Raw genomic sequence first — 55070 nt, forward strand, 5'->3', positions numbered from 1 at the left:
ATAAGACCGACTGACCACAACGTCCTCGCTGTGTTTGGTTGCCTGCCAGTGCCCGAAGGCCCGACAGGTCTTTTTCAAAGGAACCTCATCCACCGGAGTGGACGGGGTATCAACTTCTGGCGTTGATTTTTGGCACGCTGTTGAGTTCTCAAGGAACGGACGCTTCCTTCGTTCCTGTTTCCAGGCCCTCCGGGCGCTTCCTTCGTTTCCAACTCTACCAGATCATTTCCGCGCCGTTTCCGGACTTGGATTTGAATTCGGTGGCCGTTGGGGGCCTTTGCCTTTCGGCGCTCCACCACGTTAGCGCTTATTCCCTGCAACTCATAATCGAGCCGTCGGATTCGAATTCGGGCACGCCGAAATCGACCCCGCCAGGGGCACGTCGTAGGTAGTGGATTGTCCGCTCCCGCGGGGTCTGCGATGGCAGTGCCCCGTTCCAGCGGCTCGGGCTACGTTAGGCGTCTCCCAAGATCGAGTCAAGTTGCCCGCCGGCGCGGCGCGTGGGCGCGGTACGGGCTGACGGTCGGGTCCCCGGCGATCCAGTAGCGGTACGGGTGCGCCGCGCCCGCTCCGCCGACTCCCGTACGCGGGCCGTTGCCCACCTGCTCGGGAGGGGTGGGGGTGCCGGCGAGCAGGGAGAGCGGGGAGTCGGGCCCCGCGCAGAGGTCGGCGCCGTCGAGGGAGCGGTCCACGTCCAGGGCCGTGGCCAGGCGGGCCGGGCCCTTGGCCAGTTCTCGCGGATGTCTGGCCGTGGTGCGACGGGTGGCGGCCAGGTCGGCGCCCACCGTCACCTCCCCCGCGCGCACCAGGACACCGCTCGCGTGGCCCGGCGGGCCGCAGACGAGGTTGAGGCTGAACCACATGCCGTAGATGAAGTAGACGTACGCGTGTCCGGGCGGCCCGAACATCGAGGCGTTGCGGGCGGTGCGGCCGCGGTAGGCGTGGGACCCCGGGTCCGCCTCCCCCGCGTACGCCTCCACCTCCGTGATCCGCAGTTCCATCGGCCCCTGCGGAGTGCGGCGGACGAGGATCCGGCCGAGGAGGTCGGGGGCCACGGTGAGGACCGGGCGGTCGAAGAAGGACCGGGCCAGGGGCGTACGGTCGGGGCGCGCGCTCATCCGGCCGAGCGTACTGGAACGCGGGCCCGTGCAACCGGGCCCTAAGGTTCCGCAGTGGTAGGGGAGGGTACGGACGGGCCGGCCGGTCCGGTCGCCGGCCCTTCGTTCCGCATCCGTATCCGTATCCGTATATGGGGAGATTGACATGGGGTTCAGGAAGCTGCTCGCGAGCCTGGGTGCCGGTGGCGCGTCGGTGGACACGATCATCACCGAGCCGAACGTGGTGCCGGGCGGGATCGTCCAGGGCGAGGTGCGCATCCAGGGCGGGTCCGTGGAGCAGCAGATCGAGGGGCTCTCGGTGGGGCTCCAGGCGCGGGTGGAGGTGGAGGGCGGCGACCAGGAGTACAAGCAGGACGTCGTCTTCACCAAGCAGCGCCTGGGCGGGGCCTTCAAGGTGCAGCCGAACGCCCTGCACGTGGTGCCGTTCGCGCTGGAGATCCCGGCGGAGACGCCGATCACCCACTTCGAGGGGCACCCGCTGCACGGGATGAACATCGGGGTGAGCACGGAGCTGGAGATCGCGCGCGCGGTGGACGCGGGTGACCTGGACCCGATCAACGTGCACCCGGTGCCGGCGCAGCAGGCGATCCTGGACGCGTTCCGGCAGCTGGGCTTCTCCTTCCGCAGTGCGGACATGGAGCGCGGGCACATCCGGGGGACGCGGCAGACCCTGCCGTTCTACCAGGAGATCGAGTTCCTGCCGCCGTCGCAGTACCGGGGTCTGAACCAGGTGGAGCTGACCTTCGTCTCGGACGGCCACGAGATGGACGTCGTGCTGGAGATGGACAAGAAGGCGGGGCTGTTCAGCGAGGGCAGCGACACCTACCGCTGCTTCCAGGTGGGTCTGCACTCCTACGAGGGGACGGACTGGGCGGCGTACCTGAACCAGTGGATCGCCTCCGTCGGTTCGCAGCGCAACTGGTTCTAGTCACTAGTCTCGGGCCCGTAGGACTTCTTCGATCAAGGAGTACAGCAGTGACCGAGCGGAACAGGGCTCCTCTCCCCCATGCCTTCCACCCCGAGGTGCCCGCTTTCACGGTGACCAGTGCCGACCTCGCTCCGGGTGCCGACCTGGGTGACGGGCAGGTGCTGTCGGGCGGGAACGTCTCCCCGCAGCTGCGCTGGGAGGGGTTCCCGGAGGGGACGAAGAGCTTCGCGGTGACCTGCTTCGACCCGGACGCTCCGACGGGCAGCGGGTTCTGGCACTGGGTGCTCTTCGACATCCCGGCCTCCGTCACCGAGCTGCCGGCGGGTGCGGGCAGCGGGAAGTTCGAGGGTCTGCCGGCCGGTGCGGTGCACGTGCGCAACGACTACGGGACGAAGGACTTCGGCGGGGCGGCTCCGCCGGCCGGGGAGCGGCACCGCTACGTCTTCACGGTGTACGCGGTGGACCGGGAGAAGCTCGGTCCGGACGCGGACGCGTCGTGCGCGGCGGTCGGTTTCCATCTGCGCTTCCACGCGCTGGGCCGTGCGCAGCTGATCGGTGAGTACGAGGCGCCGGCGGGCTGACCGTTCCCCGGGCGTTCGCCCGGTCCTGGTCTAAAAGAGGCCGGGGCCGGGCATTTTTATTGCGTTGTCCCGCGTGGCGCGCGCGGCCAGAGTGGTTGCGGGCTTGCCGCCAGGGTGGTCGCGGGCCTGCACACGGGAGGTGGGCGAGATGCGGGACACGCTGGTACTGAACGCGAGCTTCGAGCCGCTGTCGACGGTGTCGCTGAACCGGGCCGTCGTTCTGGTCCTCCAGGACAAGGCCGTGGTGGAACAGTCCCATCCCGAACTGCGGGTGCGTGCGGCCGCCGTGGACCTCCCGATGCCCCGGGTGATCCGGCTGTGCAGGTACGTCCGGGTGCCGTTCCGAAGACATGCTCCCTGGTCGCGGCGGGGGGTGCTGGTCAGGGACCAGCACCGGTGCGCGTACTGCGGGAAGCGCGCGACGACCGTGGACCACGTGCTGCCGAGGGCCCAGGGGGGCGGGGACACCTGGCTGAACACGGTGGCGTCCTGTGCCGAGGACAACCACCGCAAGGCGGCGCGGACTCCGGAGGAGGCGGGGATGCCGCTGCTCCGCAAGCCGTTCGTGCCGTCTCCGGCGGACGCGATGCTGCTCGCGCTGGGGGTGGGCGGGCAGGAGGAGCTGCCCGCGTGGCTGGCGCGTTCCGCCTGATTCCCGCCCGTCCCGCCGCCCTTCGCGCCCGTCCCGTGTGCCCCTGACGCCCCGTCCGCCGCTGTGTGCCGCGGGCGGGGCGACGTATTTCCGCTACGTCGTTCAGCGGAGCAGGAGTTGGACGATGGCCAGGATCCCGACCGTGACGATGACGCCGCGCAGGACGGTCGGCGGGAGCCGGCGGCCGACCTTGGCGCCGATCTGGCCGCCGAGGGTGGAGCCGACGGCGATGAGGAGGACGGCCGTCCAGTCGAACTCGGCGACGAAGAGGAAGAAGACGGCCGCGATGCCGTTGACGAGCGCGGCGACGACGTTCTTTACGGCGTTGATCCGTTGCAGGTCCTCGTGGAGCAGCAGCCCCATCAGGCCCAGGTAGAGGACGCCCTGGGCGGCGCCGAAGTAGCCCCCGTACGCGCTGGAGAGCAGCATGCCGGTGAGCAGGGCCGGGCCGCCGTCGGGGTGTCCGGGCTCCCCTCCGGCCGCTTCCTGGCGGCGGCGCAGGGCCGCGGCGAGCCTGGGCTGGAGGACGACGAGGACGAGGGCCAGGCCGATGAGGACGGGCACGATCGTGTCGAAGGAGTCCGACGGCAGGGTCAGGAGCAGGATGGCGCCCGCGAGCCCGCCGACGAGGGAGACGGCGCCGAGCCGCAGGACGCGTGCGCGCTGTCCGCGGAGTTCCTTGCGGTAGCCGAAGGCCCCGCTGAGGGAGCCGGGGACGAGGCCGAGGGTGTTGGAGACGTTGGCGGTCACCGGGGGCAGGCCGGTGGCGAGCAGCACCGGGAAGGTGATGAGGGTGCCGGAACCGACGATGGTGTTGATGGTGCCGGCGCCGATTCCGGCGGCGAGGACCGCGAGTGATTCCCAGATGGACATGGACATGGACGGAGCCATCCCCTTTGCGTGAGTGAGTCGCCTCCCCGCCGTGTAGGTCGAGGGGCCTCACCGATCATGCAGCAGGGAGGGCGGTGTCAGTCGATGGGGGGCTGCTCGCGGCGCTCGGTCCCGCTGCCGGTCTCGGGGGCCGCCTTGCCGGGGTTCTGGGGGTTGAAGCCCGTCGAACCGCCGCCGAGGGGGCCGAAGTTGCCCATGGCGCCCGAGAGGCCCTTGAGCGCGTCACCGATCTCGCTGGGCACGATCCAGAGCTTGTTGGCGTCGCCTTCGGCGATCTTCGGGAGCATCTGGAGGTACTGGTAGGCGAGGAGCTTCTGGTCGGCGTCGCCGGCGTGGATGGACTCGAAGACCGTGCGGATGGCCTGGGCCTCGCCCTCGGCCTTGAGCGCGGCGGCCTTGGCCTCGCCCTCGGCGCGGAGGATGGAGGACTGCTTCTCGCCCTCGGCGCGCAGGATCTCCGACTGGCGCACGCCCTCGGCCTGGAGGATCGCGGCGCGCTTGTCGCGGTCGGCGCGCATCTGCTTCTCCATCGAGTCCTGGATGGAGGTCGGCGGCTCGATGGCCTTCAGCTCGACGCGGTTGACGCGGATGCCCCACTTGCCGGTGGCCTCGTCGAGGACTCCGCGCAGCGCGGCGTTGATCTCCTCGCGCGAGGTGAGGGTGCGCTCCAGGTCCATGCCGCCGATGATGTTGCGCAGGGTGGTGACGGTGAGCTGCTCGATGGCCTGGATGTAGCTGGCGACCTCGTAGGTGGCGGCGCGGGCGTCGGTCACCTGGTAGTAGATGACGGTGTCGATGTTGACGACCAGGTTGTCCTGGGTGATGACCGGCTGCGGCGGGAACGGGACGACCTGCTCGCGGAGGTCGATCCGGTTGCGGATGGAGTCGATGAACGGGACGACGATGTTGAGGCCCGCGTTGAGGGTGCGGGTGTAGCGGCCGAACCGCTCGACGATGGCGGCGCTGGCCTGCGGGATCACCTGGATCGTCTTGACCAGGGCGATGAAGACCAGTACCACCAGGATGATCAGGACGATGATGATCGGTTGCATGCGGTTCCCCGTGCCCTTCCGGCTGTCTGTGCTGCCCCGTTGATCGGAGTCTCGCAGACCCCGGGGCCGCGGGTGGGCTGCTTGCTCACATGACGACCGCGGTCGCTCCGTCGATGTCCACGACGTCGACGGACTGGCCGGGTTCGAAACTGCTGTGCGTGTCGAGGGTGCGGGCGGACCAGATCTCGCCGGCGAGCTTGATGCGGCCGCCGCTGCCGTCGACCCGTTCGAGGACGACGGCGGTCCTGCCCTTCAACGCCTCGATTCCGGTGCGGTGTTGGGGCCGCTGGTCGCGGTGCCGGTTGGCGATCGGCCGGACGACGGCGATCAGCGCGACCGACACGATGACGAAGACCAGGACCTGGGCCACCGCTCCGGCGCCGAGGGCCGCCGTGACGGAGGCGGCGACGGCGCCGACCGCGAACATGCCGAACTCCGGCATCGCGGTGAGGACCAGGGGGATGCCCAGTCCGACCGCGCCGATGAGCCACCACACCCATGCGTCGATGTCCACATGGTCATGGTAGGTCGGGTGGACGCGGCCGGACAGGGCGCGAAGGCCGCCTCGCGGGGCGGGTTAGGCCGTCTCTTCCGGATCTTGCCTGGCCCGCGCCGCCCGGCACCGCACCTCGCCGCCTTGGCGGGGCACCAAGTACGTCCAGTACGGCGGCGCCCCGCCAAGGCGCCGATGCACGGCACCGGACGACGCGGGCTTGACCGGCAAGATCCGAAAGAGACGACCTAGCGCAGGGGCAGGCCCTGGGCGGTCCAGCGGTCGTGGTCGTTGCGGTCGACGATCAGCGGGAGCCCGAAGCAGAGGGAGAGGTTGCGGGAGGTCAGCTCCAGGTCGATGGGGCCGGCGGTGACGACCTTGCCCTGCCGGATCATCAGGACGTGCGTGAAGCCGGGGGCGATCTCCTCGACGTGGTGGGTGACCATGACCATGGAGGGGGCCATGGGGTCGCGGGCCAGCCGGCCGAGGCGGCGGACCAGGTCCTCGCGGCCGCCGAGGTCGAGGCCGGCGGCGGGCTCGTCGAGGAGGAGGAGCTCGGGGTCGGTCATCAGGGCGCGGGCGATCAGGGTGCGCTTGCGCTCGCCCTCGGAGAGGGTCCCGAACTTGCGGTCGAGGTAGTCGGACATGCCCAGGCGGTCCAGGAAGGCGCGGGCGCGCTGCTCGTCGACCTCCTCGTACTCCTCCTGCCAGGTCGCGGTCATGCCGTAGGCGGCGGTGAGCACGGTCTGCAGGACGGTCTGCCGCTTGGGGAGCTTGTCGGCGAGGGCGATGCCGGCGACGCCGATGCGCGGGCGCAGCTCGAAGACGTCACTGCCGGGCTTGCCCAGGGTGCTGCCGAGGATGGTGGCGGAGCCCTTGGTGGGGAAGAGGTAGCTGGAGGCGAGGTTCAGCAGCGTGGTCTTGCCGGCGCCGTTGGGGCCGAGGATGACCCAGCGCTCCCCCTCCTTCACCGACCAGGAGACCTGGTCCACCAGAGCCCGGCCCTCGCGGACCACGGATACGTCCACCAGCTCCAGAACATCGCTCATGAGCGTGTTGTCACCCCTTGCAGTCACGGTTCTCTGTGCGCCGGCAGGCGCAGCCCCAGGGGAAAACCCCAGGGGAAAACCTACGCCACTCGGGGAGGGGTCCGGGCGCCAGGCCCGGCACGGGGCCGGATCCGTAGAGTGGGGGGATGCTTTTCGAACCACGTTCAGGGCGGCTGGCCGCCTGGGGGAACGCGCTGCTGGCCGGTCATGTCTCGCCCGACGAGGCCGCGTCGTCGATCGTGGGCGAGGACGCCTCGCACCGGGTGGCGGGCCTGCCGGGCGAGTCGGGTCCGGTGGGGCTGACGCTGGCGCTGGGCCGGCTGCGGGCGCTCGGGGTGACCGGGCTGCGGGTGGCGCTGCCGGTGCCGGGGCATCCGCTGGGGCTGAGCGGGCCGCCGGAGTTCAACGCGGCGGCGCTGGAGGCCGAGGAGGCGGTGGTGTGCGCGGGGGCCGCGCTGGGGCTGGTGCCGGAGGTCGCGGAGGCGGGTCCGGCGGGTGACGTGCACGTCTCGGTGGTGTGGCGGTGCCTGCCGGTGCGGGAGGCCCCGCCGGCGGACGTGCCCTCGCTGGGCGAGGCGGAGCGGGAGCTGGCGGAGGCGCTGCGCGAGGCGACGGTGGTGCTGACGCGGCTGGACGTGGCCGCGTCGGGGCCGGTGGCGGAGGCGGCGCTGTCGGCGTACCGGGCGCGGGCGGAGGCGGGCCGGGAGGTGCTGGCTCCGGGGTATCCGGCGCGGGCGGTGCGGGTGCTGGCGCTGGCGCAGCGGGTGGACCTGATGGTGTCGCTGGCCTATGGGCGGGGGCACGGGGGCGCGGTGGCGGCCTCGGAGATGGCGGCGCGGGCGGAGGCGCTGCGGCCGGTGGAGCGGGTGGCCCGGCGGGCGCTGGTGGCGGCGTACAACGCGGCGGTGGAGGACGGCGGAAGGTAGGGGGGCGTACGCGCCGCGGCCCCGCTTCCCGGGGAGAGGGGGGAGACGGGGCCGCAGGTCGGGGGGTGGGGTCAGCTGTTGACGCCCGTGTTGCCGAAGGCACCGTTGAGCAGGCCGATGACGTTGGCGGTGTTGCCGACCACGTTCACGGGGACGTTCACGGGGACCTGGACCAGGTTCCCGGAGACCACGCCGGGCGAGCCCACGGCCTCGCCCTCCGCGGACGCACCGCCGTGCGCCGAGGAGACACCGGCGCCGAGGGCGACGAGCCCGCCCGCGATCATGGTGACGGCTGCGGCCTTCTTGTAGTTCTTCACTTCTCGTCCTCCAGTACGTCTGCCGCGACCAGCCGCCGCGGCACGCCATGGAGAACGCTCCCCCGGCCGGCGGGATACGCCATGTGGGCGACATACACCCGACCGTATGAATCTCAGCTCAGCCCATTACCGCGTGGCCCCGTGCCTGACCGCCCACAGCGCGGCCTGCGTGCGGTCGGAGAGGTCGAGCTTCATCAGGATGTTCGAGACGTGCGTCTTGACCGTCTTCTCGGACAGGACGAGGGCCCGGGCGATCTCCCGGTTGGAGCGGCCGTCGGCGATCAGTCCGAGGACCTCGCGTTCGCGGTCGGTCAGGGAGCCGGGGCGGCCCGCCGGGGCGCCCTGGTCGTCCTGGGCGGCGAGCAGCGCTTCGGCGACCTCCGGCTGGAGGAGGACGTGTCCGGCGTGGACGGAGCGGATGGCGCCGGCGAGGGCGTCGGGGTCGATGTCCTTGTAGAGGTATCCGGCGGCGCCGGCCCGCAGGGCGGGGACGACGGTCCGCTGTTCCGTGAAGCTGGTGACGACGAGGACCCGCGCGGGGTTGCCGAGGTCGCGCAGCCGGCACAGGGCCTCGATGCCGTCGGTGCCGGGCATGGTGACGTCCATCAGGATGACGTCGGGCCGCAGCTCCTCGGCGCGGGCGGTGCCCTCGGCTCCGTCGGCGGCCTCGCCGACGACCTCGATGTCCTCCTGTACCTCCAGGAAGGTGCGCAGGCCGCGGCGGACCACCTGGTGGTCGTCGACGAGCAGGACGCGAATGCGGCCGGGGGCGCGGCCGGGGGTGTCAGCCACCGGGGACCTCCATCTCGATCGTGGTGCCCGCTCCGGGCTCGGAGCGGACCTCGAGCCGCCCGCCGGCTCCGGCGGCGCGGTCCCTCATGGAGACCAGTCCCAGGTGGCGTCCGGCCGTGCGGACGGTGGGAGGGGAGAAGCCCCGGCCCCCGTCCCGCACGCGCAGGACGGCCCCGCCGCCGGCGCCGCGGGCGAGAGTGACCTCGACGAGGTCCGCGCCGGAGTGGCGCAGGGCGTTGTGGAGGGCCTCCTGGGCGACGCGCAGCAGCGCTTCCTCCTGGGCCGCGGGCAGGGCCCGTACGCCGTCGCAGGTGAAGGTGACGCGGGCGCTGTGGGCGCGGTCCAGGACGCGGACGTGGTTGCGCAGGGTCGCGACGAGGCCGTCCTCGTCGAGGGCGGCCGGGCGCAGTTCGGTGACGGCGGCGCGGAGCTCGTCGGCGGCCTCGGCGGCGAGGGCGGCGACCTGCTGGAGCTCGCCCTTGGCGCGGGCGGGGTCGCGGTCGACGAGGGCGGCGGCGGCCTGGGCGGTCAGGCGCAGGGAGAACAGCTTCTGGCTGACCGCGTCGTGCAGCTCGTGGGCGAGGCGGGAGCGCTCCTCGGCGATGGTCAGCTCGCGGCTGCGCTCGTAGAGGCGGGCGTTGGTGAGGGCGATGGCGGCGTGCTGGGCGAGGAGGGAGAGGAGTTCCTCGTCCTCGTCGGTGAAGCCGCGGGGGTGGCCGGGCTCCGCGCCGGGGGGCGTCCTCTTGTTGGCGAGGAAGAGGGCGCCGAGGGTTTCCTCCCCGTCGCGGACGGGCAGGCCGAGGAAGTCGGACATGTCGGGGTGGGCGGCGGGCCAGCCCTCGAAGCGGGGGTCCTCGCGGACGTCGGCGAGCCGCTGGGGGCCGTCCTGGTGGAGCATCGCGGCGAGGATGCCGTGCTGGCGGGGCAGGGGGCCGATGCGGCGCCACTGCTCCTCGGTGATGCCGTCGACGACGAACTGCGCGAAGCCGCCGTGGTCGTCGGGGACGCCCAGGGCCGCGTACTCGGCGTCGAGGAGCTCGCGTGCCGAGACGACGATCGTGCGCAGGACGTCCCGGACCTCCAGGGGGCGGCTCATGGCGAGCAGGGCGGTGCTGACGGCCGCCAGCCCGGTGCAGGGTCCGTTGTGCATGGGGTCACCGTACCGGCGGCCCTGACCTGCGGGATCGGGCGCCGGTCGTAGGTCTTCGGGCCCGGCGGCGTACGGCCCGGAGAGGGGTCCGGGGGCCGGGTGTCCGCCCTGCGGAGGAGGCGGGGACGCCGTGGGGTCCTCCTGGAGGCGGAGAGCAGTCACACATTGCATTGCTACCGCAACTCTTGGTGAGACTGTTACGGGTCCGATGTGAGCCCGGGCATAGGACGCATATCACTTACGAAGCGGCGTAGTGGACGCGTAAAGGCGGGATGAGTGCTGCTCCCGCCGGTGTCAGGGACCAAAGTCCCGGGGCGGCGCGGGCCCCTGATCCACTAAGCGGGATCGTATGTCACACCTTTGCCACAGGATTTTGCCGCCGCTAAGAATGGCAGCCGTCGCAAGGCGCCGACGGATCCCGGATCCGCACGGCGCCTTCCTGCGGCCCCCGCTATTCGAAGAGGTTGCCCCGCATGTCTGCTTCCAGCACTCCCGGTCACAGTCGTCTGACGAAGGCGTACAAGCTGTCGATCGCCGGTGTCGCCACGCTCGGTGCCGCTGCCCTCGCCTTCTCGGTCGTCCCGGCCGCCGCCGGTACCGGCGAGCAGGAGGCCCAGACCGTGGCCGTCGCCCCCGTGGCGTGGACCCAGTCGATCCAGCAGCACCTCGGGGCCCAGCACGCGGTGGCGGACCAGAAGGCCAAGGACGCGGCGAAGGCCCAGGCCGCGGCGCAGGCGAAGAAGGACCGCGAGGCGAAGGAGGCGGCCAGCCGCTCCGCGGCCCGCACCCCGGTCTTCGCGAACAACCTCGACGGCTGGATCAAGGAAGCCCTCTTCATCATGAAGCGCGAGGGCATCCCCGGCAGCTACGCCGGCATCCACCGCAACATCATGCGCGAGTCGAGCGGCAACCCCCGCGCGATCAACCTGTGGGACATCAACGCCCAGAACGGCATCCCCTCGAAGGGTCTGCTCCAGGTCATCCAGCCGACCTTCAACACGTACCACGTCAAGGGCACCAAGTTCGACCTGTACGACCCGGTCGCGAACATCGTCGCCGCGTGCAACTACGCCGCCGACCGCTACGGCTCCATGGACAACGTGAACAGCGCCTACTAGGCCGCTGCGCGCCCGCACAGCCCCCCCATGCGCCTCAGGGCGGCCCCCGGAAGACTCCGGGTGCCGCCCTGAGGCGTTTCGGGGCGCCGGTGGCGCCCGCCGTCACTTGCGCATGACCTCGGGCTCGTGGCGGCGCAGCAGGCGCGCCACCGCGAAGCCGCAGATCACGCCGAGCAGCAGCAGGACCGTGATGTCCACGAACCACTGGCCCGTGGTGTGGTCCCACAGCGGGTCGGTGTTGGTGGGGTTCTGCGGGTCCCAGGGCGCCATGAGCTTGCCCAGGTTCAGGGTGGTGCCGGCGGCGCCGACGGCCCAGCGGGAGGGCATCAGGTAGGCGAACTGCTCCAGGCCGATCTTGTCGTACAGCTGGAACAGGATGCCGGTGAAGACCACCTGGATGATCGCGAACATGACGAGCAGCGGCATGGTCTTCTCGGCGGTCTTCACCAGCGAGGAGATCACCAGGCCGAACATCATCGCGGTGATGCCGAGCGCGGTGACCGAGACGCAGAGCTCGACGGCCGGGTTCATGAACAGGCCCTCGGCGGGCAGCTTGCGCGGGGTGAAGGCGATGACGCAGATGATCGCGCCCTGGAAGATCGTGATCACACCGAGGACGATCACCTTCGACATGAGGTACGCCGACCGGGACAGGCCGGTGGCGCGTTCCCGTTCGTAGATCACGCGTTCCTTGATCAGCTCGCGGACCGAGTTGGCCGCGCCCGAGAAGCACATGCCGACCGCGAGGATCAGGGTGATGGTGCCCGCGTCGCCGTTGAAGCGCGACGGCGGGGTCGGCGGGGCCAGGCCGAACTTCGCGGGGATCACGGTGGACACGATGCCCAGGACCGCCGGCAGCAGCACCATGAGGGCGAGGAAGCCCTTGTCGGAGGCGATCACCGAAACGTAGCGGCGGATCAGCGTCCACAGCTGCGAACCCCAGGCCTGCGGCTTCTGCGGGATCATCTGCTGCGGCGGCATCGCGACCTGCTGCGGGGCGACCGCGTCGAGGTCGGCGGCGTACAGCTGGTAGTGCTGCGAGCCCTTCCAGCGCCCGGCCCAGTCGTAGTCGCGGTAGTTCTCGAAGGCGGAGAACACGTCGGCCCAGGTGCTGTAGCCGAAGAAGTTCAGCGCCTCGTCCGGCGGGCCGAAGTACGCGACGGACCCGCCCGGGGCCATGACCAGCAGCTTGTCGCAGAGGCCCAGCTCGGCGACGGAGTGGGTGACGACGAGGACCGTGCGGCCGTCGTCGGCGAGCCCGCGCAGCAGCTGCATGACGTCGCGGTCCATGCCCGGGTCGAGGCCGGACGTGGGCTCGTCCAGGAAGATCAGCGACGGCTTGGTCAGCAGCTCCAGGGCCACGGACACGCGCTTGCGCTGACCGCCCGAGAGCGAGGTGATCTTCTTGTCCTTGTGGATGTCGAGCTTGAGCTCGCGCAGCACCTCGTCGATGCGGGCGGCGCGCTCGGCCTCGGCGGTGTCGCCGGGGAAGCGAAGCTTGGCCGCGTACTTCAGCGCGGTGGAGACCTTCAGCTCCTTGTGCAGGATGTCGTCCTGCGGGACCAGGCCGATGCGCTGGCGGAGCTCCGCGAACTGCTTGTACAGGTTGCGGTTGTCGTAGAGGACGTCACCCTGGTCGGCGGGCCGGTAGCCGGTCAGCGCCTTCAGCAGGGTCGACTTGCCGGAGCCGGAGGGGCCGATGACGCCGATCAGCGACTTCTCGGGGACGCCGAAGGTGACGTCCTTGAGGATCTGCTTGCCGCCGTCCACGGTGACCGTGAGGTGGCGGGCCGAGAAGGAGACGTCACCGGTGTCGACGAACTCTTCGAGGCGGTCGCCGACGATCCGGAAGGTCGAGTGGCCGACGCCGACGATGTCGGTGGGGCCGAGCAGCGCGCTGCCGGACTTCTGCAGGGGCTGGCCGTTGACGTAGGTGCCGTTGTGGCTGCCGAGGTCGTGGATCTCGAAGCGGCCGTTGGTGGAGCGGAACTCCGCGTGGTGGCGCGAGACCTGGAGGTCGGAGACGACGAGCTCGTTCTCCAGCGCACGGCCGATGCGCATGACGCGGCCGACGGCGATCTGGTGGAACGTCGTCGGGCTGCGGTGGTCGCCGCCGCTGTAGCCGGGGGCCGCGGACTGCTGCGGGGCCTGGTGCTGCTGCTGCGGCACGAACGGCTGCTGGTGCGGCTGCTGCTGGTGCGGCTGGTGCTGGGCCTGGTGCTGCTGGTGCTGCTGGTGCTGCTGCTCCCAGGCGGGCTGCTGCGGCTGCTGCTGGACCGGCGGCTGGAACGCGGGCGCCTGGCCCTGCGCGGCCGGGGCCTGGTAGGCCGGCTGCTGCTGGGCCGCCATGCCGGCGCTCGGATTCAGCCGGGGGCCGTCCGTCGCGTTGCCCAGGTGGACCGGCGTACCGGGCACGAGCTCCGTGTGCTGGACCCGCGCGCCGTGCACGTAGGTGCCGTTGGTGCTGCCGTGGTCCTCGATGGCCCAAACCCGGCCGTTCCAGCTGATGGTGGCGTGCCGCCAGGACACGCGGGCGTCATCGATCACCAAGTCTCCCTGGGGATCGCGCCCCAGCGAGTACGACCTGGACGGATCGAGCGTCCAGGTCCTTCCGTTCAATTCCAGTACGAGTTCCGGCACTCCAGCCCCACTTAAGGTCCCCCGAGAATCCCCCTGGCGTCCAGGGAGAACGACGTCAGGGAGTCTAGGGATGGCGAACATCCGGGGGAACTATTTCAGGCCTGCGGCCACATGTGGAATCCGGGCCTTGAATGGGTGCCCGGGGCAGCCGGTTGACGGGGTCGAAAGTCACCCGGAGAGTGCGATACGGGACTTCTCACCCCGCCCGGCCCGGTGGCCGGCGTCGGAAGCGCGCCGCGCCGGCTCGGCCGCGGTACGGGCGGCGCGGAGCCGGGGTGGGCCCGGGGGGCCGGGCCGCGGTCGGGGCCGCGCGGGCGGCGTGGGAAAAGGGAGGGGCGCGGGCGTTCAAAGGGTGGGACGGGGGGCCTGGGACGGGGGGCGGGAAGATACGGTGAGGGGACCATGAGCGCTTCGCAGACCTCCGACGTCCCCACCCTCCTCGTCAAGATCTTCGGCAAGGACCGTCCCGGGATCACCGCCGGGCTAATGGACACCCTCGCCGCCTACTCCGTCGACGTCGTCGACATCGAGCAGGTCGTCACCCGCGGCCGCATCGTCCTGTGCGTCCTCGTCACCAAGCCCGCCGGCGACGCCGAGGGCGAGCTGCGGGCCACCGTCCACAGCTGGGCCGAGTCGCTGAAGCTGTCGGCCGAGATCATCTCCGGTACCGGCGACAACCGTCCGCGCGGTACCGGCCGGTCCCACGTCACCGTGCTCGGGCACCCCCTCACCGCGGAGTCCACGGCCACCATCGCCGCCCGGATCACCGCGACCGGCGGCAACATCGACCGTATCTTCCGGCTCGCGAAGTACCCGGTGACGGCGGTCGAGTTCGCCGTCTCCGGCGCCGAGACCGCGCCGCTGCGCACCGCCCTGGCCACCACCGCCGCCCAGATCGGCGTGGACGTGGCCGTGGTCTCGGCGGGGCTGCACCGCCGGGCGCAGCGGCTGGTGGTGATGGACGTGGACTCGACCCTGATCCAGGACGAGGTCATCGAGCTGTTCGCCGCGCACGCCGGCTGCGAGGCCGAGGTCGCCGAGGTGACCGAGCGGGCCATGCGCGGGGAGCTGGACTTCGAGCAGTCGCTGCACGCGCGGGTCGCGCTGCTGGCGGGGCTGGACGCGTCGGTGGTGGAGAAGGTCCGCGCCGAGGTGCGGCTGACCCCCGGCGCGCGGACCCTGGTGCGGACGCTGAAGACGCTCGGCTACCAGGTGGGCGTGGTCTCGGGCGGGTTCACCCAGGTCACCGACGACCTGCGGGAGCAACTCGGGCTGGACTTCGCCCAGGCCAACACCCTGGAGATCGTCGACGGGAAGCTGACCGGCAGGGTCACCGGTGAGATCGTGGACCGGGCGGGCAAGGCCCGGCTGCTGCGCCGCTTCGCCGAGGAGGCCGGTGTGCCGCTCGCCCAGACGGTGGCGATCGGCGACGGCGCGAACGACCTGGACATGCTGAACGCGGCGGGTCTGGGCGTGGCCTTCAACGCGAAGCCGGTGGTCCGCGAGGCCGCCCACACCGCCGTGAACGTGCCGTTCCTGGACGCCGTGCTCTACCTGCTGGGCATCACCCGCGAGGAAGTGGAAGCGGCCGACCTGGCCTGAGGTCCGAGCAGCCCCCCGCCCCTCCCCGCGCCCGGCCGGATCCGTCCGGCCGGGCGTCCGTCATGCCCGGCCCGCCCTGCCCCGGGCCCGGGTGCGGTCCGGGCGGTCAGTGCTCCTTGGGGGTCCAGTAGTCCAGCAGGGTGCCGACGCCGGGCTCGACGGACTTCCAGGAGCCGGTGAAGGAGACGACGGCCAGGGCGGCGGTCGGGAAGCCGGTGCGGTCCATGCGGGCCCGGGTGTCGCCCTCCGCGCGCCCGGAGAGGATGTCGGCCAGGGCGTGCACGCCGGGGTTGTGGCCGATGAGGAGGAGGTCGGCGACCTCGTCGGGGGTCTCGTTGAGCAGGGCGATGAGCTCGCCCGGGGAGGCGTCGTACACCCGCTCCTCGTAGGTGGTCCGGGGCCGGTACGGGAGTTCCTGGACGGCGAGCTTCCAGGTCTCCCGGGTGCGGACGGCGGTGGAGCAGAGGGCCAGGTCGAAGGTGATGCCGGTCTCGGCCAGCTTCCGGCCGGCGGCCGGTGCGTCCCTGCGGCCGCGTTCCGCCAGCGGGCGGTCGTGGTCGGACACCTGGGGCCAGTCGGCCTTGGCGTGCCGGAGGAGGGCGATCCTGCGGGGTGTGTCGGCGCTCATGGGCCCAGCTTCGCATGAAACGGGCCACGGGGCTCAGGGTGTTGAGGGGGCCCGTCCCCGCGCGGAAGGGCGCGCTGCGGCGCGCGGTCGTCCGGTGGCGCGGGCCGCGCGGGTCAGCCGACGGCGCGGAGCAGCTCGTGGGTGACGTGGACGAGTCCGGAGGGCTGGCGGGTGGCGGCCTGGGCCTGGCCGGAGCCGGCGAGGAGCAGCAGGAGGAGGCCGAAGGCGAGGGCGGGCAGGGCCAGGGTCCACCAGTGCAGCCGGGCGCTGGTGTGGGCGTACGCGCCGGGGCGGCGGCGGACGGACCGGGCGGGGCGGGACGGGGTGTGCGTGGTGGCCGGCATGGCCGCCTCCGGGTTCTTCGGCTGGGGACTGTCTCGCTGCTTCGAATCTAGGGATCCGGTGCGGCGTCTCCCATCCGGGGCACACCCCAGCCGACCCTGATCCTGGCCCCCTAGGGGATGGTGGGGGTAACCCCACCATCGGGGCCGGGCCGGGCCGGCGGGCGGTGTGTCAGGGGGAGGCGATGGTGGCGATGACGGCCACGATCACGGTCACGAGGAGCATCGCTCCCAGCACGAGGCCGAGCTTGCGGTGGCCGTTCTGGGGGTTCGGTTCGAGTACGGGCGACATGCCGCTCAGTCTCGCACGCCGCATTCGTCCTCGATCGTGCGGTCCCGGCCCGCGAGGACGCCGAGGGCGATCTGCGGGACGAGCAGGCCGGCCATGAGGGCGAGCGGCAGGTGCCAGCCGCCGCTGTGCTGGTAGAGGGTGCCGATGACCAGCGGGCCGGGGATGGAGATCAGGTAGCCGGTGCTCTGGGCGAAGGCGGAGAGCTTGGCGACTCCGGCCGGGGACTTGGCGCGCAGTCCGATCATCGTGATGACGAGCGGGAAGGCGCAGTTGGAAACGCCGAGCAGGAGGGCCCAGGCCCAGGCTCCGCCGGCCGGGGCGAGGTAGAGGCCGAGGTAGCCGGCGAGGCCGAAGGCGCCGAGGACGGCGGCGATGGGGCCCTGGTGGCGCATCCGTCCGGCGAGGCCGGGGATGACGAAGGCCAGCGGGACGCCCATGACCATGGTGACGGCGAGGAGGACGCCCGCGGTGGAGGCGGAGACCCCGGCGTCGCGGAAGATCTGCGGGAGCCAGCCCATGGTGACGTAGGCGCCGGTGGCCTGGAGGCCGAAGTAGCTGGCGAGGGCCCAGGCGGTGCGGCTGCGCACGACCGGGGGGCCGGCGTCCTCCCGTACGGCGGCGGGCGCGGCGGCCTTCTCCCGGCGGCCGGCGGCGGCGACGGGCAGCCAGGGCAGTACGGCGGCCACGGCGAGGGCGGCCCAGATCAGCAGGCCGGTGCGCCAGTCGCCGCCGAGGGCGGAGGTCAGCGGGACGGTCGCGGCGGCGGCGAGGGAGGTGCCGGCGGCCAGGGCCATGGAGTAGAGGCCGGTCATGGTGCCGACGCGGTCGGGGAACCAGCGCTTGACGATGACCGGGAGCAGCACGTTGGTCAGGGCTATGCCGGCCAGGGACAGGGCACTGGCGGCGAGGAAGGCGGCGGCGCTGTCGGCGAAGGGCCGGATCAGCAGGCCCGCGGCGACGGCGGCCATGCCGGCGCAGACGACGGCGGCGGGGCCGAAGCGGCGGGAGAGGCGGGGCGCGGTGACGCCGAAGACGGCGAAGCAGAACGCGGGGACGGAGGTGACGAGTCCGGCGACGGCGCCGCTCATGTGGAGGCCGGTGCGGGCCTCCTCGAAGAGGGCGCCCAGGCTGGTGATGGCGGGCCGCAGGTTGAGGGCGGCCAGCACGATGCCTGCGACGAGGACGGGGCCGAGCCATGTGGGGTCGTCGGTGGCCGGGGTGGTGGCGGGGCGGCCCGGGGAGGCGCTCGGGGTCGCCGGGCGGCTCAGGGTCTGGAGGTCTTCGTCGCGCATCCCGCCATCATAGAATCATGGGATGATTGGTTGTCCAGTTCGCTGCTGCCACACTTGAGCCCGTTCCGCCTCCTGTCCGGCAGTCCTCGAAAGGCCTTGTCCGCATGCCGTTGACCTCGCCCCGGCGTTCCGCGCTCGTCGACCAGGTGATCGCCCAGCTCAGGAACCAGATCACCTCCGGCGAGTGGCCGGTCGGGAGCCGGATCCCCACCGAGCCCGAGCTGGTGGAGCTGCTGGGTGTCGCCCGCAACACCGTCCGGGAGGCCGTCCGGGCCCTGGCGCACAACGGGCTCCTGGACATCCGCCAGGGGTCGGGCACGTATGTGCTCGCCACGAGCGAGCTGGCCGGGGTGATGCACCGGCGCTTCGCCGGGGCCGACCCCCGGCACATCGCGGAGCTGCGCTCGACGCTGGAGTCCTCGGCGGCCCGGCTGGCGGCGGAGCGGCGCACCGAGCGGGACCTGGTGCAGCTGGACGCCCTGCTGGCGCGGCGCGAGGAGGCCTGGGCGAGCGGGGACGCGGAGCGGTTCGTCAGCGCGGACGTCGCCCTGCACATGGCGGTGGTGACGGCCTCGCACAACGAGGTGCTGATCGAGCTGTACGCGGACCTGGGCGATCTGGTGGCGGGGTGGCTGCGCGCGGACGTCGGCACCGAGCTGCACCCGGCGGACCACCTGGACCACGCCCGCCTCATCGGGGCGATCCGGCGCGGGGACGGGGACACGGCCGCCTCGGAGGCGGCGGGCTACCCGTTCGTCTGCCTGGGCAGGGGCACCCGCTAGCGGGCCTCACGGGCGCTGGTGGCTGACCCAGGCGGTGCGGACCTCCTTCCAGCAGCGGCCGGTCAGCCGGGTGCGGCCGGCCGGGTCCAGGGGGACGAGGGCGCCGTCCCCGTCGAGGTCCCACCAGCGCTCGCACTCCACGTGGAGCCGCAGCAGGTCGGTCTCGGGGAAGCCGTTGTGGCAGTACGCGACCACCTGTGAGCCGTCGATCTCGGTGTCGCAGTCGGAGCCGTAGAGCTCGCGGCCGGCGGGCTGCTCGGGCCGTACGGGTGGTTCGGCGGGAACCTCGGCGAGGTCCACCACGGCCCGGTCCGCCGCCTCGGGGCCGGCGGCGGGCTCCGGTGCGTCCGGCTGCGCGAGGGCTGCCGGGACCAGGAGTCCGGTCAGGGTCACCGCGGTGACCAGCAGCGATACCGCTCGGCTCGGCCTCGCGCGCACACCCGTACCTCCTCCCCGCACCCGCCGGGAAGATCCCGGCCAGGTCAGTTTGCAGGCATGTGTCCCGGTTTTCGACTCGGGAAGATCCGGTCGGAGGGCGAACGTCCGATCGAGGACACCCGCGGAAGCCGTACCGCGGCGGGCCGGAACGGCGGTGGCCGCGCCTCCCCGTGGGGAAGCGCGCCCACCGCCGTACGGACGCGGGGTCCGGGCCGGGAAGGTCAGGCGCCCATCGCGTGCAGGCCGCCGTCCACGTGGACGATCTCACCCGTGGTCTTGGGGAACCAGTCCGACAGCAGGGCCACCACGCCGCGGCCGGTCGGCTCCGGGTCGCTCATGTCCCACTCCAGCATGGAGCGGTGGTTCCAGGTGTCCGCCAGGTCGGAGAAGCCCGGGATGGACTTGGCGGCCATCGAGCCGAGCGGGCCGGCGGAGACCAGGTTGCAGCGGATGTTCTCCTTGCCCAGGTCGCGGGCGAGGTAGCGGCTGGTGGCCTCCAGCGCGGCCTTGGCCGGGCCCATCCAGTCGTACTGCGGCCAGGCGAACTGCGCGTCGAAGGTGAGGCCGACGATGGCCGCGCCCTCCGCCGGGAAGAGCGGCTTGCAGGCCATGGCCAGCGACTTCAGCGAGAACGCCGAGACGTGCATGGCCGTGGCGACCGACTCGAACGGCGTGTTCAGGAAGTTGCCGCCGAGCGCGTCCTGCGGCGCGAAGCCGATGGAGTGGACGACTCCGTCGAGGCCGCCGAGCTCCTCGCGGACGAGGCCCTCCAGACGGGCCAGGTGCTCGTCGTTGGTGACGTCGAGCTCGATCACCTTGACCGGCTTGGGCAGCTTCTTGGCGATGCGCTCGGTCAGCGACGGGCGCGGCCAGGCGGTGAGGATGACCTCGGCGCCCTGCTCCTGGGCCAGCTTGGCGGCGTGGAAGGCGATGGAGGACTCCATCAGCACACCGGTGACGAGGATCCGCTTGCCCTCAAGAATTCCGCTCATGGTGATCAGTGACCCATGCCCAATCCGCCGTCAACGGGAATGACGGCTCCGGTGATGTACGCGGCGTCGTCGGACGCCAGGAAGCTCACGGCGGCCGCGATCTCCTCGGGCTGCGCGTAGCGCGCGAGCGGCACCTGCGCCAGGATGCCCGCGCGCTGCTCGTCGCTGAGCACCTTCGTCATGTCGGTGTCCACGAAACCGGGGGCGACGACGTTGAAGGTGATGTTGCGGGAGCCGAGCTCACGGGCGAGCGAGCGCGCGAAGCCCACCAGCGCCGCCTTCGAGGCGGCGTAGTTGGCCTGGCCGGCGCCGCCCAGCAGGCCGACGACCGAGGAGATCAGGACCACTCGGCCCTTCTTGGCCCGCAGCATGCCACGGTTGGCCCGCTTGACGACACGGAAGGTGCCCGTGAGGTTGGTGTCGACGACGGAGGCGAAGTCCTCCTCGGACATCCGCATCAGCAGCGTGTCCTTGGTGATGCCGGCGTTCGCCACCAGCACCTCGACGTTGCCGTGCTTGGCCTCGATCTCCTTGTAGGCCTGCTCCACCTGCTCGGAGTCGGTGATGTCGCAGCGCACGGCCAGCACGCCGAGCTCGGCGAGCTCCTGCGGAGGCTCCCCCGAGCGGTACGTGATCGCGACCTTGTCGCCGGCCTGGGCGAAGGCACGGGCGATGGCGAGGCCGATGCCCCGGTTTCCTCCGGTGACGAGAACCGAGCGGCTCAACGGATCACCCTTTCGCTTAGCTGTCTGAGTAGCAAAAACCTATCGGTCCCGCCCGAGATCCGGAGAATCGGGCTTCGACAGGGCCTTGCGACGCGGGCTGTCGAATACCTACAGAAACCTGTGGTCACCTGGGGGCCGATCGCGACATGATCGAGCAGACCGTCCCCGACCCCGGGAGGACCCCCGTGGCCCATTCCATCGACGCGGCCTTCACCGCGCTGCCCCTGCGGGCACTCGCCGACGCGGCGCTCGCGCGGGCGCGCGCGCTGGGCGCCGACCATGCCGACTTCCGTCTGGAGCGGATCCGCAGCGCCTCCTGGCGGCTGCGGGACGCCAAGCCCTCCGGGGGCTCCGACACCACCGACCTCGGCTACGCGGTCCGGGTGGTGCACGGCGGCAGCTGGGGCTTCGCGTCCGGCGTGGACCTGACCATGGACGCCGCGGCCAAGGTGGCCTCGCAGGCCGTGGCCATGGCGAAGCTGTCGGCGCAGGTCATCAAGGCGGCGGGCTCCGACGAGCGGGTGGAGCTCGCCGACGAGGCGGTGCACGCCGACAAGACCTGGATCTCCGCCTACGACGTGGACCCCTTCAGCGTGCCGGACGCCGAGAAGTCGGCCCTGCTCGCCGACTGGAGCGCCCGGCTGCTGGCCGCCGAGGGCGTCGCGCACGTGGACGCGTCGCTGCTCGCCGTCCACGAGAACAAGTTCTACGCCGACACCGCGGGCACCTCGACCACCCAGCAGCGGGTGCGCGTGCACCCGCAGCTGACGGCCGTCGCCGTCGACGCCACCACCGGCGAGTTCGACTCCATGCGCACCATCGCCCCGCCCGCCGGCCGCGGCTGGGAGTACCTGACCGGCACCGGCTGGGACTGGGACGGCGAGCTGGAGCGGATCCCGGGCCTGCTGGCCGAGAAGATGCGCGCCCCGAGCGTGGAGGCGGGCCGTTACGACCTGGTCGTGGACCCGTCCAACCTGTGGCTCACCATCCACGAGTCCATCGGCCACGCCACCGAGCTCGACCGGGCGCTGGGCTACGAGGCGGCGTACGCGGGCACCTCGTTCGCCACCTTCGACCAGCTGGGCTCGCTGAAGTACGGCTCCTCGATCATGAACGTGACGGGCGACCGCACCGCCGAGCACGGCCTGGCCACCATCGGCTACGACGACGAGGGCGTCGAGGCCCAGAGCTGGGACCTGGTCAAGGACGGGGTCCTGGCCGGCTACCAGACCGACCGGCGGATCGCGAAGCTGACCGGCCTCGGCCGCTCCAACGGCTGCGCCTACGCCGACTCCCCCGGGCACGTGCCGGTCCAGCGGATGGCGAACGTCTCGCTGCGGCCGGATCCGGGCGGGCTGTCCACCGAGGACCTGATCGGCGGGGTGGAGCGCGGGATCTACGTGGTCGGCGACCGTTCCTGGTCGATCGACATGCAGCGCTACAACTTCCAATTTACGCAGCAGAGGGCATACAGGATCGAGAACGGCCGGCTGGCCGGGCAGCTGCGCGACGTCGCCTACCAGGCCACGACCACCGACTTCTGGGGCTCCATGGAGAAGGTCGGCGGTCCGCAGACCTACGTCCTGGGCGGCGCCTTCAACTGCGGGAAGGCCCAGCCGGGCCAGGTCGCGGCGGTCTCCCACGGCTGCCCGTCGGCCCTGTTCCGCGACGTGAACATCCTGAACACCACCCAGGAGGCCGGCCGATGAGCCGTACGAAGCCCCACGAGATCGTCGAGCGGGCCCTGGAGCTGTCCACCGCCGACGGCTGCGTCGTCATCGCCGACGAGGAGTCCAGCGCGAACCTGCGCTGGGCCGGGAACGCGCTGACCACCAACGGCGTCACCCGCGGCCGCAACCTCACCGTCATCGCCACCGTCGACGGCGGTCAGGGGACGGCCTCGGGGGTCGTCTCCCGCTCCGCCGTCACCGCCGCCGACCTGGAACCGCTGGTGCGGGCCGCGGAGGCGGCCGCGCGGGCGGCCGGCCCCGCCGAGGACGCCCAGCCGCTGGTGACCGGCACCCCGGCCTCGCCCGACTTCACCGACGCCCCGGACGAGACCTCCTCGGCCGTGTTCGCGGACTTCGCCCCGGCCCTCGGCGAGGCCTTCGCCCGGGCCCGGGCGGGCGGCCGGGAGCTGTACGGGTTCGCGAACCACGAGCTGGTCTCCACGTACGTGGGCACCTCCACGGGCCTGCGGCTGCGCCACGACCAGCCGAACGGCACCCTGGAGCTCAACGCCAAGTCCCCGGACCGGCTGCGCTCGGCCTGGGCCGGCCGGGCCACCCGGGACTTCAAGGACGTGGACCCCACCGTCCTGGACGCGGAGCTCGCCGTCCGCCTCGGCTGGGCCGAGCGGAAGGTCGAGCTGCCGGCGGGGCGGTACGAGACCCTGCTGCCGCCGACGGCCGTGGCGGACCTGCTGATCTACCAGATGTGGTCGGCGGCGGCCCGGGACGCGGTCGAGGGCCGGACGGTCTTCTCCAAGCCGGGCGGCGGCACCCGGATCGGCGAGCGGCTCTCGGGGCTGCCGCTGACCCTGCGCAGCGACCCGAACGCGCCGGGCCTGGAGTCCGCGCCGTTCGTGATCGCGCACAGCTCCGGTGACGACGCCTCGGTCTTCGACAACGGCCTGCCGGTCCCGGCCACCGAGTGGATCAGCGGCGGCGAGCTGGCCCGGCTGACCACGACCCGGCACAGCGCCGGCCTGACCGGGCTGCCGCTGGCCCCGGCCTTCGGGAACCTGATCCTGGAAGGGGGCGGGGACAAGTCGCTGGAGGAGATGGTGGCGGGCACCGAGCGGGGCCTGCTGCTGACCTGCCTCTGGTACATCCGCGAGGTCGACCCGGCGACGCTGCTGCTGACGGGCCTGACCCGGGACGGGGTCTACCTGGTGGAGAACGGGCAGGTCACGGGCGAGGTGAACAACTTCCGGTTCAACGAGTCCCCGGTGGACCTGCTCTCCCGCGCCACGGAGGCGGGACGCACCGAGAAGACGCTGCCGCGCGAATGGGGCGACTGGTTCACCCGGGCCGCGATGCCCGCTGTCCGCATCCCGGACTTCAACATGAGTTCGGTCAGCAAGGGCGTCTGACGCACCTAGACTGAGGACGGCATTTCCACAATTCGTAAGGAGTCGAGAGACCGTGACGGACATCGTCGACGAACTGAAGTGGCGCGGGCTGTTCGCCCAGTCCACCGATGAAGAAGCGCTGCGCAAGGCCTTCGCGGACGGTCCTGTCACGTTCTATTGCGGCTTCGACCCGACGGCCGCCTCGCTGCACGTGGGACACCTGGTGCAGGTGCTGACCGTGCGCCGGCTCCAGCAGGCGGGTCACCGCCCGCTGGCGCTGGTCGGCGGGGCGACCGGGCAGATCGGCGACCCGCGGCCGACGGCCGAGCGGACGCTGAACGACCCGGAGACCGTCGCGAACTGGGTGACGCGCCTGCGCACGCAGATCGAGCCGTTCCTGTCCTTCGAGGGCGAGAACGCGGCGGTCATGGTCAACAACCTGGACTGGACCGCGGGCATGTCCGCGATCGAGTTCCTGCGGGACATCGGCAAGCACTTCCGCGTCAACAAGATGCTGACGAAGGACTCGGTCGCCAAGCGGCTGGAGTCCGACCAGGGCATCAGCTACACCGAGTTCAGCTACCAGCTGCTCCAGGGCATGGACTTCCTGGAGCTGTACCGCCGCTACGGCTGCGTGCTCCAGCAGGGCGGCTCGGACCAGTGGGGCAACCTGACGGCCGGCCTGGACCTGATCCACCGCCTGGAGCCGCAGGCCCAGGTGCACGCGCTGGCGACCCCGCTGATGGTCAAGGCGGACGGCACCAAGTTCGGCAAGTCCGAGAGCGGGGCCGTCTGGCTCGACCCGGAGATGACCACGCCGTACGCGTTCTACCAGTTCTGGCTGAACGTGGACGACCGGGACATCTCCACCTACATGCGGATCCTGTCCTTCCGCTCCCGTGAGGAGCTGGAGGAGCTGGAGGCGCAGACCGCCGAGCGCCCCCAGGCGCGGGCCGCCCAGCGGGCGCTCGCGGAGGAGCTGACCACGCTGGTGCACGGCGCGGACCAGTGCGCGGCCGTGATCGCGGCGTCGAAGGCGCTGTTCGGCCAGGGCGAGCTGGCGGACCTGGACGAGGCCACGCTGGCGGCGGCCCTGTCCGAGCTGCCGCACGCGCAGGTGGCGGAGCCGGGCCTGGTGGTGGACCTGTTCGCGGAGACCGGCCTGGTCGCCAGCAAGTCCGCCGCGCGCCGGACCGTGAAGGAGGGCGGCGCCTACGTGAACAACGCGAAGGTCACCGCCGAGGACGCGGTCCCGGCGAAGGAGGACCTGCTGCACGGGCGCTGGCTGGTGCTGCGCCGCGGCAAGAAAAACCTGGCGGCGGTCGAGGTCACCGGCGCCTGACGGCGCCCGACGACCACGCGACCACGCGGCCGAGGGGCCGGTGCGGACCGGGAGGGTCCGTACCGGCCCTTCGTCGTACCCCGCCCCGCCGGCGGGGTCAGGCCGTGCGGCGCCGGTCGCCCCGGACGGCCAGGTAGACCATGTCGCCGAGCCCGACGACGACCACGGCCCCGGCGAGTTGGAGCAGGTGCCTGATCCAGTCGATGCCCCGGGTGTCGTGGACGCCGATCCAGGTCGCCACGGCGTTGCCCAGGATGCCGCCGATGATGCCGAAAATGGTGGTCAGCCAGAGCGGCTGGTGCTGCTTGCCCGGCAGGATGGCGCGGGCGATGAGGCCCAGCACGAATCCGACGATGATCGCCCACAACCAGGACATTCGAGCCTCCTCGTGGCGCGGTGTGCGCATGTGGGCCCAGTCTCGGGCCACGGGGCGGACTGCGCATTTCGGGCGGCCCCCTCAGGCGGCACCCCCTCTGCCCGCCGTCCGGGGGGCGGCGTACCGTGGAAGCATGCAGCGGACGAAGCGGAACGGGGCCGAAGTCTTCCGGATCACCGGAGCCCGTATGGGGCTCGCGGAGGACGTACGGGGGCGCCAGCGCCGGTACGTGATCTCGATGGGGATCAGGACCCTGTCGGTGATCGCCACGGTGATCCTGTGGAACGTGGAGCGCCATGTGGCCATGGTGACGCTCGCGGCGGGCCTCCTGCTCCCCTACATCGCGGTGGTCATCGCGAACGCCGGGCGCGAGTCGACACCCTCGTTGCCGTCGCACTTCGTACCCGCCCCTGTGCGCCCCGCACTGGAGCTGGGGAACCTCAGGAAAACCTCAGATCAATCATGAAGTTCCGGTGCACCCCACCCGGTCCTGCGTGACATACTGCCTACGCGCTCCGCATCCCCCGTCGGAGCGACGGACCGACGCCGGGCAGCTCCCCCCGTGGCTGCCCGGCGTCGCCCTTCCGTTTGTAGGGTGGGGCCCGTGACCTCTTCCGAAACCCCCACCTGTTCCGCCAAGGGCTGCCGCGACGCGGCCGTATGGGTCCTGGCGTGGAACAACCCCAAGCTGCACGCGCCGGAGCGGCGCAAGACCTGGCTGGCGTGCGAGGAGCACCGCGAGCACCTGTCGCAGTTCCTGGGCGTCCGCGGCTTCCTCAAGGACGTCGTGAAGCTGGACGAGTGGGTCCAGCCGGAGGGCTCGGAGCGCTGAGCGCCCTTCCCGGAACGCCGAAGGCCCCTCCCCGGTGCGGGAAGGGGCCTTCTTCGCGTGCGGAGGGCGGCGGCTAGCCGCCGATCGCCGACATCGGGCGGTCGGGCTGGAGGAAGGACGGGTCGTCGAGGCCGGAGCCGGCCTTCTTGCCCCACATCGCCACCTTCCACAGGCGGGCGATCTCCTCGTCCGGGGCGCCCGAGCGCAGGGCGGAGCGCAGGTCGGACTCCTCGGTGGCGAACAGGCACGTACGGACCTGGCCGTCGGCCGTGAGCCGGGTGCGGTCGCAGGCTCCGCAGAAGGGGCGGGTGACGGAGGCGATGACCCCGACGGTGGCGGGGCCGCCGTCGACCACCCAGCGCTCGGCGGGGGCGGAGCCGCGCTCGTCGGCGCCCTCCTCGGTGAGGGTGAAGCGGGTGCGCAGGGACTGGAGGATGTCCCCGGCGGTGATCATGCCGTCGCGCTTCCAGCCGTGCTGGGCGTCGAGGGGCATCTGCTCGATGAAGCGGAGCTCGTACTCGTTCTCCACGGCCCAGGCGAGCAGGTCGGGGGCCTCGTCGTCGTTGAGGCCGGGCATCAGGACGGCGTTGACCTTGACCGGGGTGAGGCCGGCCTCGCGGGCGGCGGCCATGCCGTCGATCACGTCGTGGTGGCGGTCGCGGCGGGTGAGGGTCTTGAAGACCTCGGGGCGCAGGGTGTCGAGCGAAACGTTCACTCGGTCCAGGCCGGCGGCCTTGAGGGCCTGCGCGGTGCGCTTGAGGCCGATGCCGTTGGTGGTCAGCGACATCGTGGGGCGCGGCTCCAGGGCGGCGCACCGTTCGACGATCCCGACCAGGCCGGGCCGCAGCAGCGGCTCCCCGCCGGTGAAGCGGACCTCGGTGATGCCCAGGTGCGTGACGGCGATGCGGATCAGCCGGACGATCTCGTCGTCGCTGAGCAGATCCGACTTTCCCAGCCACTGCAGGCCCTCTTCGGGCATGCAGTAGGTACAGCGCAGGTTGCACCGGTCGGTGAGTGAGACGCGCAGGTCAGTGGCCACGCGGCCGTACGTGTCGAGAAGCACTGTGGGCCCCCTCCCCTGTCCGGATCTAGAGGTTCTATGGATCGAGCGTACGCGACGGGTGTGTCCCCGAGGGGTGCCGGAATGAACGAGACGTAACACGGCCGCGTCGTACGGAAGTACGACGCGGCCACGCACGGTGTCCGTACGGTCTCGGGGAGCCCCCGTCAGTGGGCTCCGGTACCCGTGAGGGAGCGGACCTCCAGCTCGGCGAACTTCTGCGGGTCGGCCTTCTCCTTGGAGAGGACCGTCCCCAGCCAGCCGAGGAGGAAGCCGAGCGGGATCGAGATGATGCCCGGGTTCTCCAGCGGGAACCAGTAGAAGTCGGCGTCCTTGAACATCGAGGTGGGCTTCCCGGAGACCACCGGCGAGAAGAGCACCAGGCCGACCGCCGAGATCAGGCCGCCGTAGATGGACCACAGCGCGCCCTGGGTGGTGAACCGCTTCCAGAAGAGGCTGTAGAGGATCGTCGGGAGGTTGGCGGAGGCGGCGACCGCGAAGGCGAGGGCGACCAGGCCGGCCACGTTCATGTCGCGGGCCAGGGCCCCGAGGAAGATCGCCACGGCGCCGATGACCACGGTGGACCAGCGGGCCGCGCGGATCTCCTCCTTCTCGGTGGCCCGTCCCTTGCGGATGACGTTGACGTAGATGTCGTGCGCGAAGGACGAGGAGGAGGCCAGGGTGAGGCCCGCGACCACGGCGAGGATGGTGGCGAAGGCGACCGCGGAGATCACCGCGAGGAGGATCGCGCCGCCGGTGGAGTCGGGGCCGCCGCCGACGGCCTGGGCGAGCAGCGGGGCCGCGGTGTTGCCGGCCTTGTTGGACTTGATGATGGCGCCGCGGTCGAGCAGGGCGGCGGCGCCGAAGCCGAGGGCGATCGTCATCAGGTAGAAGGCGCCGATGATGCCGATGGCCCAGTTCACGGACTTACGGGCGGCCTTGGCGGTGGGCACCGTGTAGAAGCGGATCAGGATGTGCGGCAGGCCCGCGGTGCCCAGGACCAGGGCGAGGCCGAGGGAGAGGAAGTCCAGCTTGGTGAGGGAGTCCTTGCCGTACTTGAGTCCCGGCTCCAGGAACTTCGTCCCCTGGCCGCTGTGCTCGGCGGCCTGGCCGAGCAGGGCGGAGACGTTGAAGTCGAACTTCAGCAGCACCAGGAAGGTGATCAGCATGGCGCCGGCGATCAGCAGCACCGCCTTGACCATCTGGACCCAGGTGGTGCCCTTCATCCCGCCGATGGTCACGTAGACGATCATCAGGACGCCGACGAGGGCGACCACGGCGATCTTGCCGCCGTCGCCGGTGATGCCCAGGAGCAGCGAGACGAGCACGCCCGCGCCGGCCATCTGGGCGAGCAGGTAGAAGATCGACACCACGATGGTGGAGGTGCCGGCGGCGGTGCGGACGGGCCGCTGGCGCATCCGGTACGCGAGGACATCGCCCATCGTGTAGCGGCCGGAGTTGCGCAGCGGCTCGGCGACCAGCAGCAGGGCCACCAGCCAGGCCACGAGGAAGCCGATGGAGTAGAGGAAGCCGTCGTAGCCGAAGAGGGCGATGGCTCCGGCGATGCCGAGGAAGGACGCGGCGGACATGTAGTCGCCGGAGATGGCGAGGCCGTTCTGGAAACCGGTGAACTGGCGGCCGCCGGCGTAGAAGTCGGCGGCGCCCTTGGTCTGGCGGCCGGCCCAGACGGTGATGACGAGGGTGGCGACGACGAACAGCGCGAACAGGGTGATGATCAGCGGGCGGTGCTCGGTGGCCCCGGCGGCGGTCGTCAGGTGCGGGACGGCGCTCATGCTCCGCCCTCCAGCCGCTCCTTGATGGCCCGTGCCTTGGGGTCGAGCTTCGCGGCGGCGTGCCGCGAGTACAGCCAGGCGATCAGGAACGTCGTCGCGAACTGGGCGAGTCCGAGCACGAGGGCGACGTTGACGTTGCCGAAGAGCCTGGTCCCCATGAAGCCGCCCGCGTAGTTGGACAGCAGGACGTAGAGCAGGTACCAGGCGATGAAGGCCACGGTGAGCGGGAAGGCGAAGGAACGGTAGGAGCCGCGCAGTTCGGCGAACTCGGGGCTCTGCTGGACGCGCGTGAACTCTTCGGCCGACACCTGGGCGGGGGCCGGTCCCGCGCCGCCCGGCGGCGGCGCTGCTTGCGTGGTCACGGGGGGCTCTCCTTGTGACGCGGGTGCGGTGGGGACGGACAAAACAACCTCCGTGTGGGGGGCGTGGTGCCGAGCCCCCCGGTCAACGGCACGGGCGGCGCGGCGGGGCGGTTCAACACCCGCTGTTTCTTCGGGGGTTCCGCGTTTCAAACGGCTGATTCCTCGAACTGATGGCGCAAAGGCGAACGGCGGCGCTAGGTTCGCGTGTCATGAACGCGTCCGACGCGACCGCGTGCGGACTGCTCATTCACGGATGATGTGGAGAACCCATGGCTCATCTGGGATCCGGCCGCCGGCGTGCCCTCGCCGTTCCGGTCGGCCTGGCGCTCACGGCCTCACTCGCCTTCCTGCCCTCGGTGGCTGCCTCGGCCGCGCCGCTGGGCGACACGGCGGGCTCGGCGACGGCCGTGCGGGCAGACGCCACCGGCCCCGCGCTCTCGTACGTGGCGAACCTGACCGCGTACGGGACGGCCAAGCAGGCCGGAAAGGCCATCGAGCAGGCCGGCGGGACGGTGGTGACGTCCTATGAACAGATCGGCGTCGTCGTCGCACATTCCCAGAACCCGGACTTCGCCAAGCGGCTGCGGGCCCAGCGGAACCTGTTCGTGTCCGTGGGAGCCACCCGTACGGCCCCCCTCAAGACGGTGCAGACCACCGAGGAGGGCACGACCCAGCGGCTGGGCGACACCGACGCCGCGCGGGCCGCGGCGGCCGCCGAACCGGGGCAGGAGCCCCTCGAAGCCGACCAGTGGGACCTGCGGGCGATCAAGGCCGACCAGGCCCAGAAGGTGAACGCCGGCAGCCGGAACGTCACCGTGGGCGTCATCGACACGGGCGTGGACGACACCCACCCCGACCTCGCGCCGAACTTCTCCAAGGAGCAGTCCGCCAACTGCGTCGGCGGCGTCGCGGACACCACCGACGGCGCGTGGCGCCCCTACCCCGACGGCAGCGACCACGGCACCCATGTGGCGGGCACCATCGCGGCCGCGCGCAACGGCCTCGGCGTCAGCGGCGTGGCGCCGGGCGTCAGGGTCTCGGCGATCAAGGTGGCCGAGCCCGGGACCAGCCTCTTCTACACCGAGGCGGTCGTCTGCGGGTTCATGTTCGCCGCCGAGAAGGGGATCGCGGTGACCAACAACAGCTACTACGTCGACCCCTGGTACTTCAACTGCAAGACGGACGACGACCAGAAGGCCCTGGTCGAGGCCCTCACCCGGGCCGGCCGGTACGCCGAGCGCAAGGGCGTGCTGAACGTGGCCGCGGCCGGCAACGAGAACTGGGACCTGGCCGCCGACTCGATCACCGACGACACCAGCCCGGACGACGCCACCCCGACGCCGCGCACCATAGACCCGAAGGTCTGCCTGGACCTGCCCGCGCAGCTGCCGGGCGTGGTCACCGTCAGCGCGACCGGCGACAAGGGGTTCCGCTCCTACTACTCCAGCTACGGCCTCGGCGTCGTCGACGTGGCCGCCCCCGGCGGCGACAAGTGGCAGGTCCCGGCCACCCCCGACGCCAACGGCCGCGTGCTGTCCACCCTCCCGGGCGGCGGCTACGGCTACAAGCAGGGCACCTCGATGGCCACCCCGCACGTCGCGGGCGTCGCGGCCCTGCTCAAGAGCGCCCACCCGGGGGCCACGCCCTCCCAGCTCCAGGCGATGCTCAAGGCCCAGGCGACGAAGACCGCCTGCCCGGACAAGATCTACGACGCCACCGGCAGCCTGATCGACGCCACCACCTGCCGGGCCAAGTGGGGCCAGACGGGCTTCTACGGCTCCGGCGTGGTCGACGCCCTCAAGGCCGTCAAGCCGTAACGGCACGCGCACGGGGAGAGGGGCCGGGCGGGGATCTCCCGCGCGGCCCCTCTCCTCACGCCCGGCGGGGTCAGGGCTTGATCATGACCTTGAGGGCGCTGCGGTCGTCCATCGCGCGGTAGCCGTCCGGGACCTCGTCCAGGGACACCGCGCGGTCGAAGACGGGCGCCGGGTCGATCGCACCGCTGAGCACGTCCTCCAGCAGCTCCGGGATGTACGCGCGGACCGGGGCCACACCGCCGCGCAGGCTGATGTTGCGGTCGAACATCACGCCGAGGTCGAGGCCGGTGCCGCTGCCGTGCGGGACGCCGACGTAGCCGATGGCGCCGCCGTCGCGGGTGATGTTCACGGCGGTGCGCATGGACTGCTCGGTGCCCACCGCCTCGATCACGGCGTGCGCGCCCTGGCCGCCGGTCAGCTCGCGGACGGCCGCCTCGGCGGCCTCGCCGCGCTCGGCGACCACGTCGGTGGCCCCGAAGAGCTTGGCGATGTCGGTACGGGCGCTGTGCCGGCCCAGCGCGATGATCCGCTCGGCGCCGAGCCGCTTGGCCGCGAGGACCCCGCACAGGCCGACCGCTCCGTCACCGACGACGGCGACGGTGGAGCCCGCGCGGACGCCGGCGCCCAGGGCGGCGTGGTGGCCGGTGCCCATGACGTCGGAGAGGGCGAGCAGGCCGGTCAGCAGGTGGTCGTCGGAGGCGGCCGCGGCGGGCAGCTTCACGAGGGTGCCGTCGGCGTGCGGGACCCGCACGGCCTCGCCCTGGCCGCCGTCGAAACCGACCGAGCCCCAGAAGCCGCCGTGCACGCAGGAGGTGTGCAGGCCCTCGGAGCAGTAGTCGCAGGTGCCGTCGGACCACATGAAGGGGGCCACGACCAGGTCCCCGGCCTTCAGGCCGGAGACGGCGGAGCCGGTCTCCTCGACGACGCCGAGGAACTCGTGGCCGATGCGCTGGCCGGGCTGGCGCTGGGCCTCGCCGCGGTAGGCCCACAGGTCGCTGCCGCAGATGCAGGCACGCAGGACGCGGACGACGGCGTCCTCGGGGCGCTGGATCGCAGCGTCGGGCACCTCCTCCACGCGGATGTCGTGCGGGGCGTGGATGACGGTGGCGCGCATGGTGGTGCAGCCCTCCGGTTGAAGATCGTTCAGTCTTGTATGACTTCCCTACCGTACGCCTGCTCCCGGCGGACCGCGCCCAGGGCCAGCAGGTACTGGGCCGCCAGATAGGTGGCCATGATCCAGAAGTCGGGACGCGGGAGCTGCGGCCACGCGGCCACCCCGGTGGCGATGAGGGTGTCGGAGAGCAGGAACAGCGTCCCGCCCGCCCCGGCGACCCGGCCCAGCGCGCTGGAGCGGTAGGCCATGGAGGCCAGCAGCAGGCTGTACCCGGCGACGGGGATCCGCAGGTCCGCCGGCAGGTCGGGCCACAGCAGCGCGACGGTTCCGGCCAGCGCCACGGCGTACGCGCCCCCGAGCACGGGGCCGGTCCGGCCGCGCCCGAAAAGGAGCAGGTAGCAGACGTGCCCCAGGGCGAAGGAACCCATGCCGACGAGGAAGGCGGGCTTGGCGTCGAAGAGCAGGGCGAGGTCCCCGCCCCAGCCGAACAGCAGGGCGGCCACCAGCAGCCGGGGCGCGCGGAGGGTGAGCACGTGTCCCACCAGCAGCGGCATCAGCAGCGGCTTGGCGATGAGGTGCCCGGGGTGCCAGCCGGCGAGCAGCGAGGCGAGGTCGACGGCGGAGGCGAGGGCGAAGGCGCCGAGCAGGATCCGGCCGGCGGCGGCGCTCTCCGGTACGGCCCGCGCACGGGACTGGACGGCGCTCACGCGGCGGGCTCCGGCGCCTTCTCGGGCTGCGCGGCCGCGGCCGGAGCGGGCTGCCAGCCGGGCCCGCGGAAGACGCGCCCGGCGCGCTCGCGCCAGCTGCGGGCGGCGCGGACGTCGCGGGCGATGGCGGCGTACTCGTGGGTGGCGACGCGCAGCGGGTTGTAGGTGCCGATGTTCTTGGTGAGCCCGTAGACGGGCCGCTCGGTCTCTCCCACCCAGGACCCGAACATCCGGTCCCAGACGATCAGGATGCCGCCGAAGTTGCGGTCCAGGTAGCCGCCCTGCGAGGCGTGGTGGACGCGGTGGTGGGAGGGGGTGTTGAAGACGTACTCGTAGGGGCGCGGCAGTTTCCCGATGCGCTCGGTGTGCACCCAGAACTGGTAGAGCAGGTTGATGCCGTAGCAGAACGGGATCGCGGCCGGGTGGACGCCGAGGGCGACCATCGGCAGGTAGAACCACCAGGTGGTCGCGCTGGTCCAGGGCTGGCGCAGGGCGGTGGTGAGGTTGAACCGCCTGCTGCTGTGGTGGACCACGTGGCAGGCCCACAGGATGCGGATGACGTGGTGGAGCCGGTGCTGCCAGTAGTAGAGGAAGTCCTGGACGAGGAGCATCAGCAGGGCGGTCCACCACAGGAACGGCACCCGCAGGGGGGTCAGTTCGTAGACGGCGGTGAAGACGGCGACGACCGGGATCTTCCAGAGCAGGTCGAAGCCGATGCTGCCGATGCCCATCGTGACGCTGGTGACCGCGTCCTTGGCGTCGTAGCCGGCGGCGTCCTCGTCGGGATGGAGCCGGTAGCTGACCACCTCGATGACGGTGAGCAGCACGAAGGCGGGTATGGACCACAGCACGACATCGGGCAGATTGGGCATGGGCGCACCTTAGGGCGGGTTCCGGGGTGCCGCTAGGGGTTGTTACCGATCAGTATCCGACGGGGTTACCCGGGGTACAAGGGGGAGGGCGCATGGCAGGGGCGGAAACCGCCGCACTCCGGGCGGCGAGCTCGGCGGCGGGGTGGCTGTGGAGGTCCCGGCTGGGCCGGGTGCCGGGCGCCGGCCTCGCGGACCGGCCGGTACGGCCGGCCGCGCAGTGGCGCCGGCCGGAGGAGCTGGGGCCGCCGGAGGCGCGGAGGCTGGCCGGGGAGCTGGCGGAGCGGCTGGGCGGGGCGGCGTCCCGGCTCCCGGAACACGAACGGCTCGCGGCACTCGACGCGGTCGCCGACGCCTTCGCGGCCGGGCCCGGCGGGGTGGACGCCGAGGCCGCGTTCGCGGCGGACCTGGACCCGACGGAGCTGGCGGCCCGGCTTCCCGTACCGGCCGGGGCGGGGCTGAGCCCGGCTGCGGAGGCCCTGGCCCGGGATCTGGTCCGGCTGGCCTGCGCGCACGCGGTGGAGTACCTGACGACGCTGCCCTCGTTCGGGGCGCGGGCGGAGGTGGAACTCGTCCGCCGCACGGGGGCGTTACAGCGGTCGGTGGACCGGCTGGCGGAGCGGTCCGGGGGCGGGGCCGGGCCGGCCTTCGAGGAGCGCTACGCCCATTGGGTGGCCGACACCCACGGCCGGCTCCAGCTCTTCGGCCTGACCACCGGCCGGGCCCGCGAGGAGTGGCCGCTGGACCTGGCGTACCTCGGCCTGGCCGTGAGCGGGGAGGAGCCGCCGGTGCTGCCGGGCGAGCCCGGCCCGCACCGTACGACGCTCCGGGCCGACCAGGCGCTCGGCGCGGCGGACCGGGTCCTGCTGCGGGGCCCGGCGGGCTCCGGCAAGAGCACGCTGCTCCAGTGGCTGGCGCTGCACGCGGCCCGGCGGTCGGAGGGACCCTGGGCCCGCTGCGTACCGTTCGTCCTGCGGCTGCGTTCCTTCACGACCTCCGACCGCCTGCCCCTGCCGGAGGAGTTCCTCAAGGCGGCCGGCGTGCCGTTGTCGGCGCCGCCGGGCTGGGCGGAGGAGCTGATGCTGAGCGGGCGGGCGCTGGTCCTGGTCGACGGGGTGGACGAGGTCCCGCAGCGGCTGCGCGGCCGCACGGAGACCTGGCTGCGCTCCCTGATCTCGGCCTTCCCGGCGGCACGTTACGTGGTCACCACCCGCCCGTCGGCGGTGCCGGAGGACTGGCTCGCGGGGCAGGGATTCGTCCCGCACGCGCTGCTGCCGATGGAGCGGGAGGAGGTGGGCGCGTTCATCGGTCACTGGCACCGGGCCGCGCGGGCGGAGTGCCCGGGCGAGGACCTCGACGCGTACGAGACCTCCCTGCGGGAGGCGGTGACGGCCCGCCGCGACCTGGGCCGCCTGGCCACCAACCCCCTGATGTGCGCGCTGCTCTGCGCCCTGAACCGGGACCGGCGCATGCAGCTGCCCCGGGCACGGAAGGAACTGTACGACGCGGCCCTGGACATGCTGCTGGTCCGGCGGGACACGGAGCGGGAGATCGCGGGGGTGGAGGGGGTCTACCTCACCCGCGACGAACAGATCCTGCTGCTCCAGCGGTTCGCGTACTGGCTGATCCGCAACGGGCAGGTCGAGGCGGCCCGGGAGGAGGCCGTCGAGCTGGTGGCGGAGTGGCTGGAGGCCATGCCGCAGATCCGGGGCGGCGCCGAACAGGTCTTCGCCCACCTCCTCATCCGCAGCGGGCTGCTCCGCGAGCCGATGAAGGGCTCGGTGGACTTCGTCCACCGCACCTTCCAGGACTACCTGGGCGCGAAGGCGGCGGTGGAGTCGCGGGACTTCGGCGTCCTGGTGCGCAACGCCCAGGACGACACCTGGGACGATGTGGTCCGCATGGCGGTGGGCCACGCCCGCCCGGACGAACGAAGCCGCCTCCTGCGGGGGCTGCTGAAGCGCGCGGACAAGGTCAAGGGGGCCCGCAACCGCCTGACCCTCCTGGCCGCCGCCTGCCTGGAACACGCCCCGGAACTGGACCCGGCCCTGCGGAGCGAGATCCAGTCCCGGACGGCCGAACTGCTTCCGCCGTGCACGCCGGAACAGGCGGAGGAACTGGCGAAGGCCCAGGATCTGGTACTGGAGCTGCTGCCCGGCCCGAAGGGCATTTCGGAGGATGAGGCGGCCGGTTGCGTGCGGACGGCGGCGCTGATCGGCGGAGCACGGGCGATGGATCTCATCGCCCGCTTCCGCCGGGACGGCCGGCCCGCCGTCCAGCGATGGATCGCCAGCAGCTGGCAGCAGTTCGACGCCGGACCCTACGCCGTGGAAGTACTCGCCGACGCGGCACTCGGCCGGACCACCGTCACGGTCCACACCCCGGCCCAGCTCGCCGCGCTGGAGACGCTGCTCCGGGTGGAGACCCTGCACCTCAGCGGAACCGACACGATTCCGGCACGAGTCAACGGCCCGGGCCTGAAGAGCCTCACACTGTTCGACAGCGGGTTGGACGACCTCGGTTCGCTGACTCCTCACCCGGGCCTCGAATACCTGGCCCTGCACTACTGTCGGAACCTGTCCGGCCTGGGACCGCTCACGTCGCTTCCCGGACTGGAGGCCCTGGTGCTGTCGCACCTGCCGGGCGGGCTCGACCTCGCGCCGCTCGCCAAGCTGGGCGCACTCGAATGGCTGACGTTCAACACGCCGACGTCCGTGCGGTGTGTCTCACACATCCCCGCTCCCGGGTCCCTCAAAGGTCTGGTACTGATGAACCGAGGGCTTCGACTCGACTCCCTGGACCCCTGGCCGGACCTGGAACTCCTCAACGTCGCAGGGCCAGATCTCCTGGACCAGGTGAGCGCGCTGCCGCAGCTCCCCCGTCTCCGCAGCCTCGGTGTGCTCATGCACGAGGACCTGGACCCAGCAGCGCTGCTCGGGCAGCCTCAGCTGAACGCACTGAACCTCTCCGGCTGTCACTGCCCGACCGGTTTGGCGGCACTCGCAGACCTGCCCGAACTCACGCATCTGACCCTGGCGGGCTCCGGAAGCCACCACGACCTGACTCCGCTCGCGGACCTGGACCGGCTGACCATCATCCTCGGCCCGAGGGTCCACGTCGACGGCCTGGACCGGATCCCGCCCGAGCGGATCAAGAGGCTGAGCCCCTGGTGATCCGCCCCGGCGGGAGCCGGGCGTCACCAGACTCGGACCGATCCCCCTCGGGCGAAGGCCGGGCTGGTGGCGTCGGGGGGGACCGACGTCAGCGGTTCGGCCACCTCCGAGACCAGCGGGCCGTGCTTCGCGGCCAGCGCGTCCAGCAGGGCCAGGTCGAAGCCGTACACGCGGGCCGCGTTGCCGCCGACCATCGCCGCGACCTCCTCCCTCGGCAGGCCCGCGTAAGCGATCCGCAGGCCCTCGCGGGAGTACGGGGTGGTGCCCTCGTCGTGGGGGTAGTCGCTGCCCCACATGATCTTGTCGAGGCCGATCCGGTCCCGCAGCGGGACCTCGTGGGGGCGCATGAAGCTCGCGCCCACGAAGCAGTTGTCCCGCCACACCTCGCTCGGGCCCTTGCCCATGGCTTCGGCGAGGCCCGCCCCGAACTTGGACTCCGCCGTGGACGAGGCCGCGACCAGGCGGCCGTGGTAGTAGTCCAGCATCTGCAGGACGCCGGGGATCCAGCCCGAGCCCTGTTCCGTGAGGACCAGTTTCAGGCCCGGGTGGCGGCGGAAGGCGCCGCCGAAGATCAGGTGCCACAGGGCGCGGTGCGAGAACCAGGTCGTCTCGACCATGAAGACGGCCCGGGCCGCCGGCTCGTCGCCCAGCGGCGGGGACGCCGAGCCGCCGTGGTGGTTGACCGGGACGTCCAGTTCGTCGCAGACCGCCCAGAGGGGGTCGTACGCGTCCGAGTACAGCTCGGGGACCGTCGAGCCGGGCGGGACGCCGGGCAGCAGGATGCCGCCCGTCAGCCCGGCCTCCCGGGTGCGGCGGACCTCCTTCACCGCCGCGTCCACGTCGTTGAGCAGGATCTGCGCCACCCCCGCCCGCCGGCCCGGCGCGTCCGCGCAGAAGTCGGCCAGCCAGCGGTTGTGGGCCTGGAGACCCGCCCAGCGCAGCTCGTACTCGGCGGCCGACGGGGGCTGGGCCATCAGGGAGGCCTTGGGGAAGAACGGCGGGATGGTGTTCGGGAAGACGACCTCCGCGACGATCCCGTCCGCCTCCAGCTCCGCCAGCCGGCGCGCCGAGTTCCAGTTGCGGTCGGCGGTGTCGGCGAGGAGGTCCTCGTAGGGGTTGACGTACGTGGCGGCCCAGGCGTCGAACGCGTCGTGGTGGCGCTTGGCCAGGTACGGCCTGTAGTCCAGCAGGTCGGCGCCCGCGTGGCAGTCCGCCGAGATCACCGTGTAGCGGTCCTCCGTCATGAGGAGACCCCCAGCACCGGGAAGTCCTCGCCGGTCAGCCAGTGCCGGCCGGTCTCGCGGGAGCGGGCCCAGGAGGCTTCCACCGCCGTCTGGTCCGGGCTCTGGCCCAGTTCGGCCGGGGTGGGGCCGATGCGGCGGGCGAGCGGGGCGAGCGCGGCCGTGTCGAAGCCGAAGACCTCGGCCGCCGCGAGGCCCAGCATGCGCCGGGTCTCGGCGACGGGGATGTCGTGGAAGGTCTTCGCCAGCCAGTTGCGGGTGTCCGGCCAGGTGCCCTCGGGGTGCGGGAAGTCCGAGCCCCACAGGATGTTGTCGACGCCGATCTCGTAGCGCTGGGCCAGCTCGCGGCGCTTGGTGTTGGTGGCGCAGACGAAGACCTGCCGGTCGAGGTACTCGCTGGGCGGGCGCTTCAGCTCGGCGAAGGGCGAGAGCTTCTTGCCGCCATGCGCGCCGAGGTAGAGGCGGTCCATGAACCACAGCTGGTTGGGCAGCCACCAGCAGCCCGACTCCGCGACGCCGAACTTCAGGCCCGGGTGGCGTTCGAAGGCCCCGGACCACAGCAGGAACCACAGCGGCCGGGCCGGCCACCAGGTGACCTCGGAGACGTAGATGCCCAGGTGGTCGCCGTACTCGTGGCGCGGGGCGGCGCCCGAGTGGGTGAGGACGGGCATCCCGGTCTCGGCGGCGGCCGCCCACACCGGGTCGTAGCGGCGGTCGTGGTAGGGGGCCTTGTCCACCCACATGGAGGGGATCATCAGGGCGCCCAGGCCGGACTCCTTGGCCCGGTGGATCTCGGCGACGACCTTGGCCGGCTCGGCGGTGACGGGCAGCAGGGCGACCCCGCAGTGCCGTTCGGGGTTGCGGGAGACGAACTCCGCGAGCCAGCGGTTGTGCGCCTGGGCTCCCGCCATGCCGAGTTCGGGGTCCTGGTCGCCGGAGAGGCCGAGGCCCACGCCGAAGGGGGCGGCGGTCTGGCTGTCCACGGCGTCGGCGTCGGGGAAGACGACTTCGGCCGCGACCCCGTCGCCGTCGAGCTCCTTCAGCCGCTGGGCGGAGTCCCAGCCGCCCTTGAGGCCCTCCTCGTGGTCGTGGAACCACTTCTCGGCGAAGGCCTCGTTGCGGATGCCGAGCCGGGTGGCCTCCTCGCGCCGGGCGTCGCGCTGGCCGAGGAACTCGTCGAAGGCGCGGTGGAAGCGGGCATCGAGGTAGGGGCGGTACCGCTCGGTGGGCAGTCCGGCGTGGCAGTCGGAGGAGATGATCAGGTACGGGTCTTCGTACGCGTTCACGCTGTTTCTCCTCAGTCGAGGATGAAGCTTTCCAGGTAGGCGGGGTTGGCGCGGTCGAGCATGGACTGCGAGCGGGCGCGGATCTGGCGGTCGCTGTGCTCGCTCGCCGGGAGCATCCAGAAGCGGTCGGCGCGGATGCCGTCGACGACGTGTTCGGCGACCTCCTCGACCGGGGTGAAGCGCACCTCGTGCCCGGCCTCGCGCATCGCGGACTCGTACTGGTCGAGGGTGCGGTACGGGGACTGCCGCGGCCGCTCCTTCGCGTAGCGCGCGGGGCGGTTGCGGTGCGACTCCCACAGCCCGGTGCGCAGCATGTGGGGTCCGGGGAAGAGGACGGATGCGCCGACAGCGGCGCCCTCCGCCTTGAGGTGGGCGTAGAGGGACTCGGTCATGGTGACCACGGCCGCCTTGGTGACGGCGTACACGGAGGCGGTGGGCAACGGGGCGATGCCGCCGTCGCCGGAGGAGGTGTTGACCACGTGGCCGGGTGCCCCGCCGGCGATCATGCGGGGGACGAACGCCTGGATGCCGTGGAAGACGCCCCAGACGTTGACGGAGAAGGCCCATTTCCAGTCGTTGGGCTCGTGCTCCCACATCCGGCCCTCGGCGCCCGAGCCGACGCCCGCGTTGTTGCAGAGGACGTGGACCGCGCCGAAGGCCTCGTAGGCGGCGTCGGCGAGGGAGACGACGGAGTCGCGGTCGCCGACGTCGACGGTGCGGGCGAGCACCTCGGCGCCCTCCGCCCGCAGCGCGTCGGCGGCCTTGCGCAGGGCGCCCTCCTCGACGTCGGCGAGGACCACCTTCAGGCCTTCGGCGGCGAAGCGGCGGGCCATGGCCAGGCCGATGCCGCCCGCGGCGCCGGTGACGACGGCCACCTGTCCGGTGTCGAGCCTCATGTCACGCACTCCCCTCGGGCGGGCCGTCGAAGGCTTGTTGCGGGTCGTCGTAGCGCTGGTGGAGGTACGGGAGCAGGGCCTGGGCGCTGACCCGTTCGACGACCCTGCCCCGCTGGTCGGTGGTCTTCTCGCCGATGGTGAGCTCCACGAGGCGGCGCACGGGCAGGTCGGCCACGGGGTCGAACATGGACTCGCGCAGGATCACGTCACCGGTGAGGTGCTCCAGCCTGCGGACCTTCTCGTTGCGCGTGCAGTGCACGAGGACGGGGTCGGCCTCGAAACCGGAGCCGTCGACCGCCGGGAGGAACTTGAAGTAGAAGTCGGTCTTCTGCGCCGGTTCCGGCACCGGGAGTTCCCGGTCCACGGCCCCGCGCACCTCCACGAAGGCGATGCCGTGCCGGACGAGGGCGGCGCGGACGACCAGCCCCTCGCGCTCCACGGTGACCTCGCCCAGCTTCTTGGGCTCCCCGAAGACCTCACGGCCGCCGGTCAGGGCGCGCTCGTGGGTCATCGGCATGACCAGCGGGTACCAGCCCTCGACCCCGCCGTGCCGGGCGGCGACGGCCACCGAGCCGGCGCCGAGCGGGTAGCCGGGCAGGTCGACCTTGCTGATGTTGGCCCGGACGAGGGGCCGTTCGGCGGGCTTGAGCGGGGGCGGCAGGACCGCCGCCACCACGTCCGGGTCGGTCTCCCAGACGGCCACGACCCCGGTGGACCAGATGTCGGGGAGGTTCGAGCTCTTCTCGCGCGACGCGGCGATCTCCGCCCCGGTGCGCGCTCCGTACCGTACGCGTGCCATGTTCCGCACCACCCTTCTGGGGGTCCCCCCGGAGGGAGTCCGGGGGAGGCTTCCTGTAACACAGTTACACCGCCGCCGATGAAGGGTAAAGAGGGCCGCACGCACCAAAACTGACGGTGCGTCGGATCACCGGAACCGGGGAGGACGCCGATGGCGAGGAGCCCGCTCACCCGCGAGGCGGTACTGGCGGCCGCCGCCGCACTGGTCAGGCAGCACGGCCCGGACGCCCTCACCATGCGCAAACTGGCCGCCGAGCTCGGGACGGCGGTCACCTCGATCTACTGGCACGTGGGCAACCGCGAGCAGCTCCTCGACGCCCTCGTCGAGCGGACCGTCCAGGACATGGGCGCCATCCGGCCCGCCGGCCGCACCCCCGCCGAGCGCATCGTCTCCGTGGCCCGCGGCATGCGCCGCGAGCTGCGCGAGCGCCCGCACCTGATCGCGATGGTCCACGAACGCGGGCTGACCGACCGGATGTTCCTGCCCGCCCAGCGGGCGCTGGTGGCCGAGGTGCGCGCGGCGGGCCTGCGCGGCGCCCGCGCGGCCGACGCCGTGCGCGCCGTCCAGTTCCAGGTGGTGGGCTTCGTCCTGGTGGAGCGCAACCGCGAGCGCTCGCCCGTCCAGTCCCCCGGCGAGGGCGAGCTGTGGGACCCCGCCGACGCGCCCGGCGACCCGGCCCTGGCCCGGGAGCTGGGCCGCCCGGCGGACCCGGAGCGGCTGTTCGTCCTCTCGGTGCGGACCCTGACGGAAGCCCTGCTGGCGGGTGGGTGACCCGGCGGCGGACCGGGACTGTCCGTGAGGGCCCGTATCCTCTATGACCATGCTCGACGACCGTACGACCGCAGACACGACGTGGCCGACCGCGTACCCCCAGGGGTACGCGGTCGTCGACGTGGAGACGACCGGGCTCGCTCGCGACGACCGGATAGTCTCCGCGGCCGTCTACCGGCTCGACGCCCGGGGCAACGTCGAGGACCACTGGTACAGCCTGGTCAACCCGCGCCGCGACCCGGGGCCGGTCTGGATCCACGGCCTCACCAGCGAGATGCTGTCGGACGCGCCCCTCTTCGAGGACATCGCCGGGGAGTTCGCCGAGCGGCTCGCGGACCGGGTCCTCGTCGCCCACAACGCCATCTTCGACTGGCAGATGATCGCCAGGGAGTACGCGCGGGCCTCGTCGGCGGCGCCGGTGCGCCAGCGGCTGTGCACCATCGCCCTGTCGAAGGAGCTGGACCTGCCGCTGCCCAACCACAAGCTGGAGTCCCTCGCGGCCCATTTCGGCGTGGTCCAGCAGCGCGCCCACCACGCGCTCGACGACGCCCGGGTGCTGGCGGAGGCCTTCCGTCCGTCGCTGCACGCGGCCGCGCGCGACGGCGTACGGCTGCCGCTGCTGGAGTGCCGCCCGCTGACGGAGTGGTCGGACTCCCCCGCCCGGCCCCGGATCGGCTACCAGGCCTCGTACGGGGGCGGGGGCAGCTGGCGCGCCTCGCGGAAGCTGACGCCCTCCCCGTACCCGAACCCGGGGCGGTTCGAGGACGGCAAGCCGCTGAAGCAGGGCATGCGGGTCGCCTTCTCGGGTGACACCTCGGTGGACCGGGAGCTGTTGGAGGACCGGGCGGTGGAGGCCGGGCTGCACGTGGCGACGAGTGTGTCGCGGCTCACCAGCCTGCTCGTGACCAACGACCCCGACTCCTCGACCTCCAAGACGGTCAAGGCCAAGGCCTTCGGCACGCCCGTGGTGGACGAGGCCGCGTTCACCCAGCTGCTGCGGGACGTGGCGCCCGCCGGGGAGAAGTAGCCCGGGCATTGCTCCGGGCGGGTACAGGCGCGGCGACTCACCCCCGTGGATCTTGTTCCGGTGCGCCGGCCCGCGAAGCATGCCGCGCATGGCACGTTGTGAGGTCTGCGGAAACGACTACGGCATGTCCTTCGAGGTTCATGCACAGGGCGCGGTTCACGTCTTCGACTGCTTCTCCTGCGCCATCCACCGCATGGCGCCGATCTGCGAGCACTGCCGGGTCCAGATCATCGGGCAGGGCGTGGAGGTCGAGGGGAAGTGGTTCTGCGGCGGGCACTGCGCCCGCGCGGAGGGGAAGGTGGGCATCGTCGACCGCGTCTGACCCGTCCCCTTTCCTCCCCCCGCGCCCCGGAAGGCCACCCGGCCTCCGGGGGCCTTTCCCTTGCGGGTACCGTCATGGGCGTGTACCGCTTCTTGCTGACCCGGCAGTGGGTGTGCCTCACCCTCATCGCCCTCGTCCTCATCCCCGTGATGATCAAGCTGGGGTTCTGGCAGTACCACCGCCACGAGCACCGGGTCGCCCAGAACGAGCTGATCGCGAAGAACCTGTCCGCGAAGCCCGCGCCCGTGACCGAGGTCACCTCGCCCGGCCACACCGTCCCGCGCTCCGACTACTGGCGCGCCGTCACGGCGACCGGCACGTACGACTCCGCGCACGAGGTCGTCGTCCGGATGCGCACCTCGAACAACGACAAGGTCGGCTTCCAGGTCGTGACCCCGCTGGTGCTGGGTGACGGACGGGTGGTGCTGGTGAACCGGGGCTGGGTGCCCGGCGGCGACGACCCGACCGCCTACCCGTCCGTGCCGGCCGCGCCCTCGGGCGAGGTGACGGTCACCGGACGGCTCAAGGCCGACGAGACCAGCGGCGCCAGCGGCATCAAGGACCGCAAGGGCCTGCCCGAGCGCCAGGTGATGCTGGTCAACAGCGAGCAGCAGTCCACCGCTCTCGGCAAGCCGGTCCTCGGCGGCTACCTGGAGCTCACCTCCCCCCTGCCGCCGGACGGCGGACCCGAGGCCGTGGCGGAGCCCGACCACGACTCGATCGGCCCGCACATGGCGTACGCGGTGCAGTGGTGGCTGTTCGCGGCGGCCGTGCCGGTGGGGTGGCTGGTGCTGGTGCGCCGGGAGCGGCGCGACCGCGAGGCGGCGGCCGCGGCGGCGCCCACCGTGGAGCCGGAGCCCGCTTCGGCGTAGGTTGGCCCGCATGGATCTTGGACTGAAGGACCGTGTCTACATCGTCACCGGCGCCACCCGGGGCCTGGGCTTCGCCTCCGCGCGGGAACTGGCCGCCGAGGGCGCGAAGGTCGTACTGACGGGGCGGGACGAGAAGCGGGCGGCGGCCGCGGCGGCCGAACTGGGGCCGGACGCGGTGGGCCTGGCGGCGGACAACGCCGACGCGGGTTCCGCGCGGCGGCTGGTGACGGAGGCCAAGGAGCGCTTCGGGCGGCTCGACGGCATCCTCGTCAGCGTCGGCGGGCCGGCGCCGGGCGGTGCGGCGGACAACACCGACGAGCAGTGGACGGCGGCGTTCGAGTCGGTGTTCCTGGGTGCGGTGCGGCTGGCCCGGGCGGCGGCGGAGGAACTGGGCGAGGGCGGCGTCATCGGCTTCGTCCTCTCGGGCTCGGTGCACGAGCCGATCCCCGGCCTGACCATCTCGAACGGCCTGCGGCCGGGGCTGGCGGGCTTCGCGAAGTCCCTCTCGGTGGAGCTGGGGCCGCGCGGGATCCGCGTGATCGGGCTGCTGCCGGCGCGGATCGACACCGACCGGGTGCGGGAGCTGGACGCGCTGTCCGGCGACGCGGGGGCCGCGCGGGCGCTGCACGAGTCCCGGATCCCGCTGCGGCGGTACGGGACGGCGGAGGAGTTCGGCCGCACCGCGGCGTTCTTCCTCTCGCCGGCGGCGTCGTACCTCACGGGCGTGATGCTCCCGGTCGACGGCGGCTTCCGCCACGGCTTCTAGGCCGTCACTACCTGGACCTGGACCCCGCGCCTCAAACGCCGGCGAGGCTGGAGTTCCGCTGCGCGAAATCCAGCCCGCGCGGCGCTTGAGCGCACCGGGCGCGCAGGGCCCGGGCCGGGCGGCGGGTCAGTCGGAGAGGCCCGCGAGGTCGCGCAGGCGGCGGGCCTGGGCGGCCCGCTCGGCGGTGCGCTGGTCGTCGTACGCACGGCCGCCGGCTCCGCGCAGCAGCGCCTTCGTCTCGATGACGGCGTCCCGCGGCGGTGCCAGCAGGGCGCTGGTGAGGTCCTGGACGGCGGCGTCCAGTTCGGCGGGCGGGACGACCAGGTTCGCCAGGCCCACCCGCTCGGCCTCCTCGGCGTGCACGAACCGTCCCGTCGCGCAGATTTCGAGCGCGCGGGCGTAGCCGACCAGGGCGGTCAGCGGCTGGGTGCCGGCCAGGTCGGGCACCAGGCCCAGGCTGGTCTCGCGCATGGCGAACTGCACGTCGTCCGCGACGACCCGCAGGTCGCAGGCGAGTGCGAGCTGGAAGCCGGCGCCGATGGCGTGCCCCTGCACGGCGGCGATGGAGACGATGTCATTGCGCCGCCACCAGGTGAAAGCCTCCTGGTACTCGGCGATCGTGGCGTCGAGCAGTTCGTCGGAACCGCGCGCCAGATCAAGGAAGGACGGCTCGCCCTCGAAGCCCTCGGGGGTGAACGCCTGCCGGTCGAGCCCTGCGGAGAAGGACTTGCCCTCGCCGCGCAGCACGACGACCCGGACCGTGCCGGGCAGCGACCGTCCGGCCTCCGCCAACGCCCGCCAGAGCGCGGGGGACTGAGCGTTTCGCTTGGCCGGATTGGTCAGCGTCACCGTGGCGACCGTGTCGTCGATGGTGAGCCGTACGCCATCCTTGTCGAGCAGAGCCATCAGGTGCCTCCGGTGTGCAGTCGTGGCCGGACGCCCGGCCTAAGTGACTGCACAGTAACCACCCAGCCGGCCACAGGGCCGACCGGGGGTCACCGAAAGAACCATGCGTGGAACGGAACGGAGCTGTCGGACGTTCCTCGGCACCGGCCCCGGCCTGTCGGCCGGGGTCAGGCCGCGGCCGCCTTCTTGCCGCGCGTCGCGCCACCGCGACCACGCAGCGTGACTCCGGACTCGCTGAGCATCCGGTGGACGAATCCGTAGGACCGGCCGGTTTCCTCGGCCAGCGCCCGGATACTCGCACCGGAGTCGTACTTCTTCTTCAGGTCTGCCGCGAGCTTGTCGCGCGCGGCGCCGGTCACCCGGCTGCCCTTCTTCAGAGTCTCGGCCACCCGTGCCTCCTCATGGGAAGTGCGCTCTGTGCTTCTCATGATCACCCCTCCCCGGCTTCCTGGCCACCCATTCAGCAAGGTCGGTCCGGCGGCATTTCTCAGCCCGTGGACGCCCGAGCAGAACGGAATCTCCTCTTCCGCCGCATGACCTCCGTCACATTCCGCCGTCACGGAGGGGAATCGCCAGGTCAGGGGCCGGACGCCGAAAACGGCCGACCCCGGTCGCGCATCCGGGAGGATGCGGCCGGGGCCGTTGTACAGAGCGCGACGGTACGAGACCGTCTCACTCAGATGATGGATCACGTCTGCGCCGAATGATCCATACGGGACTGGATCAACCCGGCGGGAGCGGATCAGGCGAGGGCGACGAGGTCCCGGTAGTCCGGGCCCCACAGGTCCTCGACCCCGTCCGGGAGCAGGATGATCCGCTCCGGCTCCAGGGCCTCCACCGCGCCCTCGTCGTGGGTGACGAGGATGACCGCGCCCTTGTACGTGCGCAGCGCGCCGAGGATCTCCTCGCGGCTGGCCGGGTCGAGGTTGTTGGTGGGCTCGTCGAGGAGCAGCACGTTCGCCGAGGAGACGACCAGGGTGGCCAGGGCCAGGCGGGTCTTCTCGCCGCCGGAGAGCACGCCCGCGGGCTTGTCCACGTCGTCGCCGGAGAACAGGAAGGAGCCGAGCGTCTTGCGGACGTCGACCAGGTCCAGGTCGGGGGCGGAGGAGCGCATGTTCTCCAGGACCGTGCGGTCCGGGTCGAGCGTCTCGTGCTCCTGGGCGTAGTAGCCCAGCTTGAGGCCGTGCCCCGGGGTGACCTGGCCGGTGTCGGGCTGCTCGGCGCCCGCGAGCAGGCGCAGCAGGGTGGTCTTGCCGGCGCCGTTGAGGCCGAGGATGACCACGCGGGAGCCCTTGTCGATGGCCAGGTCGACGTCGGTGAAGATCTCCAGGGAGCCGTAGGACTTCGACAGGCCCTCGGCGGTCAGCGGGGTCTTGCCGCAGGGCGCCGGGTCCGGGAAGCGGAGCTTGGCGACCTTGTCGGAGACGCGGACGGCGTCCAGGCCGGCCAGGAGCCGGTCGGCGCGCTTGGCCATGTTCTGGGCGGCGACGGTCTTGGTCGCCTTGGCGCGCATCTTGTCGGCCTGCGAGTTCAGGGCCGCGGCCTTCTTCTCGGCGTTCTGGCGCTCGCGCTTGCGGCGCTTCTCGTCGGCCTCGCGCTGCTGCTGGTAGAGCTTCCAGCCCATGTTGTAGATGTCGATGACCGAGCGGTTGGCGTCGAGGTAGAAGACCTTGTTGACCACGGTCTCGACGAGGTCGACGTCGTGGGAGATGACGACGAAGCCGCCGCGGTAGTTCTTCAGGTAGTCGCGCAGCCAGACGATCGAGTCGGCGTCGAGGTGGTTCGTGGGCTCGTCGAGGAGCAGGGTGTCGGCGTCCGAGAAGAGGATCCGGGCGAGCTCGACGCGGCGGCGCTGGCCGCCGGAGAGGGTGTGCAGCGGCTGGCCGAGGACCCGGTCGGGCAGGCTCAGGGCGGCGGAGATCGTCGCGGCCTCGGACTCGGCGGCGTACCCGCCCTTGGTCAGGAACTCGGTCTCCTGGCGCTCGTACTGCTTGAGCGCCTTCTCGCGGGTGGCGCCGGAGCCGTTGGCGATGCGCTCCTCGTTCATCCGCATCTTCTTGAGCAGGACGTCGAGGCCGCGGGCGGAGAGGATCCGGTCGCGGGCCAGGACGTCGAGGTCGCCGGTGCGGGGGTCCTGCGGGAGGTAGCCGACCTCACCCGAGCGGGTGATGGTGCCGCCGGCGGGCTGGCCCTCGCCGGCGAGGCACTTGGTGAGGGTGGTCTTGCCCGCTCCGTTGCGGCCGACGAGGCCGATGCGGTCGCCCTTGGCGATGCGGAAGGAAGCGGACTCGATGAGGACGCGGGCGCCGGCGCGCAGCTCGATGCCGGTGGCGGTGATCACGGAAATACTCCAGGGCGGTATGGACGGCGGAAGAGGTGGTCGGACGCGCGTTCTTCGACGCCGCTAATCCGCGAGGAGATTTGCCATGAAGCCATTCTAACGGGGGTGCGCAACCACTTTTCGGGGCCCGGCCCTCACCCGTTCGGCGCAGGGGCCGCACCGGGCGGGCGGGGCACGTATCAGGATGGAGGGGTTGGCCACGCTTGGAGGGCGGTGCGGCATGCAGTTCGACGACGACGCCGATCTGGACACGTCCGAGGTCAAGGACGTGCGCGGCAGCCGCGTCCCGGGCGGCCGGGCCACGATCGGCGGGGGGGTCGTGGGGCTGATCGCGCTGGTCCTGGGCCTGCTCTTCGGGGTGGGGCCGGACCAGCTGGGGCTGTCCGACGGGAGTCCGCAGCCGGTCTCGACGGCCTCGTCGGCGGCCCAGGTGCAGCAGACCTGCAAGAAGGGCCGCGACGCCAATACGCGGGAGGACTGCCGGCTCGTCGCCGTGGTGAACAGCACACAGGACTTCTGGCGGCAGGAGTTCCGGCGGCGCGGCGGGACGTACGCGCCGGCGTCGACGGTCTTCTTCTCCGGCCAGGTGAACACCGCCTGCGGGGCGGCCAGCAAGGCGGTCGGGCCCTTCTACTGCCCCGCCGACCGGCAGGTCTACCTGGACCTGGGCTTCTTCGACGACCTGCGGACCAAGTTCGGGGCGACCGGCGGCCCCTTCGCGCAGGCGTACGTGATCGCCCACGAGTACGGGCACCACATCCAGAACCTGACGGGGACGCTGGCGCGGGCCCAGAACGGCCAGACCGGCGCGAACAGCAACGCGGTGAAGGTCGAGCTCCAGGCCGACTGCTACGCGGGGGTGTGGGCGCACAACGCGACGCGGACCCCCGACGAGTCCACGGGGCGGCCGCTGATCAAGAACCTGACCGACGAGGACATCCGGGACGGGCTGGACGCGGCGGCGGCGGTGGGCGACGACCGGATCCAGGAGAAGTTCCAGGGCCGGGTCACCCCGGAGTCCTGGACCCACGGTTCGGCGGAGCAGCGGCAGCAGTGGTTCTACCAGGGCTACCGCACGGGCGACATGGCCCAGTGCAACACCTTCCGCTGACTGTCAGCGGGGCCTGCCATGCTGTGACGTGGGTCACTTGGGTCATCGTCACGAGAGGGAGTGATCGTCATGGCAGGCGTTCCGTCCATCTACCCCGCGCTGCTCTACCGCGACGCGAAGGCAGCGATCCAGCAGCTGACCGAGGCCTTCGGGTTCACCCAGGTCGCGGTCTACGAGGGCGACGACGGCTCGGTGATGCACGCGGAGCTGGCCTACGGGAACGGTGCGGTGATGCTCGGGAGCAAGGGGCGCGGCGGGGTCTTCGACAAGGTCATGGAGACGGCCGGCCCGTCGGGGGTCTACATCGTCGTGGACGACGTGGACGCCCATCACCGGCGGGCGGCCGAACACGGCGTGGAGATCCTGATGGAGCCCACCGACCAGGACTACGGCTCGCGGGACTACATGGCCCGCGACACCGAGGGCAACATCTGGAGCTTCGGCACGTACGCGCCCCAGCTCTGACCCCGCGCCCGCGGCGCGGGGTCCCGTGACCGCCCGGCCAGGGCTCACGCGCCGCCGGTGTGGACCTGGAACGCGGCGCGGCGGACGGCCTTGGCCAGGGCCGGGTCGGGGTGGGCGGCGGCCAGCGCGACGAGGACCTGGACGGTGCGCGGGTGGCCGACGGCACGGACCTCGTCGAGCAGCCGCGGCACGGTGGTGCGGACCGCGGAGTCGAGGTGGCGGGCGAGCAGGTCGGCCTCGCCGTGGTCGGCGATGGCGGCCGCCGTGTCCACCCAGAGCCAGGTGGCCTCCTCGGGCGTGAGGACGTCCTGGGCGTCCTCCGGGTCCACCCCGTCGTGCTCGGCGAGCCAGAGCAGGGCGTAGGGCCGCAGGGCGGGTTCCCGTACGGCCGCGCGCACCTCGGGCTCGGCGGGGGCGCCGACCACGCGCAGGGCCTCGAAGGCGAGGCCCCGCAGCAGGGCGTCCTCGCCCCGGGCGGCCTGCAGCAGCTCGCTGACGGCGTGGCCCACGGGACGGGCGGCGAGCCAGGCCCGGTACTCGGCGCGGGCCGGCCCGGGAGTGAGGCGGGCGCACCCGTGCAGCATGGCGGCGGCGGACTGCTCGATGTTCCCGGCCGGGCTCTGCGCGGCGACGCAGATCTGCTCCAGCTTGACCCAGACGGCCCAGCTGCCGAGGGGGGTCAGGGCGGCCTGCGCCGGGCCCAGGGTGACGGCGTCCACGGCCGCGAGTCCGCCCAGCGCCCAGCGCAGCAGCCGGGCGAGCGGGAGGGCGCGCTGCTCCGCGGGGGCGGAGGCGGAGACGGGGGCCGCGGTGGCGGCGGGCTCCGCTTCGTAGGGGACCTCGCAGCGCTCGTCGCGCAGTTCGGTGACCCGCTGCCCGAGCAGGTCCAGCAGGTCCGGGACGGTCACCGGGCCGGCGGACAGCTGGAGCAGCGAGAGCAGCTGGGGCATCGCCTCGACCACCTCGGCCACGGCCGAGGGGGTGATGTCGGCGGGGGCCGGGTGGACGAGGGACCAGGCGTCGAAGAGGGCGACCCAGCCGCGCAGCACGGCGGAGTCGTCCCGGTCCCAGGCCCGCAGCCGCCAGCCGGGGCGGGCCTGGCCTCCGTGGACCTCGACGAGGCCGGAGAGCCGGGCGCGGTCCCAGCCGACACGGATCTGGCCGTGCGTCAGTCCCAGTTCCGCGGCGGCCCGTTCGACGTCGGGGGCGGGCAGGGCCGCGGCCGGGGCCGGGCGGCCGCCGTCGCCGGTGCCGAGGTTCAGCTCGGCCCAGCGGGCCAGCCGTACCGCGTCGGCCAGCGAGGTGCGGGCACGGTTCGCCAGGTCCGCCGTGGCGGGGGTGCCCGCCGGGGGCCGGGTGGCCGGCCGGGTTCGCCGGTCGGTCACCGCCTTGCGCGCCGTGGCCACGGAGCGCGGGGAGACGAGTCGGAGTCTGGAGTCGCGAGCCAACTGCTCATCAGGCTTTCGGGACGTCACGGAAGCAGTCTCGCCCGTCACTGGCCGAAAGCCCAAACGGAACGGGTCGTTTCCACAGGTCACGGGGTGGAGGAACCGGGACAGACCGCCCACCCTGTCCCGTCCGCCACACCGCCTTCACTCCAGCGCCACAGGACGCCTCCCGTAACGCCTCTTCTGTGGAGCCGTGGCGGCCCCGTGTGAAGGTCACATGAGGGGGGTGAGGAAGCGCCGCAGCGCCTCCTCGTAGCGGGCCGGGTCGGCGTTCCACATCGCCCCGTGGGCGGCGTCCCGGACCGTGTGCAGGGTGACGAGGTCGGGCCTGGCGGCGGCGAGCCGGCGGGAGGGCTCCCAGGGGGCGAGGGTGTCGTCGGGCCCGTGGAAGAGCAGGACGGGGACGCGGAGCGCGCCCGGGTCCGCGAACGGCGCCCGGTGGTCGGCGCGCAGCCCGGCGCGGCCCTCGGCGGCGCGGACGGCGAGCGGGAGCAGCGGGGCCGGGGTGCGGCGGGCCGCGGCGAGGTTGCGCAGCGTCGTGTGCCAGTCGAGGACGGGCGAGTCGAGCACCAGCCCGGAGATCCGCCCGGCCAGCGCCGACCGCTCGACGGCGCGCACGGCCATGGCGGCGCCCGTGGACCAGCCGTGCAGGACGACGCGGCGGGCCCCGTAGCGCAGGGCGTAGCGGATGGCGGCGTCCAGGTCCCGCCACTCGGACTCGCCGAGGTGGCCGAGGCCGTCCGGGGAGGCGGGGGCGCCGAGGTCGCCCCGGTAGCCGAGGGAGAGCACGGGCAGCCGGAGGCGGTGCAGGAAGGGCATGACCACCATCGGGTGCTCCCGTCCGGCGCCGAGGCCGTGGACGGTGATCACCCAGGTCCCGCGGGCCCCGGGGACGAACCAGGCGGGGAGGGGGCCGAGCTCGCCGGGGACGTCCACGTCGGCGTGCTCCAGGCCGAGGGCGGTGCGCGGGTTGCCGGAGTACACCTGTGGGGTGAGGGTGACGCGGGTGCCGGGTTCGAGGGCGCCGTGGGTGACGCGCAGGAGGCGGCGCACGACGGTGGCCGGGTCGTGCGGGACCCCGTCGAGGACCGGCCCGACGGCGGCGTGCAGACCGGGCGCGATCAGCCCGTGGACGCCGGGGCGCAGGGAGGCCAGCGAGCGGGTGAGCACCACCCGGCCCCCGTCGGCGGAGTGGACGCTGAGGCGGGGGCCGCCGGGCAGGGGGCGGCCGGGTTCGGAGCGCAGGGCGGCATCGGCGGCGTACCGGCCGGCCAGGGCCGCGGCCGCTCCGGCACCGATCAGGGTCGTCGTGACGGCAGCGGCCGTCGCAGTGGCGGTACGCACCGCTCCAGTGTCGGCGCGCGGGGTCACGACGGCCACCGGAGGGCGCCGCGCCGGGCGGAGTGATCTAGCTCTCTTTCGCCGTCGCGGAAGGGTGCCGCAGCGGGCCGCGGAGCCCCGCCGACAGGTTCCGTTTACCGGGTCCTGACGTGCATGAATGGCGATAACTACGAAAGAATCGGGACGAAGGGCCTGATGGGAGGCCCACAAGGGACACCACCCCGCCCGAGTCAGTTCATCTTCCGTTCACCCAGGTTGCCTACGGTCGGCGAGCCACTGACGCCAAACAGAAGCCTGGGTAAATGGAGCACATAACGCTTCTCCTCGGGATCGTGATCATCACCGCTCTCGTGTTCGACTTCACGAACGGTTTCCACGACACAGCCAACGCGATGGCGACCACCATCTCGACCGGCGCCCTCAAGCCCAAGACGGCGGTGGCCATGTCCGCCGTGCTCAACCTCGTCGGCGCGTTCATGTCCGTGGAGGTCGCCAAGACGATCTCCAAGGGTCTCGTCAACGAACAGGGCATCCAGCCCGAAGTGATCTTCGCCGCGCTCGTCGGCGCGATCCTCTGGAACCTGGTCACCTGGCTGGTCGGACTGCCCTCCAGCTCCTCCCACGCCCTGATGGGCGGCCTGATCGGTGCCGCGGTCGCCTCCGCCGGCCTCGGCGCGGTCAACGGCGGCGTCGTCGTCACCAAGGTGCTCATCCCGGCGGTCGCCGCCCCGATCGTGGCCGGTGTGGCCTCGATGCTGGCCGCGAAGGTCACGTACAAGCTGAACGGCAAGGTCGGCGAGAAGACCTCCGCGAAGGGCTACAAGGCGGGCCAGATCGCTTCCGCCGGCCTCGTCTCCCTGGCGCACGGCACCAACGACGCGCAGAAGACGATGGGCATCATCACCCTGGCCCTGGTCGCCGGCGGCGCCCTCGCCCCCGGCTCGAACCCCCCGGTGTGGGTCATCGTCTCCGCCGGCATGGCGATCGCGATGGGCACCTACCTGGGCGGCTGGCGCATCATCCGCACCCTGGGCAGCGGCCTGACCGACCTGCAGCCGCAGCAGGGCTTCGCCGCCCAGACCTCGGCCGCGAGCGTCATCCTGGCCTCCTCCCACCTCGGCTTCTCCCTCTCCACCACCCACGCCTGCTCCGGCGCGGTGATGGGCGCGGGCCTGGGCCGCAAGGGCGGCGTGGTCCGCTGGTCCACCGCCACCCGCATGTTCGCCGCGTGGGGCCTGACCCTGCCGGCCGCCGCCCTGGTCTCCGCGGGCGCCGAACTGGTCATGCGCACGGGTGACGTCGGCGTCGCCGCCGTCGCGCTCTTCCTGGTCGGCTCCTGCGTCGCCATCTGGCTGATCTCGCGCCGTCAGGTCGTCGACCACACCAACGTCACCGGCGCCGCCGCCGACGAGGCCGAGGAGCCCGGCGTGGTCACCACGGCCATCGCCGCCGTGGTCGTCCCCCCGGCCGCCGGCACCACGGCCGCGGTGACCGACGAGGACCTCAAGGCCACCATCCCGGCCGTCACGGCGACCCCGACGGCCCCGGCGGCTCCGGCCGCCGCGGTCTGACCCCGAGAACGACAGAGGAATCGGCAGTATGAAGATCGACTGGGCAGCACTCGGCTCCGTCTTCGGGGTCAGCCTCTCCGCGACCGTCGCCCTCGTGGCCCTGTTCAGCCTGGGTCTGGTGGGCCTCTCCAAGCACGAGGCCGCCACCGAGCAGGGCGGCACCGCCGCCCTGGCCCGCAGCGGCGCCTACGCCTGCTTCGCGCTCTGCGCGGCGGCCGTGGCCTACGCGATCTACCTGATCGTCGGCTGAGACCCACCCCGTCTCCGCCCGGCGACACCGCGTACGAAGGCTCCCCCCGGGAATCCCCGGGGGGAGTTTTCGCGTACCCGCGGCCCCGGCAGGCCCCGGCCGCCCGTCGGCCCTCCCCCGTCCCACCGCAGGTCAACGGTAAGTTGACGGGCGTTCTCGGACCGTGGTGGACTGCCCGAGCCAATACGGCGGCATGGAGAGGAAGTCCGGTGGGAATCCGGCGCGGTCCCGCCACTGTCACCGGGGAACGCACGCGGCGCGTGCGCCCCGGGAGCCAGGAACTCTCGCCGCCGGACACGTCGAACCAGGGCGCGGACCCTGAGTGAGGACCTACCTGCCA

At 72.2% G+C, this 55070-nt stretch carries 55 protein-coding genes and 1 riboswitch; of the genes, 23 read left to right on the forward strand and 32 right to left on the reverse strand.

Features of this window, described 5'->3' with window-relative positions:
• Positions 1 to 476: 476 nt before the first annotated feature.
• Positions 477 to 1118: a DNA-3-methyladenine glycosylase gene (locus tag ACZ5NJ_RS10405; protein ID WP_468764324.1), complete on the reverse strand. Its 642-nt coding sequence runs from the start codon at positions 1116 to 1118 to the stop codon at positions 477 to 479.
• Positions 1119 to 1263: 145 nt separating this feature from the next.
• Between ACZ5NJ_RS10405 and ACZ5NJ_RS10410 the strand changes: the two genes are divergently transcribed.
• The 3 genes from ACZ5NJ_RS10410 (at position 1264) to ACZ5NJ_RS10420 (ending at position 3279) form a co-directional block, all read left to right on the forward strand.
• Entirely contained in the window at positions 1264 to 2046 is a 783-nt protein-coding gene (locus ACZ5NJ_RS10410) for a sporulation protein (protein WP_468764325.1), read from the forward strand.
• Positions 2047 to 2093: 47 nt separating this feature from the next.
• Complete coding sequence (locus tag ACZ5NJ_RS10415; protein WP_395512542.1) at positions 2094 to 2627, forward strand: YbhB/YbcL family Raf kinase inhibitor-like protein; 534 nt, start codon at positions 2094 to 2096, stop codon at positions 2625 to 2627.
• Between the two features lie 148 nt (positions 2628 to 2775).
• Positions 2776 to 3279 (forward strand): HNH endonuclease, encoded by a 504-nt coding sequence (locus tag ACZ5NJ_RS10420; protein WP_344154783.1) that lies wholly within the window; start codon positions 2776 to 2778, stop codon positions 3277 to 3279.
• A gap of 102 nt (positions 3280 to 3381) precedes the next feature.
• Here ACZ5NJ_RS10420 and ACZ5NJ_RS10425 read toward each other — a convergent pair whose 3' ends face one another.
• From ACZ5NJ_RS10425 to ACZ5NJ_RS10440, 4 genes are all read right to left on the reverse strand, one after another.
• A complete protein-coding gene (locus tag ACZ5NJ_RS10425; RefSeq protein ID WP_468764589.1) occupies positions 3382 to 4152 on the reverse strand; it encodes a sulfite exporter TauE/SafE family protein in 771 nt (256 codons plus the stop codon).
• A gap of 95 nt (positions 4153 to 4247) precedes the next feature.
• The gene (locus tag ACZ5NJ_RS10430; protein ID WP_468764326.1) at positions 4248 to 5222 is read right to left on the reverse strand and encodes an SPFH domain-containing protein; all 975 of its coding nucleotides are present in this window, start codon (positions 5220 to 5222) and stop codon (positions 4248 to 4250) included.
• 85 nt (positions 5223 to 5307) lie between these two features.
• Positions 5308 to 5736 (reverse strand): NfeD family protein, encoded by a 429-nt coding sequence (locus ACZ5NJ_RS10435; protein ID WP_468764327.1) that lies wholly within the window; start codon positions 5734 to 5736, stop codon positions 5308 to 5310.
• Between the two features lie 227 nt (positions 5737 to 5963).
• Positions 5964 to 6764: an ABC transporter ATP-binding protein gene (locus ACZ5NJ_RS10440; RefSeq protein WP_468764328.1), complete on the reverse strand. Its 801-nt coding sequence runs from the start codon at positions 6762 to 6764 to the stop codon at positions 5964 to 5966.
• Positions 6765 to 6910: 146 nt separating this feature from the next.
• Here ACZ5NJ_RS10440 and ACZ5NJ_RS10445 point away from each other — a divergent pair, with 146 nt between their 5' ends.
• Complete coding sequence (locus ACZ5NJ_RS10445) at positions 6911 to 7690, forward strand: hypothetical protein (protein WP_468764329.1); 780 nt, start codon at positions 6911 to 6913, stop codon at positions 7688 to 7690.
• Positions 7691 to 7761: 71 nt separating this feature from the next.
• Here ACZ5NJ_RS10445 and ACZ5NJ_RS10450 read toward each other — a convergent pair whose 3' ends face one another.
• From ACZ5NJ_RS10450 to ACZ5NJ_RS10460, 3 genes are all read right to left on the reverse strand, one after another.
• Positions 7762 to 8007: a chaplin gene (locus tag ACZ5NJ_RS10450; protein ID WP_468764330.1), complete on the reverse strand. Its 246-nt coding sequence runs from the start codon at positions 8005 to 8007 to the stop codon at positions 7762 to 7764.
• 126 nt (positions 8008 to 8133) lie between these two features.
• Entirely contained in the window at positions 8134 to 8799 is a 666-nt protein-coding gene (locus ACZ5NJ_RS10455) for a response regulator (protein ID WP_468764331.1), read from the reverse strand.
• Complete coding sequence (locus ACZ5NJ_RS10460; RefSeq protein ID WP_468764332.1) at positions 8792 to 9949, reverse strand: GAF domain-containing sensor histidine kinase; 1158 nt, start codon at positions 9947 to 9949, stop codon at positions 8792 to 8794. Before ACZ5NJ_RS10460 ends, ACZ5NJ_RS10455 begins: the two co-directional genes overlap by 8 nt.
• Positions 9950 to 10422: 473 nt before the next feature.
• Here ACZ5NJ_RS10460 and ACZ5NJ_RS10465 point away from each other — a divergent pair, with 473 nt between their 5' ends.
• Positions 10423 to 11067, forward strand: coding sequence for a transglycosylase SLT domain-containing protein (locus ACZ5NJ_RS10465; RefSeq protein ID WP_468764333.1), 645 nt, complete (start codon positions 10423 to 10425; stop codon positions 11065 to 11067).
• Between the two features lie 102 nt (positions 11068 to 11169).
• Here the strand turns inward: ACZ5NJ_RS10465 and ACZ5NJ_RS10470 are convergent, their stop codons facing one another.
• Entirely contained in the window at positions 11170 to 13707 is a 2538-nt protein-coding gene (locus ACZ5NJ_RS10470) for an ABC transporter ATP-binding protein/permease (protein ID WP_468764334.1), read from the reverse strand.
• A gap of 402 nt (positions 13708 to 14109) precedes the next feature.
• On the opposite strand from ACZ5NJ_RS10470, the gene serB reads away from it, so the two are divergent.
• Positions 14110 to 15309 (forward strand): phosphoserine phosphatase SerB, encoded by a 1200-nt coding sequence (serB, locus tag ACZ5NJ_RS10475; protein ID WP_468764335.1) that lies wholly within the window; start codon positions 14110 to 14112, stop codon positions 15307 to 15309.
• A gap of 106 nt (positions 15310 to 15415) precedes the next feature.
• Here the strand turns inward: serB and ACZ5NJ_RS10480 are convergent, their stop codons facing one another.
• From ACZ5NJ_RS10480 to ACZ5NJ_RS10495, 4 genes are all read right to left on the reverse strand, one after another.
• Entirely contained in the window at positions 15416 to 15937 is a 522-nt protein-coding gene (locus tag ACZ5NJ_RS10480) for a SixA phosphatase family protein (RefSeq protein WP_468764336.1), read from the reverse strand.
• 113 nt (positions 15938 to 16050) lie between these two features.
• Positions 16051 to 16281 (reverse strand): hypothetical protein, encoded by a 231-nt coding sequence (locus ACZ5NJ_RS10485; protein ID WP_468764337.1) that lies wholly within the window; start codon positions 16279 to 16281, stop codon positions 16051 to 16053.
• A gap of 169 nt (positions 16282 to 16450) precedes the next feature.
• Entirely contained in the window at positions 16451 to 16570 is a 120-nt protein-coding gene (locus ACZ5NJ_RS10490) for an SGM_5486 family transporter-associated protein (RefSeq protein ID WP_362063832.1), read from the reverse strand.
• 5 nt (positions 16571 to 16575) lie between these two features.
• The gene (locus ACZ5NJ_RS10495; protein ID WP_468764339.1) at positions 16576 to 17862 is read right to left on the reverse strand and encodes a CynX/NimT family MFS transporter; all 1287 of its coding nucleotides are present in this window, start codon (positions 17860 to 17862) and stop codon (positions 16576 to 16578) included.
• Between the two features lie 104 nt (positions 17863 to 17966).
• Here ACZ5NJ_RS10495 and ACZ5NJ_RS10500 point away from each other — a divergent pair, with 104 nt between their 5' ends.
• Positions 17967 to 18644 (forward strand): FadR/GntR family transcriptional regulator, encoded by a 678-nt coding sequence (locus tag ACZ5NJ_RS10500; RefSeq protein ID WP_468764340.1) that lies wholly within the window; start codon positions 17967 to 17969, stop codon positions 18642 to 18644.
• A gap of 6 nt (positions 18645 to 18650) precedes the next feature.
• Here the strand turns inward: ACZ5NJ_RS10500 and ACZ5NJ_RS10505 are convergent, their stop codons facing one another.
• The 3 genes from ACZ5NJ_RS10505 to fabG all read right to left on the reverse strand — a co-directional run bounded on the left by ACZ5NJ_RS10505 (position 18651) and on the right by fabG (position 20799).
• A complete protein-coding gene (locus tag ACZ5NJ_RS10505; RefSeq protein ID WP_468764341.1) occupies positions 18651 to 19082 on the reverse strand; it encodes a hypothetical protein in 432 nt (143 codons plus the stop codon).
• A 221-nt stretch (positions 19083 to 19303) separates the two neighbouring features.
• The gene (gene fabI, locus ACZ5NJ_RS10510; RefSeq protein WP_468764342.1) at positions 19304 to 20074 is read right to left on the reverse strand and encodes an enoyl-ACP reductase FabI; all 771 of its coding nucleotides are present in this window, start codon (positions 20072 to 20074) and stop codon (positions 19304 to 19306) included.
• A gap of 5 nt (positions 20075 to 20079) precedes the next feature.
• Positions 20080 to 20799: a 3-oxoacyl-[acyl-carrier-protein] reductase gene (fabG, locus tag ACZ5NJ_RS10515; protein ID WP_344154712.1), complete on the reverse strand. Its 720-nt coding sequence runs from the start codon at positions 20797 to 20799 to the stop codon at positions 20080 to 20082.
• 146 nt (positions 20800 to 20945) lie between these two features.
• On the opposite strand from fabG, the gene ACZ5NJ_RS10520 reads away from it, so the two are divergent.
• From ACZ5NJ_RS10520 to tyrS, 3 genes are read left to right on the forward strand one after another with little or no spacing between them, the layout of a single operon-like run.
• Positions 20946 to 22508: a TldD/PmbA family protein gene (locus ACZ5NJ_RS10520; RefSeq protein WP_468764343.1), complete on the forward strand. Its 1563-nt coding sequence runs from the start codon at positions 20946 to 20948 to the stop codon at positions 22506 to 22508.
• Entirely contained in the window at positions 22505 to 23893 is a 1389-nt protein-coding gene (locus tag ACZ5NJ_RS10525) for a metallopeptidase TldD-related protein (protein WP_468764344.1), read from the forward strand. The genes ACZ5NJ_RS10520 and ACZ5NJ_RS10525 overlap by 4 nt, the downstream gene beginning before the upstream one ends.
• Before the next feature lie 52 nt (positions 23894 to 23945).
• On the forward strand, positions 23946 to 25214 hold the full coding sequence (tyrS, locus tag ACZ5NJ_RS10530; RefSeq protein ID WP_468764345.1) for a tyrosine--tRNA ligase: 1269 nt from the start codon (positions 23946 to 23948) through the stop codon (positions 25212 to 25214).
• Between the two features lie 97 nt (positions 25215 to 25311).
• On the opposite strand, the gene ACZ5NJ_RS10535 is transcribed toward tyrS, so the two are convergent.
• Complete coding sequence (locus ACZ5NJ_RS10535; protein ID WP_468764346.1) at positions 25312 to 25590, reverse strand: GlsB/YeaQ/YmgE family stress response membrane protein; 279 nt, start codon at positions 25588 to 25590, stop codon at positions 25312 to 25314.
• A gap of 133 nt (positions 25591 to 25723) precedes the next feature.
• On the opposite strand from ACZ5NJ_RS10535, the gene ACZ5NJ_RS10540 reads away from it, so the two are divergent.
• Positions 25724 to 26056 carry a DUF3099 domain-containing protein gene (locus tag ACZ5NJ_RS10540; RefSeq protein WP_468764347.1) on the forward strand — a complete coding sequence of 111 codons (333 nt, stop codon included), beginning with the start codon at positions 25724 to 25726 and terminating at the stop codon, positions 26054 to 26056.
• Positions 26057 to 26194: 138 nt separating this feature from the next.
• On the forward strand, positions 26195 to 26422 hold the full coding sequence (locus tag ACZ5NJ_RS10545) for a hypothetical protein (RefSeq protein WP_344154697.1): 228 nt from the start codon (positions 26195 to 26197) through the stop codon (positions 26420 to 26422).
• 73 nt (positions 26423 to 26495) lie between these two features.
• Here ACZ5NJ_RS10545 and moaA read toward each other — a convergent pair whose 3' ends face one another.
• From moaA to ACZ5NJ_RS10560, 3 genes are all read right to left on the reverse strand, one after another.
• On the reverse strand, positions 26496 to 27485 hold the full coding sequence (gene moaA, locus ACZ5NJ_RS10550; protein WP_468764348.1) for a GTP 3',8-cyclase MoaA: 990 nt from the start codon (positions 27483 to 27485) through the stop codon (positions 26496 to 26498).
• 164 nt (positions 27486 to 27649) lie between these two features.
• Complete coding sequence (locus ACZ5NJ_RS10555; RefSeq protein WP_468764349.1) at positions 27650 to 29275, reverse strand: solute symporter family protein; 1626 nt, start codon at positions 29273 to 29275, stop codon at positions 27650 to 27652.
• Positions 29272 to 29637 carry a DUF485 domain-containing protein gene (locus ACZ5NJ_RS10560; protein WP_468764350.1) on the reverse strand — a complete coding sequence of 122 codons (366 nt, stop codon included), beginning with the start codon at positions 29635 to 29637 and terminating at the stop codon, positions 29272 to 29274. Before ACZ5NJ_RS10560 ends, ACZ5NJ_RS10555 begins: the two co-directional genes overlap by 4 nt.
• Positions 29638 to 29906: 269 nt before the next feature.
• Between ACZ5NJ_RS10560 and ACZ5NJ_RS10565 the strand changes: the two genes are divergently transcribed.
• Positions 29907 to 31454, forward strand: a complete 1548-nt coding sequence (locus tag ACZ5NJ_RS10565) for a S8 family serine peptidase (protein ID WP_468764351.1) — start codon at positions 29907 to 29909, stop codon at positions 31452 to 31454.
• Positions 31455 to 31524: 70 nt separating this feature from the next.
• On the opposite strand, the gene ACZ5NJ_RS10570 is transcribed toward ACZ5NJ_RS10565, so the two are convergent.
• The 3 genes from ACZ5NJ_RS10570 to ACZ5NJ_RS10580 are packed head-to-tail and all read right to left on the reverse strand — an operon-like array spanning position 31525 to position 34147.
• The gene (locus ACZ5NJ_RS10570; RefSeq protein ID WP_468764352.1) at positions 31525 to 32568 is read right to left on the reverse strand and encodes a zinc-dependent alcohol dehydrogenase family protein; all 1044 of its coding nucleotides are present in this window, start codon (positions 32566 to 32568) and stop codon (positions 31525 to 31527) included.
• Between the two features lie 29 nt (positions 32569 to 32597).
• A complete protein-coding gene (locus ACZ5NJ_RS10575; RefSeq protein ID WP_468764353.1) occupies positions 32598 to 33275 on the reverse strand; it encodes a lysoplasmalogenase in 678 nt (225 codons plus the stop codon).
• A complete protein-coding gene (locus ACZ5NJ_RS10580; protein WP_468764354.1) occupies positions 33272 to 34147 on the reverse strand; it encodes a sterol desaturase family protein in 876 nt (291 codons plus the stop codon). The genes ACZ5NJ_RS10575 and ACZ5NJ_RS10580 overlap by 4 nt, the downstream gene beginning before the upstream one ends.
• A gap of 92 nt (positions 34148 to 34239) precedes the next feature.
• Here ACZ5NJ_RS10580 and ACZ5NJ_RS10585 point away from each other — a divergent pair, with 92 nt between their 5' ends.
• Complete coding sequence (locus ACZ5NJ_RS10585; protein WP_468764355.1) at positions 34240 to 37317, forward strand: NACHT domain-containing protein; 3078 nt, start codon at positions 34240 to 34242, stop codon at positions 37315 to 37317.
• A 23-nt stretch (positions 37318 to 37340) separates the two neighbouring features.
• On the opposite strand, the gene ACZ5NJ_RS10590 is transcribed toward ACZ5NJ_RS10585, so the two are convergent.
• From ACZ5NJ_RS10590 to ACZ5NJ_RS10605, 4 genes are read right to left on the reverse strand one after another with little or no spacing between them, the layout of a single operon-like run.
• On the reverse strand, positions 37341 to 38561 hold the full coding sequence (locus ACZ5NJ_RS10590; protein ID WP_468764356.1) for an amidohydrolase family protein: 1221 nt from the start codon (positions 38559 to 38561) through the stop codon (positions 37341 to 37343).
• On the reverse strand, positions 38558 to 39844 hold the full coding sequence (locus tag ACZ5NJ_RS10595) for an amidohydrolase family protein (protein ID WP_468764357.1): 1287 nt from the start codon (positions 39842 to 39844) through the stop codon (positions 38558 to 38560). The genes ACZ5NJ_RS10590 and ACZ5NJ_RS10595 overlap by 4 nt, the downstream gene beginning before the upstream one ends.
• Before the next feature lie 11 nt (positions 39845 to 39855).
• Positions 39856 to 40740 (reverse strand): SDR family NAD(P)-dependent oxidoreductase, encoded by an 885-nt coding sequence (locus ACZ5NJ_RS10600; protein ID WP_468764358.1) that lies wholly within the window; start codon positions 40738 to 40740, stop codon positions 39856 to 39858.
• 1 nt (position 40741) lies between these two features.
• On the reverse strand, positions 40742 to 41539 hold the full coding sequence (locus tag ACZ5NJ_RS10605) for an acetoacetate decarboxylase family protein (protein WP_468764359.1): 798 nt from the start codon (positions 41537 to 41539) through the stop codon (positions 40742 to 40744).
• Positions 41540 to 41689: 150 nt separating this feature from the next.
• On the opposite strand from ACZ5NJ_RS10605, the gene ACZ5NJ_RS10610 reads away from it, so the two are divergent.
• The 5 genes from ACZ5NJ_RS10610 (at position 41690) to ACZ5NJ_RS10630 (ending at position 45297) form a co-directional block, all read left to right on the forward strand.
• Positions 41690 to 42310: a TetR/AcrR family transcriptional regulator gene (locus tag ACZ5NJ_RS10610; protein ID WP_468764360.1), complete on the forward strand. Its 621-nt coding sequence runs from the start codon at positions 41690 to 41692 to the stop codon at positions 42308 to 42310.
• Positions 42311 to 42353: 43 nt separating this feature from the next.
• Entirely contained in the window at positions 42354 to 43337 is a 984-nt protein-coding gene (locus ACZ5NJ_RS10615) for a DEDDh family exonuclease (protein WP_468764361.1), read from the forward strand.
• Between the two features lie 88 nt (positions 43338 to 43425).
• Positions 43426 to 43659 carry a hypothetical protein gene (locus ACZ5NJ_RS10620; RefSeq protein ID WP_468764362.1) on the forward strand — a complete coding sequence of 78 codons (234 nt, stop codon included), beginning with the start codon at positions 43426 to 43428 and terminating at the stop codon, positions 43657 to 43659.
• Between the two features lie 80 nt (positions 43660 to 43739).
• Positions 43740 to 44531, forward strand: coding sequence for an SURF1 family cytochrome oxidase biogenesis protein (locus ACZ5NJ_RS10625; RefSeq protein WP_468764363.1), 792 nt, complete (start codon positions 43740 to 43742; stop codon positions 44529 to 44531).
• 10 nt (positions 44532 to 44541) lie between these two features.
• The gene (locus ACZ5NJ_RS10630) at positions 44542 to 45297 is read left to right on the forward strand and encodes an SDR family oxidoreductase (protein WP_468764364.1); all 756 of its coding nucleotides are present in this window, start codon (positions 44542 to 44544) and stop codon (positions 45295 to 45297) included.
• 126 nt (positions 45298 to 45423) lie between these two features.
• Here the strand turns inward: ACZ5NJ_RS10630 and ACZ5NJ_RS10635 are convergent, their stop codons facing one another.
• The 3 genes from ACZ5NJ_RS10635 to ACZ5NJ_RS10645 form a co-directional block, all read right to left on the reverse strand.
• Complete coding sequence (locus tag ACZ5NJ_RS10635) at positions 45424 to 46203, reverse strand: enoyl-CoA hydratase/isomerase family protein (RefSeq protein ID WP_468764365.1); 780 nt, start codon at positions 46201 to 46203, stop codon at positions 45424 to 45426.
• Between the two features lie 167 nt (positions 46204 to 46370).
• Positions 46371 to 46592, reverse strand: a complete 222-nt coding sequence (locus ACZ5NJ_RS10640) for a helix-turn-helix domain-containing protein (RefSeq protein ID WP_007263382.1) — start codon at positions 46590 to 46592, stop codon at positions 46371 to 46373.
• A 353-nt stretch (positions 46593 to 46945) separates the two neighbouring features.
• Positions 46946 to 48544: an ABC-F family ATP-binding cassette domain-containing protein gene (locus ACZ5NJ_RS10645; protein WP_468764366.1), complete on the reverse strand. Its 1599-nt coding sequence runs from the start codon at positions 48542 to 48544 to the stop codon at positions 46946 to 46948.
• A 220-nt stretch (positions 48545 to 48764) separates the two neighbouring features.
• Here ACZ5NJ_RS10645 and ypfJ point away from each other — a divergent pair, with 220 nt between their 5' ends.
• Both ypfJ and ACZ5NJ_RS10655 read left to right on the forward strand, forming a co-directional pair.
• Positions 48765 to 49655 (forward strand): KPN_02809 family neutral zinc metallopeptidase, encoded by an 891-nt coding sequence (gene ypfJ / locus ACZ5NJ_RS10650; RefSeq protein WP_468764367.1) that lies wholly within the window; start codon positions 48765 to 48767, stop codon positions 49653 to 49655.
• A gap of 69 nt (positions 49656 to 49724) precedes the next feature.
• A complete protein-coding gene (locus ACZ5NJ_RS10655) occupies positions 49725 to 50120 on the forward strand; it encodes a VOC family protein (RefSeq protein WP_468764368.1) in 396 nt (131 codons plus the stop codon).
• 44 nt (positions 50121 to 50164) lie between these two features.
• Here ACZ5NJ_RS10655 and ACZ5NJ_RS10660 read toward each other — a convergent pair whose 3' ends face one another.
• Together ACZ5NJ_RS10660 and ACZ5NJ_RS10665 are read right to left on the reverse strand one after the other, a co-directional pair.
• Positions 50165 to 51595, reverse strand: coding sequence for a hypothetical protein (locus ACZ5NJ_RS10660; RefSeq protein ID WP_468764369.1), 1431 nt, complete (start codon positions 51593 to 51595; stop codon positions 50165 to 50167).
• Positions 51596 to 51781: 186 nt separating this feature from the next.
• On the reverse strand, positions 51782 to 52912 hold the full coding sequence (locus tag ACZ5NJ_RS10665) for an alpha/beta hydrolase family protein (protein WP_468764370.1): 1131 nt from the start codon (positions 52910 to 52912) through the stop codon (positions 51782 to 51784).
• Between the two features lie 299 nt (positions 52913 to 53211).
• On the opposite strand from ACZ5NJ_RS10665, the gene ACZ5NJ_RS10670 reads away from it, so the two are divergent.
• Both ACZ5NJ_RS10670 and ACZ5NJ_RS10675 read left to right on the forward strand, forming a co-directional pair.
• Positions 53212 to 54480, forward strand: a complete 1269-nt coding sequence (locus tag ACZ5NJ_RS10670; RefSeq protein WP_468764371.1) for an inorganic phosphate transporter — start codon at positions 53212 to 53214, stop codon at positions 54478 to 54480.
• A 28-nt stretch (positions 54481 to 54508) separates the two neighbouring features.
• The gene (locus tag ACZ5NJ_RS10675; RefSeq protein WP_468764372.1) at positions 54509 to 54730 is read left to right on the forward strand and encodes a hypothetical protein; all 222 of its coding nucleotides are present in this window, start codon (positions 54509 to 54511) and stop codon (positions 54728 to 54730) included.
• A gap of 198 nt (positions 54731 to 54928) precedes the next feature.
• Positions 54929 to 55014: riboswitch (cobalamin riboswitch) on the forward strand.
• The last annotated feature ends 56 nt before the right edge of the window (positions 55015 to 55070 follow it).

Source organism: Streptomyces sp. NPDC032091, from assembly GCF_055580265.1.

Coding starts and splice junctions, on each gene's coding strand:
- ACZ5NJ_RS10600 (WP_468764358.1), bottom strand. CDS start 40,740: ATGAGGCTCGACACCGGACAGGTGGCCGTCGTCACCGGCGCCGCGGGC.
- ACZ5NJ_RS10620 (WP_468764362.1), top strand. CDS start 43,426: ATGGCACGTTGTGAGGTCTGCGGAAACGACTACGGCATGTCCTTCGAG.
- ACZ5NJ_RS10425 (WP_468764589.1), bottom strand. CDS start 4,152: ATGTCCATCTGGGAATCACTCGCGGTCCTCGCCGCCGGAATCGGCGCC.
- ACZ5NJ_RS10570 (WP_468764352.1), bottom strand. CDS start 32,568: ATGCGCGCCACCGTCATCCACGCCCCGCACGACATCCGCGTGGAGGAG.
- ACZ5NJ_RS10465 (WP_468764333.1), top strand. CDS start 10,423: ATGTCTGCTTCCAGCACTCCCGGTCACAGTCGTCTGACGAAGGCGTAC.
- ACZ5NJ_RS10410 (WP_468764325.1), top strand. CDS start 1,264: ATGGGGTTCAGGAAGCTGCTCGCGAGCCTGGGTGCCGGTGGCGCGTCG.
- ACZ5NJ_RS10580 (WP_468764354.1), bottom strand. CDS start 34,147: ATGCCCAATCTGCCCGATGTCGTGCTGTGGTCCATACCCGCCTTCGTG.
- ACZ5NJ_RS10520 (WP_468764343.1), top strand. CDS start 20,946: ATGATCGAGCAGACCGTCCCCGACCCCGGGAGGACCCCCGTGGCCCAT.
- ACZ5NJ_RS10630 (WP_468764364.1), top strand. CDS start 44,542: ATGGATCTTGGACTGAAGGACCGTGTCTACATCGTCACCGGCGCCACC.
- ACZ5NJ_RS10585 (WP_468764355.1), top strand. CDS start 34,240: ATGGCAGGGGCGGAAACCGCCGCACTCCGGGCGGCGAGCTCGGCGGCG.
- ypfJ (WP_468764367.1), top strand. CDS start 48,765: ATGCAGTTCGACGACGACGCCGATCTGGACACGTCCGAGGTCAAGGAC.
- ACZ5NJ_RS10430 (WP_468764326.1), bottom strand. CDS start 5,222: ATGCAACCGATCATCATCGTCCTGATCATCCTGGTGGTACTGGTCTTC.
- ACZ5NJ_RS10675 (WP_468764372.1), top strand. CDS start 54,509: ATGAAGATCGACTGGGCAGCACTCGGCTCCGTCTTCGGGGTCAGCCTC.
- ACZ5NJ_RS10590 (WP_468764356.1), bottom strand. CDS start 38,561: ATGACGGAGGACCGCTACACGGTGATCTCGGCGGACTGCCACGCGGGC.
- ACZ5NJ_RS10500 (WP_468764340.1), top strand. CDS start 17,967: ATGCCGTTGACCTCGCCCCGGCGTTCCGCGCTCGTCGACCAGGTGATC.
- ACZ5NJ_RS10460 (WP_468764332.1), bottom strand. CDS start 9,949: ATGCACAACGGACCCTGCACCGGGCTGGCGGCCGTCAGCACCGCCCTG.
- ACZ5NJ_RS10655 (WP_468764368.1), top strand. CDS start 49,725: ATGGCAGGCGTTCCGTCCATCTACCCCGCGCTGCTCTACCGCGACGCG.
- ACZ5NJ_RS10525 (WP_468764344.1), top strand. CDS start 22,505: ATGAGCCGTACGAAGCCCCACGAGATCGTCGAGCGGGCCCTGGAGCTG.
- ACZ5NJ_RS10605 (WP_468764359.1), bottom strand. CDS start 41,539: ATGGCACGCGTACGGTACGGAGCGCGCACCGGGGCGGAGATCGCCGCG.
- ACZ5NJ_RS10555 (WP_468764349.1), bottom strand. CDS start 29,275: ATGAGCGCCGTCCCGCACCTGACGACCGCCGCCGGGGCCACCGAGCAC.
- ACZ5NJ_RS10420 (WP_344154783.1), top strand. CDS start 2,776: ATGCGGGACACGCTGGTACTGAACGCGAGCTTCGAGCCGCTGTCGACG.
- ACZ5NJ_RS10610 (WP_468764360.1), top strand. CDS start 41,690: ATGGCGAGGAGCCCGCTCACCCGCGAGGCGGTACTGGCGGCCGCCGCC.
- ACZ5NJ_RS10485 (WP_468764337.1), bottom strand. CDS start 16,281: ATGCCGGCCACCACGCACACCCCGTCCCGCCCCGCCCGGTCCGTCCGC.
- ACZ5NJ_RS10670 (WP_468764371.1), top strand. CDS start 53,212: ATGGAGCACATAACGCTTCTCCTCGGGATCGTGATCATCACCGCTCTC.
- ACZ5NJ_RS10490 (WP_362063832.1), bottom strand. CDS start 16,570: ATGTCGCCCGTACTCGAACCGAACCCCCAGAACGGCCACCGCAAGCTC.
- serB (WP_468764335.1), top strand. CDS start 14,110: ATGAGCGCTTCGCAGACCTCCGACGTCCCCACCCTCCTCGTCAAGATC.
- ACZ5NJ_RS10480 (WP_468764336.1), bottom strand. CDS start 15,937: ATGAGCGCCGACACACCCCGCAGGATCGCCCTCCTCCGGCACGCCAAG.
- ACZ5NJ_RS10495 (WP_468764339.1), bottom strand. CDS start 17,862: ATGCGCGACGAAGACCTCCAGACCCTGAGCCGCCCGGCGACCCCGAGC.
- ACZ5NJ_RS10635 (WP_468764365.1), bottom strand. CDS start 46,203: ATGGCTCTGCTCGACAAGGATGGCGTACGGCTCACCATCGACGACACG.
- fabI (WP_468764342.1), bottom strand. CDS start 20,074: ATGAGCGGAATTCTTGAGGGCAAGCGGATCCTCGTCACCGGTGTGCTG.
- ACZ5NJ_RS10440 (WP_468764328.1), bottom strand. CDS start 6,764: ATGAGCGATGTTCTGGAGCTGGTGGACGTATCCGTGGTCCGCGAGGGC.
- ACZ5NJ_RS10540 (WP_468764347.1), top strand. CDS start 25,724: ATGCAGCGGACGAAGCGGAACGGGGCCGAAGTCTTCCGGATCACCGGA.
- ACZ5NJ_RS10615 (WP_468764361.1), top strand. CDS start 42,354: ATGACCATGCTCGACGACCGTACGACCGCAGACACGACGTGGCCGACC.
- ACZ5NJ_RS10445 (WP_468764329.1), top strand. CDS start 6,911: ATGCTTTTCGAACCACGTTCAGGGCGGCTGGCCGCCTGGGGGAACGCG.
- ACZ5NJ_RS10535 (WP_468764346.1), bottom strand. CDS start 25,590: ATGTCCTGGTTGTGGGCGATCATCGTCGGATTCGTGCTGGGCCTCATC.
- ACZ5NJ_RS10565 (WP_468764351.1), top strand. CDS start 29,907: ATGGCTCATCTGGGATCCGGCCGCCGGCGTGCCCTCGCCGTTCCGGTC.
- ACZ5NJ_RS10405 (WP_468764324.1), bottom strand. CDS start 1,118: ATGAGCGCGCGCCCCGACCGTACGCCCCTGGCCCGGTCCTTCTTCGAC.